We start from the raw sequence: 57671 nt of genomic DNA on the forward strand, positions 1-57671 counted from the left end.
AAAATACTCCATATCAAATATACGTTCAGTAAGTTGTGTAAAGATAAAACTAAAAGGAATAAGCATTAAGAATAGAGAACAAATTTCTGCAGAAAGTATATACCTATTAAATACTATTACAGGTAAAGCGTACATAAAAAGAAAAGGTAAAAATGGTATAAAAACACTACTCAACAGAACTTTTAGTTGAGGTACTTTATATTTTAGATACCCGACTATCATAATGGTTAATAAGGTCACCAAGAGTAGAAAGAAAATACCAAGTACAATATAAGAATGGTGGTAATGTGTATATGGAATTATTATACTAAAAAAACTAAGTATAACAGCAGATATAGGAATTAAATAAAGTATTTTTACATTTTCAAAAAATATCCATTTGAGATTCAGAAAATAAAAGTACTCTTTTAAAAAATGTATTAAAATTACTAAACATAACAACATACTGCTTCTATTTACTATTATTCCAATAGGATCTAGTCGGCTTGAAGCACCGCTACTAACATATGCCAGAGAAACAGTAAGGATAAATAAAATAAGTAATTTAATTAAGTTAGAATTTTTTTGTTTGTATTTAATATATAAAGTAATAAATAAAGTGAGTAGAAAATAACAAGAAGGAATAACTAACACATAATAGAATTGTTGAGGAATATCTAAATGCCTTATTTTCACCACTAATATCTGGCCATCTGGCTTTTTTATTACTAATTCATTTGCTGCTCTAATCACAGAATCATATTCTAGATTAGAAACATTTTCTGTGTGCGTACCATTAACTTCTAAAACAATATCCCCTAGCATTATTTGATGATTATCTGCCCATTTTTTAAAATATGGCTTCTTTACGAACCATTGGCCGTCTTCTTCTTGAATTTCAATATTTATTGAAGGAGAGCTATAAGTTACATTAATTAAATATAAACCAATAAATAAATAAAAACTTATAGCTATCCATATAGGTTTATTTATAAAATATTTTAGTACCAAATTAAACTTTGAGAACAGAAATCTTCATCAAACGAATCCAAAATTGCCTTTTGCTCTAATGCTGTTACACCAATGAGAGAAGCTTTTTTTTCTTTTAACAATGTCACCAACGTCGGATTTTGCTCTAAATATTGAATCATGTTAATCATTAAATCGCCTCATTTCTTCATTTTATAATTTTATAGTCACTATAAATTACCAATAAATCCTTCTATAAAGGAATTATTAACCATATATGTAACTATATTTTCATTATACTACCACTCTCCAATAATTCAACATTATTTTCTAAAAAATTCAAAAAATAATAGAATACGTAATAATTTTGCTTTATTTTCAATTATTTTTCTCCAAGAGTAGACATAAAAATCAAATGAAAAGCCTCTTCCTTATAGTAGGAAGAAGCTTTTCATTTATATCTCTTACTCATATTGGCATCCTTCTTGTAGCCACTTGCTTAAATCAGAAGTAATCAATGTTGCATGCTCCGGGGTCATATCTCCACTATCTACTGCAAAAACACGAAAATCCTCTGCCTTTATCGCCATTAAAAAGATCATTCCTCCACTATCATCCCCAATAGCAATATAGCCTTTTGCATATTCCGCCACTTCCCAAGTCTCGTTTCTTTCTACAATTTCCTCCGTGCCATAAATGAACACACCATTCGTAAACGATAAACCGTTACTTTCCTTTAATACAAGTGTATACGCACTCGGAAGTTGGCAATTCAACTTATTTTCTATGTGTAAAATTTGGCGATCTGTTGCTGGAGGATATGCCGTATAGCTATTATGTATAGGTAACATTTCGTCACCGTCCTTTCCTCTATATTTTTTTCACATCTGGGCTGTACAAAATTCATAAAATGCTAGGATTAAGTCATCTACCTTTTGTTTATTGACAATTTTACCCAACCATTCTTCTGGAATTTCATCCAACTGTTTATACATACCCGCTATCGATCCTGTAATCGCTGCAACTGTGTCCGTATCTTCTCCTAAATTAACTGCCTTCAGAATGGCGTCTTTAAATGTTGTAGAATTACCTACACACCAAATGGCCGCCTCTAATGAATGAACAATATAGCCGCTTGATTGAATCTCGTCTTCAGGCGTATTGAAAAAGTTTTCATGAAAAATCCGTGTGTAAGCATTTAACTCCGCTTTCATTTCATGTTGTAAATTATTTTGCAGTAAGTCAAAAACCTCATTTAAGGCCACTTCTAGTGAATTATTTCGGTATAAGCTTAATAATAGCTCAATGTAAATAACGGATCCTACTATGGAACGCGGATGACCATGAGTAATCTCTGTATATTGATGTACTAATTCTTTTCTTTTAGCAAAATCTAACTCATGCATGACCACGAATACTAAAGGAGCTATCCTCATTAGTGTACCATTGCCATTATCAAACTCGCCCGTTTTACCACATTGTGCTGGCGGAACACCTTTTTTATAGTTGGAAACGGCTTCCGCTGTAGTAATTCCAATATCAAACATTTCGCCAAATGGTGTAAGATAGCCATGCTCCATGTATTGCACAAATTTGTTCATCAATGTTTTGGTATCGCCTTTTTCAATAATGTTTTCTACCAAGCAGAGTGTTAGAGAAGTATCATCAGACCAAGTACCAGGTGGTTGATTGTAAGTACCATACCCCATCACATCTTGCACATGGAAAGTCCCTCTTTGTTTAAATTCGACTGGTACGCCCATTAGATCACCAATAATCCCGCCGTATAAAGTGTCAAACACCCGCTCCCTCAATTTTGCATCTACCATTGATGCCACCCCTAACTTTTATTTAATTTATCACAATTCAAAAACAGTACATTTAATTTTATAATAAATCAATTCCTCATTTATTATTTTTTCAATCTCTTCCCAATCTCCTCCAGCTAAACCTGAACCAATTTTAGGCATCTGTATCGATAATCTATTTTTTAATGCAAATCTCGCAACTTTTCTTAAACATAAACGAAGTGCATCATAATCAATATAGGTTGTATGATCTTTATCATTTTTCCTCACACCGTGTTGTGCAAGCATATTGGCAACAAAAGTAGCTCTCTCCTGGTCTACACATACAAACTGAACTTCTCCTAACCCAAAAGTTTCTTTATCCTTAGACCATTTTACATATTCATTTTTGGCAAAAGGGAATTGCTTTGATAAAGATAAAACAAAGCCTTTTCCCCATTTACCTAAAATATTGACAACATGAATGATGAGTGTATGTTCTTCTAAAGGAAGAGAAGCATCGCCCTTTAAGTAGTTTGTTTGAGATTTGTTAGCTACAATTCCTTCCTGCCATTTATTATCAAATTCTAATTGAGTAATAGGTACACTATCGCTTAAATCTAAACTATCGATATGTCCGTCATACAATAAAAATCCAATATTTTCATTCCAATCATGTAATGATGAAGAACAGTACATATCGTTGTTAATTATATTAATCTGCCTAGTTGCAACGCCATCATCAAATTCTGTATATAATTGTCCATAACCTTTTAAAAATTCAATATTATCACATTTATAGTATAATAGACTATTACTAAACTTGATATCTTCTTCCACCACTTTAACCCCCTTAATAGAACCAACCTATCATATTTTTGTGCTTAATAAGGTGCAAAGATTTTATTAATTATACTTCGATTGTAGATAATTAGGCACTAACTCTAAGTCCTTAAATTGAATCCCTTTAAGATGGAGTTTTTCACAGATTTAAATTTTTCTGAACAAAACAGGTATCTACCCAGTTTAAATCGTTTAATGGAAATAAATCAAGATCAGAGTCTTTTAACACCAATCTTATATACTTATCAACGAAACTTCCATCAACTTTTAAGTTTGCATTACTTGGCACTTCTCTTGTAAGATACTCAGATTTTCATAATCAACTGAAGATTCGTTTGGCCTGTAATTTAAGGTGCAAAAAAAAACCGTTCACCTAAACGTGAACGGTTTTGTAGACTATGCTTTTTGATAACGAAGCACTGGTGTACGAGCAGCGCGTGTTTCGTCTAGACGAGATACGACTGTTGTATGAGGTGCTTCTTGAACGATTGATGGATTTTCTTCTGCTTCTTTCGCAATTTGAATCATTACATCACAGAATGCATCTAATGTTTCTTTAGATTCAGTTTCAGTTGGCTCGATCATTAACGCCTCTTCCACATTTAATGGGAAGTATGTTGTTGGTGGATGGTAGCCAAAGTCTAACAAACGTTTTGCGATATCTAATGTACGAACGCCTAGCTTCTTCTGACGACGACCTGATAAGACAAATTCATGTTTACAGTGACGGTTATATGGTAGATCGTAGAATGGCTCTAAGCGACGCATCATATAGTTTGCATTTAATACAGCATATTCTGTAACAGCTTTTAAGCCATCTGGCCCCATTGTACGAATATACGTATAAGCACGAACATTGATACCAAAGTTACCATAGTAAGGTTTTACGCGTCCGATTGATTGTGGACGATCGTAGTCAAAGTGGTATGTGCCTTCTTCAGTTCTTACTAATACTGGTTTTGGTAGGAATGGAATTAAATCTGCTTTTACACCTACTGGACCAGAACCTGGACCACCGCCACCATGTGGGCCTGTAAATGTTTTGTGTAGATTTAAATGCACACAGTCAAAGCCCATATCGCCAGGACGTGCTTTACTCATAACGGCATTGAGGTTCGCACCATCATAGTACACTTTACCGCCTACAGAGTGAATTAGCTCTGCCATTTCGATAATGTTTTCTTCAAATAACCCTAGTGTATTCGGGTTAGTTAACATGAGTGCTGCTGTATCAGAACCTACTACTTTGCGAAGGTCTTCGATATCAACTAAGCCATTTTCATCCGATTTGACAGTGATTGTTTCAAAGCCCGCTACTGTCGCTGAGGCTGGGTTTGTACCGTGAGCTGAGTCAGGCACGATTACTTTGTTACGGTGACCTTCACCATTTGCTTCATGGAACGCACGAATCATCATTAACGCTGTCCATTCACCATGAGCACCTGCTGCTGGTTGTAATGTAACTTCATCCATCCCTGTAATTTCTACTAAAGACGTTTGAAGATCATAAAGAAGTTCCATTGCCCCTTGGACTGTTGATTCATCCTGTAATGGGTGAACATTTGCAAAGCCTGAAAGACGTGCAACTGTTTCGTTAATTTTCGGATTATATTTCATCGTACAAGAGCCAAGCGGATAGAAGCCCGAGTCTACCCCATGGTTTCTACGAGAAAGTGCTGTATAATGACGCATAATATCCAGCTCAGATACTTCAGGTAGTTCTGCTGCCTCTGAACGTACTAGGTTTGCAGGTAATAAATCTGCTAGGTCTACTTCAGGCACATCTAGTGCTTCTAAACTATAGCCAACGCGACCTTCTTTTGAAATTTCAAAAATGAGTGATTGATTTTCGTTATGCATTAAGAGCCCCCATTTCTGCAACAAGTGCATCAATTTCTTCCTTCGTGCGTAATTCAGTTACTGCGATTAGCACATGATTTTTCAGAGAGTCATAATTTTGACCTAAAGGATAGCCACCGATAATACCCTTTTCGATTAAGCCTTTATTGATTTCCTTCACACATTTATTCGTTTTCACTACGATTTCGTTAAAGTGTGCACCTTGGAATGCTACTGTAAAGCCTGCTGCTTCAAAGGCATTTTTTGCATAACGTGTTTTCGCAATATTTTGAGTAGCCATTTCACGGATACCTTGTTTTCCTAGAGCTGTCATCGCTACAGAAGCTGCAAGTGCAAGAAGTGCTTGGTTTGAGCAAATATTTGAAGTTGCCTTATCACGACGGATATGTTGTTCACGTGCTTGTAGTGTTAAAACGTAACCACGACGGCCTTCACCATCAACTGTTTCACCAACAAGACGTCCTGGGACCTTACGCATTAATTTTGTTGTTACTGCAAAGAAACCACAGTGTGGGCCACCGAAGGCTTCAGAAATACCGAATACTTGCGCATCACCTACACAAATATCAGCGCCAAGCTTGCCAGGAGGCGTTAAGATTCCTAATGCAAGTGGGTTAGAAGATACAACAAGTAAGCTTTTTGCAGCATGTGCAATATCCCCGATCACTTGGATGTCTTCCACTTGGCCGAAGAAGTTTGGATATTGTGCAATAACAGCTGCTGTGTTGTCATCGATCAACTCTTTTAATGCATCCACATCTGTCACACCATCTTTTTGCGGGATAGTCACAATCTCAATGGATTGACCGTAGGCATATGTAGCAACAACATCGCGATATTCTGGGTGCACTGCTTCAGACACTAAAATTTTCTTGCGACGCGTATGACCAGCTGCCAGCATACCTGCCTCTGCTAAAGCTGTACCACCGTCATACATAGAAGAGTTTGCAAGATCCATACCCGTTAGCTCGGCAATCATCGTTTGGAATTCAAAGATGGCTTGTAGCTCACCTTGTGAAATCTCAGGCTGATATGGTGTATAAGCCGTATAGAACTCTGAACGAGAAATAACATGGTCCACGATCACTGGTTTATAGTGGTTATAAACACCTGCGCCTAAAAATGATACATTGGCATTTGTATCCTTATTTTTAGCAGCAAGTGCCGTTAATTCTTTTAATAAAGCAGATTCTGATTTAGCTTCTTTAATATCATAAAGGCCTTTAAAACGGACTTTCTCAGGAATATCCTCAAATAACTCATCGACTGAGGATACACCGATTACGTCTAACATTTCTTTTTGATCTTGCTCCGTCATAGGTAAATAACGATGTTTCATAAATGTAGGTCCCTCTTTTCAACTATTATTTTGAACGCTTGTAAAACGGTGTTTCTACTGTTATTACCTTTAAGTGTTTACCGCGAATTTCGATTTCTAGCTCAGTTCCGATTGTTGCGAATTGACTGTCAATTAATGCGTGACCAACATTACGTTTAGATGAAGGAAGCTGTGTACCAGTTGTCACTTCACCGATTTCTTGACCATCCTTAAACACTTTGTAGCCATGGCGTGGAATGCCTTTATCAATCATTTCAATGCCTACAAGTTTGCGTGGTAATCCATTTTCCTTTTGAGCTACTAACGCTTCATGACCAATGAAGTCTTCTTTATTTAATTTCACAGCGAAGCCAATACCAGCCTCCAGTGGAGAAATTGTTGCTGATAGCTCTTGACCATATAGTGGTAGCCCCGCTTCAAAACGAAGTGTATCACGACATCCTAGTCCAGCTGGAACAACACCTTTTTCTTGACCTGCCTCTAAAATTTTCCCCCAAAGCGCTTTGATGTCTTCTGGAGCGCCATATAATTCAAAGCCATCTTCTCCTGTATAGCCACTGCGAGAAACTAATACTTTATGTCCTGCAACCTCAACATTCTCTTGGAAGCGGAAAAATTTAATGGCACTTACATCAGTTGAAGTAAGGGATTGAAGAACTTCTTCTGCTAATGGTCCTTGCAGAGCAATTTGTGCGTAGGCATCCGATTGGTTATCAATCGTCACATCATATTGATGCTGATTTTCCATCATCCAATCATAGTCTTTTTCAATGTTGGCTGCATTGACACATAATAAATAGTGATTGTCAGCTAATTTATATGTTAATAAATCATCAACAACGCCACCATCTTCATAGCACATTGCCGTGTACTGCGCTTGACCGTCGACAATTTTTGAGACATCATTTGATAACAGATTTTGTAAAAAATCTAATGCATCGGGACCAGTTACTAAAATCTCTCCCATATGTGATACATCAAATAAGCCTGCACGATTACGCACTGCATCGTGTTCTTCTTTAATAGAAGAGAATTGAACTGGTAATTCCCATCCACCGAAGTCAACTGTTTTTGCACCATATTTCGCGTATTCTTCAAATAGAGGTGTACGTTTTAATTCATTCGCCATTCTTTTTTGCCCCCTTATTGTTAGTTACATTTTTACTGGTAGTAGTTCGTCTGCTTTTTGTATTCCTACAGTCAATCGCATAAAACAGGCTATAGACATAAAAAAAGACAGACGAACCCCTTTTCGGGATTCTCTGTCCTTGCACCTGAAAGTTACACCAGACTGGCTCGCAAGCTTCACTATTGCCAATCAGTCGGCTTTCCCCTTTGGTGGCTGTTATTGTTATACTACAGCTCTCTCCAGAGTTGCGTCTTGTACGAGTCCTTTTACCTGAGAGATTCATAGCCCATTGCTACTTGCTCCTTCGGTGGCGTCTCCACGCTCTCTCCCCGCACAATCATCCGCCCAAGATAAATCTTGGTACTATTTAGTATTCAATGAACATTTAGTTACTTATTTGTCTATATCCTAACATTAAATGCATTGGAAAGGCAATCATTTTTTAAAAGATAATAAAAGACGAACATTAAAGTAGCAAAAAATGATTATCGTTCGTTTTTCAACCTTTTTACTTGAAATACTAAATACTCTAGAATTTGGCGAATCGTCCTACCTTCTGTCAGTACCTGAATATGACCTGCATCACGGTAAAACTTCCTTCTATAGTGATACAGACCTTCTAGCTCCTCCTTTGTAGAGCTCTGTACAATGGGTCTATTTGGATCATGCTGAACTCGTTTATAAATATCCTCAAACGACGCATCTAAAAAAAATACCAGTCCACTGCGTCTCATAATTTTTCGATTTTCAGCATTGATGGCAACGCCACCACCAGTCGAAATAATACAAGCCTCGTCCCTAAAATTTTTCAAAAATTCTGTTTCTATTTCTCGAAAGTGGGCCTCACCGTATTTTTCAAAAATCTGTGGAATTGTCATCCCCTGCTGTCGCACAATCTCATGATCCATATCATAATATGGCATCTTCAATAAATAGCTTAAGCGTCTTCCTAACGCACTTTTTCCACTACCCATAAAACCAACTAAATATATTTTTCGCAATTCGATTCACCTTCTTATAACTACGATTCTACACTGTCTGACAAAATTTGTCCCAATAAATTTATCGTAGCTCGAACATTCAATTTTTCTAGCCCATCATATGTTCGATACTGCATTTCATAAGACATATAATACGCAAGAACAAAAGTAGTTACAAAAAATAATAATGCAATTGCGATCAAAAAAATAGCCCCTCTGTCATTTTTCAATAATTGGCACATAAAAGGTTCGCTCCTTTTGAATACCACTAGTCATTTTTACAGCCACCGTCAGCTTATTTTCGGAATAGCTAAATTGACATTTATTGATTCCTATTAGCATGGGAACATGTCCACCCTTTACCTGCTCACGAATAATATTCGAGTAGCAATCAATATGATGGAGCGTATCGGCTGTTTGGAAAGTCATTCTTTTTTGATCGTCTCGAACGGAAAAGGTGGAAATATCTTTAAGAGAGAGATTTAAATCAGAAACAAATAGTTCCCACTTTGTTTGTTCATCTGTTAGCATCGTGAATCTCATTTCAGCAAACCACAGCATGATAAGGACAAAAAAATGAGAAATAAGCACAAAAACAACTAATTGAAACATAGCTTCTATTAATGTATAGCCCTTCTCATTCATGTACTTCACCTGTCACTTGGATACATTTTTGGCGTGGCTCCTGTAAATTTTGAAATTCGACACAAACTTGTTGTTCATCAACTATCCAGTGATAAGCAATCTGTTCAATGGTCCGAGTGCCCTCTGTTACTTGAATCGCAAGATACTGTTTTAAACCTTCATATGCTGTTTCAGCTGCAACTAGCTCCATTTTTTTATTAGCAAGATTTGTTTTCATCGTATAGGTAATGGGAATTAACGAGGTACAAAGTATCATTAAAATACCCACACCTAAAATAGTTTCTACAAAAGAATAGCCTGACTCATTCAATCCTAGCTCTCCCTCGCCCTAATGTTATGATTACTTTTTTCTTACCCTGTGGGGTTTTAAACGCCATAGTACCAGCTGACATCACATTGCCGCTGTAATTATAGACAAGAGTTTGAATGGAACTCTCTGCGGGCAAAAATTCAACCCCCTTCGGAAAAGAGCGTTCATATAAATGGGTAAAAAAATCTTTTTGAATACTATAACGATTTGTTGAACCTTCCACCTTCAGGGCTATATATTGCCGTTGGCTCATACTATAGGTTTGAATATATTGAATATCGAGTTGTAATTGCGTAAAAAATCGTTCTATTTCCTTGGTTTCTGCTATCTTCAATGAAAATTTACTAACAATCGCTGTTAAACTCATAACAAGAAATAAGACAATCAGCATTTCAAGAATTGTAAAACCACCATTTTTATGAACATTCATTAGCTATCCGTACCTGTTTCCAAGTTGACATTGGCTGGACGTACCTCTCCCTCATTAGTAATCACTATTTCTTCTTTATTGGGGCAGGTTGTTTCATTTTCCTTTAAATAGCCTTTTGCCACTAAATCATCTAAGGTAGGATAGGCCATATTATCTACACGATAAGCCTCTACTTGACCTTGCACCATGGATATATAAGCCGTACAGCCTTTCTTATCTATTGTGGCGAAATGTTTTGTAACATTTGGGATTGTAATTAAAATGAGTATAGATATAATTAGCAAAACTATAAGCATCTCTATTAAAGTAAAACCAGCTTGTTGGTTGATACGTTTCATCATTTACCTCCTAAACTAATTCAATCATGTGATAGATGGGTAATAATAAACTGATATAAGCCGCTATTATACAAGCAGCTATAAGGATAAAGAAGCTAGGCTGCACAAAAGCTAATATTTTTTGTAACAGCTGCTCCTGCTTTTCCATTAATAAATCACTATACAATACTAATTCTTTTCCTAAATATCCGCTGTGCTCGCCATGCTCAACGAACATTGGAAAATCTTTTTGAAAAACGGCCATTATCATTACCGCCTGTGTCAGTGATTCTCCAAAGATGACTCTTTCTTTTATACGCTGTGAAAGAACTTGGAGAAATGGTTGTAGCTGCTGTTCCTCTAATAGCTGAAGGCTTGCTTGTAATGAAAATCCACTTTGTAGTAAGCTGCCTAAATAAGCAGCAAACTGCCTTGTCAATGCCAGCCTAAAATAGCGCTGTATAAAGGGGATTTTTAATAAAATTGTTAGTTGATGCGCAACAGCTTGTCGTTTGAGATAGAATCGAAAAATGATTAAGCTGCCTATTACTATGAACATGGTCAAGATGACTACATCTGGGACATGTAATAACATATTGGACAATGCAATACTTGTCTCTTCTGTTTCAGAGGTACGACTGACGACCATTCTTTCAATGTTCGGTAAAAAAAATGTACGAAACACAAAAAATAACAACAATAAAAAGAACATCAGTGTGACAGGGTAGATCAGCAGCTTGATTAGCTTTTTCTTAGTCTTTTCACTTACTGTTATCTGCTTAGCCACACCTTTAAACGCTTCTATCATATGACCATTGTTTTCTGCCACCTTAATTGCCATTAAATAATGATTCCCTAGCTGTAAGATTTCAAATATCTCTGCAACACCTACTCCTTGTCTGAGCTTTTCATCAATTTGCAGCTGTATGTCCTCATGAGCTTCGATATGATGAGGTAGTAGCATGGAAATAGCTTGTGGAAATAAATATCCTTCCTGCATTAACACACATAATCGATTGAAAAGCTGAGCTTGCTCCTTTACCCGCCATTTCGTAGCCCGATTGTAAAAAAGAACAATTTTATCGATGTATGTTTGTAACTGCATATAGGCTCTCCACTAAATCTTTTTGCCCCCTTAATGTTAAGTCATAAGGAAGTTTGTAATTTCCCTTATCCTGAATGGCGGTGATGGCTCTTGATAGATGATCATCATGTAATATTTCATAGACAGCTCGACGTTCTTCATGTAGACCTGAAGTCTGAACAAGCATTTGGGCAACTATGCCGATAACCGTTTGACGTAGCTCATCAATCGACACACCTAAATCCATTAAACGATAGAGACAATTAATGGAGTCTTTTGCATGAATAGTGGAGACTACTAAGTGCCCTGTTAGGGAGGCTTGGATGGCAATATTCGCTGTTTCTTTATCGCGAATTTCACCAATCATAATGACATCAGGTGAATGGCGTAAAATGGCTTTTAGTCCTGTAGCATATGTAACGCCCGCTCGCTCGTTTACTTGAATTTGAAGTAAATTCGCTTGGCTGTTTTCTACAGGATCTTCTAAAGAAATCACATGTCGATTCAATTCTGTGGAACAGTAGTGGATTAGGGAATAAAGTGAAGTAGACTTGCCAGAGCCTGTTGCTCCCGTAAAAAATAGAAGACCTTGTCTGTTTTGTACTAGCTCCATGAGTTGGTGAGCAGCGCTTTTGGAAAAGCTTAGGGAAGTTAGTGGAAATGCATGATTTTGGAGAAGTAAACGAATAATTAAGCTTTCTTTTAAAAATGCAGAAGGCAGTGTGGATACTCGAAACGAATATGAATTTTGCTCCATTGCTTTTTGAAACGCGCCGCTTTGAGGTTTACGACGCTCACTAATATCTAATTGAGCAAGAAATTTATAATAAGAGATCATTCTTTCTGCAAGTTCATTTTGTAGCTCACCCGCGTGGAGAAGTTTATCATATTTCCGAAAATAGATCCGATACTTTATGTTTCCTGGAACCAGCAATAAATCGGATGCTCCAAAATGATAGGCCTTTAGTAAAAGTTGCTCACATTTTTGTTCGACAACTGTTTCAAAACTCTGCATATATGCACCTCTCTTTTAGTTCATTCGAATAGGACCGCTCTATTCGTTATTTCCTAGTATAAGGAGGAACTCGCCACGAGAAAAGCCCTTTTCAGAAAATAAAAATTTATAAGATAATTTTCCACCAATAATGTTTTTTGCTATAAAAATGTGGATAAAGTGCAATTTTCCACTAAAAAAGAATATAAATACATGAAAAAATTAATATTTATGCCGAAATGAACTGTATCTTTTTCAATAATACAATATAATAGTATCAACATGATTATTTTCCTAACACTTGGTAGACGAACATAATTTTTATAATAATTTAAAGAGGTGAAGCTCATGATCCATCCATTAAAAATTACTAGTACACTAGCCGATGAAACAAGATACTCTATTTATGAGTACATATTGCAAGAGAAAAAAACAGTTACTGTGCAACATATTGCTGATAAATTCGGTATCCATCCAAACGTTGCTCGACTTCATTTAACGAAGCTTTCAGAAATAAACATTATTACAGCTGACTATGTAAAAACAGGTAAAGGTGGCAGACCTGGACGTGTTTATAAAGCTTCAGAAAAGGGTGTATCTCTCACTTTTCCAAGACGTGAGGAAGATCGTTTATTAAAATGGACGATTCAATTAATTGAAGACTTTGGTCCATCTGCATTAACAAAGTGCCAGGAAATTAGCTACCAAGACGGCTACCAGCAAATGAAAAATTATATGAGTGCTGAATTGACATTAAGTAATTCTCTTTCCTTCGATGAAAAACTTCAGCTATTAACGGACAATGCCGCACTAATTGGCTATATTCCACAAATTCAACAAACTGAGCATGGAAAAAAAGTAATCTTCTCCATTTTCAATTGTCCATTCCAGGAGCAACTCACATCCTATTCTGAAATTGTTTGTTCATTACATGAATCCTATTTAAAAGGGCAATTAGATGCATTGTTTACGAACAATGAATTTGTGCAAATGGAAAGTATGATACATAATTGCGATTTATGTAAATATGAAATAAACGTGACAGAAATCGATAGCTAGATTAAAAATCCATTTGTTTGTCACAAACATGGAGAAGTTCCAGTTTACAGACACCTTTCATATCATTTATAATGAGTAAGAGATTATTGTGTCGTGGGCAAAAGGAGGGGAAATTTCATGGATAATATGTATAAAGTTATGGCATTCTGGACAGGTATTTTTGCCGTTATGTTCTACCTTGGAGGTATGAACGAGGTATCGCTATTATTCTTAGGTAATACAGGTTTATTCTTATTATTAGGCTTCTTAAACCTTTCAGAACGTATGTACATGTACATTTTCGGAGCATATTTAACTGTATTCTTCGCTGGCTTCACGTACTATACAACATTCATTCACGTACCTGGTGGCGGTCATTAATACAAACAAAATCGCGTATCTCACTTTCGGTGAGATACGCTTTTTTATGTGCTAAAACAGTTTATTAGTCAAATTTTAAAATCCATTTAAAAAAGGATTTGTCTCCATTTCTGCGCCTACAGTAGTATAATTACCGTGTCCAGGATAAATAATAGTATCCTCAGGTAATGTCAACAGTTTATTATGGATAGATTCCAATAAGATTTTGGTTGATCCACCTAATAGATCTGTACGTCCTACACCCTGTTCAAATAATGTGTCTCCAACGATGGCAAAACCGTCCTTTTCAAAGATATAGGAAATACTCCCAGGTGAATGCCCTGGTGTAAAAACGGCTTGAAAAACAAAATTACTTATTTCAAATTGCTGTTCTTTTTTGATGATTGTGTCTTGTGCTGGTGCAGCTACCCTATAATCTGGTAATGCAGCATATTTACTAGAGCCATTCTTCGTTGGATCCGCTAGCCAACTAACTTCCTTTTCATGAATCCATACAGGCACATCAAATACCTCACGCACTGCATCCACTGCCCCTATATGATCAAAATGGGCATGTGTTAAAAAGATAGCAAGAGGTTTTAAGCCGTTGCTACGGATTGTTTTAATGAGACGCTCCGCTTCCTCGCCTGGATCAAATACGATACATTCTTTTTCTTTATTCGATACGATATAGCAATTCGTTTGGACGGGACCAAGAGAATAACTTCGTACGTTCATCATAGTTATCACCTCAACTTCCTATTATACAGACTTTGCCACAATTTGACGATAAATGTTCATAGTTTGCAGTATTTTAGTCCTCGACAAAAACAAGTAGAACGTTTACAATTAAGGAGGAATATTGTTTGCGACATTCATTTTCTGATGTCGAAAGGAGTGTCTATTTTTAATGAACTTATTAATGGTTATTTTTGGTCTAGTAGCGATTTTAGCTGTAGTTGGTACATTCCAAGCAATTAAAGAAAAGAACCTATTAAGCGTTGTTTTCAACTTATTAAGTGCTGCTGTATTCGGATGGTTCGTCATCATGACGATTGTTCACAGCGGTTACCCACCAAAATTACACTAAAATTCAGACAAAAAAAGAGCAGTCTCCTCGGAGATTGCTCTTTTTTTGTTTGTTATTACTTATTGAGTTGAAGAAATCGTTTCTTGCCCAATTGTAGGACATCATTATTCATTAATACTTGTGATAAATCATCCATCGCTATCTTTTCTCCATTCAAGGAGACTCCATTTTGCTTGATTAACCGCAAAAACTCACTCTTACTATGAATAAAACCTATTTCCACTAGTTGTGGAATGATATCCATTATTCTTTCCTTATCAATTTCTAAGAGCAGTATGGGAATGTTTTTGGGTATTTCCTTTCTTTGAAATGCTGCTTCAAAATAAGCTCTTGCTTCCTCCATTGCTGTAGGTCCATGATATAAAGTCGTTATAATTTCTGCTAATAGAAATTTCAAATCGCGGGGATTCTCTCCCCTTTGTAGTCTCTCTTTAATAGCCTGCACTTTTAGTGGATGCTCATCTGTTGCTAATTCGAAATATTTGATAATTAAAGTATCTGGTATTTCCATCACTTTTTTAAACATAATCTCAGGTGCTTCATTGATACCAATATAATTACCTAAGCTCTTACTCATTTTTTCAATGCCATCTAATCCCTCTAGTAGGGGCATAAAAATAGCAATTTGTTTTTCTAATCCTCGATGCTTTTGTAAGGTGCGCCCCATTAGAATATTGAACGTCTGATCCGTTCCACCTAACTCTATATCTGCCTCAAGCTCTACCGAATCATACGCTTGCATAAGTGGGTAGAAAAACTCATGTATACCAATTGGTATGTGCTGTTGGTAACGTTTCTGAAAATCCTCGCGCTCTAAAAGTCGAGCAACAGATGTTGAGGCTGCTAGCTTGATGACTTCTTCAAAGGACAGTTTTGCTAACCATTCACTATTAAAACGAACCGTTGTCTTGTTTATATCTAGCACTTTAAAAATTTGCTCACAATATGTTTGGGCGTTTTTCTTTACTGTATCGTCGTTTAAGGCTGTTCGCCCCTTTGCTTTACCTGTAGGATCGCCAATTCGTCCTGTAAAATCACCGATCACAATCACTGCTTGATGGCCTAAATCTTGCATTTGCTTGATTTTTCGTAGAACAACAGCATGACCTAAATGAATATCGGGTGCGGACGGATCGAGCCCTAGCTTAATCGTTAAAGGTAGCTGTTCCTTATACGATCGCTCTAATTTTCCAAGTAAATCCTGCTCATCTACGATCTTGCTAGCGCCTTTCTTGATAATCGCTATTTGCTCCTTTGGTGTTAAAAACATACGAAACATCTCCTTGTAATATTAAATATTAATATTGCAAGCTCTATAAGAGTTCATGAGGTACTGACTGTTGACAAGGCTTTACTAACTTTTATCTAAATCCACTGCTTAAAAGGCATAAAAAAAACGCCTTTAGGAAATTCCTAAAGGACGTAGATAAACGTGTTACCACCTTTTTTCGAGAGCTATTCACATAGCCCTCCTCAACAAGTACAGCCGTAGCGATACTTCTGCAATGATTACGGATGCAACCCCGTCGTAGCCTACTTAAGTTTCGGTACGCAGCTCCAAGATGTATTCACTTTAATATCCCTTGCGCCTCTCAACAACCGGCTACTCTCTGTCAGTTCCATTAAAGTTACTCGTTCTTTTCGATGCCTTTCACTCTTATACTCCGAAATGCGAAAAACAAATCTTCGTTATGCAGATATTTACACTTATTATAATCATCTCTTTTTCTTTGTCAATAGAGAAAGGTCAATAAAGTGTTTTCACTTGCCTAGCGTAGTAACATTGTGAAGGGTGTTTTCTTAAACATAAGATTCACAAATAAATTTTATAAATGGTTGCGTGTGACTAATTCCTTTTTATCCGCAATATAAAAAGAGAGATCTCTACACGAGATCTCTCTTTGATTATTTTACTGAATCCTGCTTTAAATTACCTGTTTTTTCGTCATAGAAGCGAAGTAAGTCTCCATTGATGATGGCATCGGAGTTTTCTAGCTCCATAGTGGCACGATCAGCATAAGGCTGACATGGCTCAACATCTATTTCTTCGCCAGTTGCTTTGTCATAGCAAGCTTCACCAGCATAGACGTATTTATCTGTAATAAAGCGTCCATCACGGAAGACTACAAAGTCCTCATGCTCTGGAGAGAATAAATCTGCACCCATTTGCATATCTTTGGACGTTTCAACGCCAAGAAGATGTAAGATCGTTGGACGTAAATCCATTTGTCCTGAAATCTCAGTCATTTCTTTTCCATCGCCAGCTCCTGGGATGTGGATGAATAAAGGTACTTCTTGAAGCATTGCATTATCCATTGGTGTAATTTGATCTTTTCCTAAATATTGTGCCATTGCTTTATTATGGTTCTCAGAAATACCATAGTGATCCCCATACATCACGATAATAGAGTTATCATAGACACCTTGATCTTTTAACTGTTGGAAGAAGTCTTTTAAAGCTTCATCCATGTAGCGTACAGTTTGGAAGTAACGATTTAATGTACCTGAATTTGAATCATATTCAGGAATCATAATATCTTCTGGGTCCAATGTAAATGGATAATGGTTCGTTAATGTAATAAGTCTAGAGTAGAATGGCTGTGGCATATCTTTCATTAAAGCAGCTGATTGCTCTAAGAATGGAACATCTTTCATTCCCCAGTTTACAGCTTGCCCCTCTTCCACAGTATATGAATCTATATCGTAGAATTTATTAATTTTTAACGATTGGTACATCATGTCACGATTCCAGAATGATTTATTATTAGGGTGCATGACATTTGTAAAGTAACCATTTTCTCCAAGGCGTTCAGCCATTGAATTATACGTATTTCCACCATGCGTGAAGAATACAGCACCTCGACCTAAGCCAAACAATGAGTTTTCAACAATAAACTCAGAGTCAGATGTTTTTCCTAAACCTGTTTGGTGATAGAAGTTACTGAAATAATACGTATCTTTATCTTTTGTTAAAGAGTTTAAGAATGGCGTAATCTCATGACCATTCATGTCATTATTGATGACAAAGTTTTGTAATGACTCCATTGACACAACAATTAGGTTACGACCTTTATATTTGCCAAACATCTCTGGATTCACAGCAGCCTGATTAGAGCGTATATAGTTGTTTACTTCTACTAGCTCACTACCATCGGCTAACGCACGTTGTGCAGATGATTTAGATTGAATATAAATGTCATACAAGTGGTAATTGTACGTACCAATGTTTTTTACTAATAATTCGCGGTCAAAACTACGTGTTAGTAATTGTGGACGCTCCGTTTCTGCTAATCCTAAATTTAAGAATGTCATTGCTATTGCAAGCACAAAAAATGCACGACGGAATTCAATATTCACTTTAAATGCATCTTTCATTCTCGGTAAAAATTTATTCGCTAAGATTAAGATAACGACATCAACGAAATATAATACATCCCAAGGCTCAACAATGGCTGCTACTGATGTTCCTAAGTCACTAAAGTTACTTGTTTGGAATAATACTGGTAGCGTAATAAAATCATTGTAGAATCGATAGAACGCTACATTACCGTATAAAACTATGGATAAAATAACGCTGACTGTAATCAGATAACGATTTCTAGCTTTTGCTGATTTAAAGAATAGTGATAAACCATACGTAAATAGCAAGAAGCTTAATGGATTAATAAATAAAATAAACTGTTGCATTGCATTTTCAATTTTCATTTCAAAGCTTGTGTGGTAAACAATGACCGTTTTGATCCAAGTTGCTATAATTGCTAGTATCATAAATGAATGTTTAGGCCACTTTATTGATTTCATTCCTAACATCCTCCCTACTTCCTTACAAAAAAATAATAATTATTTACATTTTGTTACGGAAACAAAATATATATTAATCCTTTTTTAACAGATAATCAACACATATCTTATGGAAAATTTTTTCTCTTTGCTCTTTCTATGCACCAGATATCTATATATACGTTTTGCATTGTAAAAAGTTTCGTAAAAACATAAAAACAGCGGAAACCCACTGTTTTTCAGAATATTACATACATGTTACATTAATTTTACAATACCCAATTACATTATATTTCAAACATTACTTTTTATGCTCTTCCATACGAAGTCTTGTTGTTTCTTGTCGAATAAGTAGCAAGGCCATTTGATAATCTTTTATATCTAGTACATTCGCTTTATAGAGCTCACGTATTTCATCCTCCATCAACATCAAATCGCCAATTGGATCACGTGTATAAATATAGGTCCCATATGTTTTCAAGAGTTCATAAATATCTAGCATTTTATCCATTTTCATTCGCTCCTCGTTGTGCAACACAGTCAATACGTTTTGTGGGCGTCACCATGATATCTACTGGGCAATCATGTGCTTCAGTAGGAACACAATCAATGATTTGCTCATCAAAGAGCAGCGACATTAGCTTACCCTTATTATAGTTTAATACATAGCGGTCATAATAACCACCGCCATAGCCGATTCGATAACCGTATGGATCAAAAACAACGCCTGGTACAACAATGATATCCATCTCATTTGCGTCAACAAACTCACATATTGCTGGAATGGGCTCACGCAAATGCATATATACAGTTTCAAGCTGTGAAAATGATTCAATGACGTAAAATGACATTTCTCTTGTTTTCGGGTGACACTTAGGAACTGCGACCTTTTTACCTAGTTTCCATAATTCCTCAATTAAAAGAATTGTGTCGACTTCTGGCATATTTGAAATAGTCACGCCAATTGTTTTTGCTTCTATTATATATGGTTCCTGTAGCACCTTTTTTAACACAGCTAATGATTGATGATGATAGTCTTCATCCGTCATAGTTGCAAGGGCTTGACGTACCGTGTTTCGTAAGGTTGTTTTATCCATTTAGGCTACCTCCTCTATCGGAAAACTTCATATCCTCTTGGAATCGTTTCATCGAATGATTTCATAAAATGTAGAAAGCCAAAACCACTTGTGGTTTTGGCTTAATGAGCGATTACTTAGTTTCACGGTGAAGAGTGTATTTCTTCTCGCGAGAGCAATATTTTTTAAGTTCAAGACGCTCTGGATTGTTACGCTTGTTCTTTTTAGAAATGTAGTTACGTTCGCCGCAATCTGTGCAAGCTAAAGTAATATTTACGCGCATCATTAACCCTCCCACTCTATATCAAGAATTTAAATTTGAGCATGATTTATACGACTAACCTATTATAACATAAACTGAAAAAAAATCTACCTTCATTTCATATTAAGTTTGCATATGGTAAAATATCTTATAATTACATACTACATTGAGGTGAAACTATTGGATTTATCCATCGTATTAATGAGTATTGGCATTTTACTGATTATTATTTCGTTCTTTTTCAAAAATAGCTCGAAAAAAATCGAACAAGATGTCGAAGAATTATCTATCTCCATTTTCCAAGAAACGAATAATTTAAAGCGTCGCCTTAAGATTGTCGAGGAAGAACTTTTACTAGAGCCCGAGTTCCAAGTGAAATCAAAAACAAGTATACCTCCAAAAGGTCAAGATCCTAAAGTGCACCAAGTCATGCAGGCTGTTCAACAGGCTGCACAGGCTTCAAAAGTTGGACAAACAACAGCACCAGCAAAACCGATTCATCAAATCATCATTAGTCAGGTACTGGAATTAAATAAACAGGGTCTTTCTGTAGCAGATATTAGTATTCGCTCAAATTTAACAGAAGAGCAAGTTCGGCAAGTGATTGCAAACGGGGGGCGTTGATTGATGAATAAGTCTGCCATTCGTGCATTTGGCATAGCTATTTTTCTTGTTGGGGCATTACTCGCACTCGCAAGTCGCTTCGATGTAAATATCGGTCTTCCTATCAAGGATTTTTCCAATCAACAACAGGTAGAAGCACTACAAAACAAGCTAAAGAAGGCCAATCAAGAAATTGCCTCGTTAAAGGATCAATTAAAGCAAGTACATACGACTGAAAAAACTTCTACGACAGATGCAACTGAACAAGCTGGTGAAGAAACGAATACGGATGTTACAACGATGTCTCTGCAAATCTATAGTGGTATCACACCGTATAGTGTGGCACAAAAGCTTGAAGACGGTGGCATTATTACTAATAGTGTGGAAATGGAGTTACTACTCGCTAATCCTAAATATGCGAGAAGCTTACAAATCGGCTCCTATGAGGTCCATTCTTCCATGACTTTAGAAGAAATAGCTAATTTAATTACAGGCAAGAAACAATAACTTACAAAGCTGTCGCCCATTATATTAGGCGACAGCTTTTTTATTACGCTATACTTTCTAGGAAGGCTTGCATCATACTACTGCCTTCTTTTGTACCGATTGATTCGGGGTGAAACTGCAGCCCATAGAGAGGATAATCTTTATGTTGAATGGCCATAATCTCCCCGTCATCACCCGATGTTGCAAGTATCTTAAAATCCTTGTGTAATGTTTGCTCTTCAATAATAAGTGAATGATACCGCATAACCTCGATATCTCCATCTAATTGGGCAAATAAACCAGTTTTCTCATATTGTAACGTGGACAGCTTTCCATGCATAATGTTTGTGGCTTGCACAATATTTGCGCCAAAAGCCTGCCCTATAGATTGATGTCCAAGACAAATACCTAAAATAGGGAATTTTTGATAGAGTTCCTTGATGACCTCTATCGTTATACCTGCGTCATCTGGCGTTCCTGGTCCTGGTGATAAAATAATGGCTTCTGGCGATAATTTTTGAATTTCTTCTATAGTAATGGCATCATTTCGCACAACCTTGACGCTTTTTCCAAGCATACTGATTTGTTGAAATAAATTATAGGTAAAAGAATCGTAGTTATCAATTAATAAAATCATTTTTTTACCTCCAATAGGGCACGGGCCTTATTCAGCGTTTCTTCATATTCTGACAATGGAATCGAATCGTAAACAATACCTGCTCCTGCCTGCACATGTGCCTTTTGATCTTTGATGAGCATCGTGCGAATCGCGAGGGCCAAGTCCATATCACCAGTTGTCGAAATATAACCTACTGCTCCCGCATACACCCCACGTTTTACTGGTTCTAATTCATTAATCAATTGCATGGCGCGTATTTTAGGTGCCCCTGATACTGTACCAGCAGGTAAACAAGCGCGAAGTACATCCAGTACATGGAGGTCATCTCGTAATTCGGCAATAACCTCAGACACCATATGCATCACATATTTATAACGCTCAATATTCATGTATTTGACTAGCTTGACGGAACCGACTTTAGCAATACGTCCAAGATCATTACGACCTAAATCCACTAACATACGGTGCTCAGCTATTTCCTTGCTATCTTCTAACAAGGCATTTGCGATTGCTTCATCCTGTTCTGTTGTCGTGCCACGTGGCTTTGTCCCTGCTATTGGGTTGGTTGTCACTTTTCGATTTCTTACTTTTACAAGACTTTCTGGGGATGTTCCTAAAATAACATAGTCTCCATAATCCATATAGAACATATAGGGTGACGGATTGGATGTGCGTAATTGACGATAAAGTGAGAAGGGCGAACCTGTAAACGGTGCTGAAAAGCGTTGCGATAACACAATTTGGAAAATATCACCTCGTAAAATATGCCGCTTTGCACGTTCTACTAAGGTCACGAACCGCTCCTTTGAAATCATTGGCTTAAACTGTAGCTCATCCACCTTTAATGCCTCAAAGGTCGTACCTGCACAAAGCTGTTGCTCCATTGTCGCAATAGCAGCTTCCATCTCCACTAAGGAACGTCCCTCCTGAAATAGGTCAATCGAAGCTAGTGTAATTTCCTGTGTTACATGATCAAAAACAATAAATGTATCATAGAAAAAAACATGAACATCAGGCATCGCTAAATCATCCTGTAAATAGTCACCAATTTTTTCTGTGTAAAATGCCGTTTCATAGCCAAAGAAACCTATGGCTCCTCCAAAGAAAGCAAAAGGATAGTTTTCTTCATGAAAGGGTATTATGGCTTTTAATCGATCAAGCACATTGCCTTTAACCTTGTCATTTTCTGCTCCTTTTGAGAAAACGAATTCTTCGTTATTTCCTTTTATCTCAGCCACTGGATTGATGGCGATAAAGGAATAGCGCCCACTTTCCTCATGTTTCGCTGATGATTCGAACAACATTTTATGCTGCCCTTTAAGTGATTGATACACAGAGATTGGGGTCATCATATCCCCCTGCAATACTTTCATAGCATACTTTCTAAGCTCAACTGTCATACTCTTCTCTCCTTCTCTAAGCTCTGCTCTTCTACACCTCATCTATCTTTAGCAACAGTGATCTGCCAAAGTCTTTCTCTTCATTCAGCTAAAACATTTGCTGTCTAAAGATAAAAATATAAAAAGGCCTTTCCATCACAAAAGGACGGAAAAGCCGTGGTGCCACCTTCATTGGTCTTCTGATATGAAGACCCTCTTTAAGCCTTATAACGTAGGCATCCGCTAATCCATACTGTTTTCAGGATTAGAGCTCCGAAGTCCATTCACTAAACATTTGTACTAGTTTCCACCAACCACTAGCTCTCTATGACAAATTGTACTAGCTACTACTCTTCATCAAAGCTGATTTCTTGGTAATATTGTAAAGCAAAGTATCTTACAATTCAATTTATTTCTTTCGTAGATTTTCATCTTCATGATGGCTAGCTAACGTAATCGATAACTCCCCCATTATTTGACGAATGGCAAATAAAATATCCTGCCGCACTTCCAGCATAACAGCGGTATCATTTGTCGCAACAAAGAATCGAACAAGCACGCGATACGAATCATGATGAAATTCATCTATAAATACATGAATCATCTCTTTCTCTGTTTTAGCATGTAAATAAATTTCCTTATGAATGGCCGTTAAAGCGCTGCGTAGATCATCCTCGTCATTATCAGCAGCGACATATAAAAATTGCTCACATTTCCGTTTTTCTCGTTTAGATAAATTATACAGTGGACGATTCACTAAATAGGAGTTCGGTACATACACAAGCCCTTTGTCTCCTGTTTGAATTAAGGTACTTCTTAAATTGATATCCTCAATCGTTCCTTCAATTTTTTGATCCTCTGTCGCGATCCAATCTCCAATTTGGAATGGATTATCTAAGGCTACGGACATACCACCAAATACATGCGCTAGTGTATCGCGAATCCCAAAGGCAATCGCTACTCCGGTTAAACCGATGCCTGTTAAAAAGCCATTCAGATTAAAATCCCAAAAGGAAGCAATGGTAAACATAGCAAAAATCATGATAAGTACTTTACCGATTCGTAGGAAAAACGGTAATAAAACATTCTGATCCTCTTCGCTCGTTAATTCAAATGGTTGTTTCGTATAAAAATTTAACACATCATAAATTCCTTTAAAAGCAAAAAACACCATAATAGACAATACAAAATTCTTTGTTGATGGCTGCGTAAATAAAGGAACTTTTATTAAATAAGATAAGCTTAGCACAATGACCGTCGTCATAAAGGCATAGCCAATTGCTTTACTAAATTGCGCAAGGACATTTGCCTGAAAATTGCGCTGACGATCTTTTAAAAATATTACGACACGATGAATAATTTTTTTGATAATGAAACGTTGAATAAGCCACCCGACTAAACAAATAATGATGGCAATTAAGCCATCTAACCAAGTTGGGACTGTAAATTTAGGTAATAACCAATGTAATGAATCCATGTATTTCTCCTTTAACTACCTATGTATCGCCAGCAAAAAGGAGCCGACCTTCAGTAATGGTTAGCCCCTTTTTGTTATTGTATGGCATCATCTGCAAAAAAAGCCTTGCTAGCAAACCAAAATTGCTGTTTATTAAAATTATGTTCATGCATGGCAATCACCGAAAATTCAGCATGATATTTTTGCTTCATTTCCTTTAGCATACTTTTAGCTTGCTTGCTAACGAGATGCTGCCCATCAATAGGTGTTCCTTCTGTAAAAATAATGACATCTGCCTCTGTGCCTAGTTGATTTTCCTGTAACAATGCTTTCACAAACTGTAAAACAGGTAAAATGGCTGCCTCTCCCTTTGCCTTATATTCGATAAAACTTTTAAAATCTGCTAAATTTAAATGACCATTTTCAAAGCGGTAGTGGACATGAATTTGTCGATCATACGGTACGATATATAAATCACGGCCTTCTCGATGTGCACTCATAAATAACGCTAAAATCATACTTTTACAAATCTCAGAATAAGCAGCCATGCCTGTCGTTTGTTCTAAACAAATAATCATCGGACCAGGGTCTTGTTGATAATCATGAAAGGGTACATAGTAAATATTTCCGCTTTTTGTTGTCTGTTGCTTGAGCTTTTGACGTCTGAGCTCTGACCATTTTCGTTCATAGTACTGGCGTTGCTCTTTGCCGTTTGCTAGGCGTTCAGCCTGCTCAATTGCAGGGATATTCTCTTGGATTTCATGCATTATATCTGTCAATTCTAGAGCAAATGCTGCCATATTTCGTAATGGCTCACTCTTGAAAAAATAATCGATAAAATAATGTTGTTCCCCTTCACTTAACTCCTCTATATGCAGGTTTTCATAGAGAAAACGTAAATAGTCAAGTTGTTCTATTGTCAACTGCTTGTCAAATTGCTTGATGAGGGTTTCCATTGCATCATTCATATAGCAGCACCTCCTAAGCACCACATTTTTTGGATAATGTCTATAGTATAACCAAATTTTTTTTTTGACAATACAAAAACGCTCGCTATAAAGACGCTACAACAAAAGACAATGTTGCTCCTTCAGAGAATATTTTTATGCAAATGAAAAAAAGAGCTAAAAAACAGCTCTTCTCTCTTAATTATTTAACTCATAATGTTTGCCTTTTACTAAGTAAAATAGATGCTCTGCAATATTTGTTGCATGATCAGCAGAACGTTCTAAATAGCGGCAAATAAATGTTAGGTGCGTAATCTGTGAAATATGGGATGGGTTTTCTACCCCTGCACGAAGTAAAAGTGTAATCGTTGCCCCGTATAAATCGTCCACATAATCATCTAATTCTGCAATCTCTTTAGCGCGTACCGTATCTTCCTCAGTAAAGGCCTTCATGATACTTTCTAGCATTTCTACTGTTTTATTGCACATGGTTTGGAGATTCGTTATAGGAAAAATCATCGGTTCTTTGCCAATTCGAATTGCTTCTTTAGCTATATTAACCGCATAGTCGCCTACTCTTTCCATATCCGATGCTGCCTTTACAAGAACCATGAGACGGCGTAAATCCGTTGCTACTGGTTGTTGCTTGGCAATCATTAGGATTACATGGTCATTAATTTCTTCTTCAAGCCGATTAATGATTAAATCGTCTTCTAAAATTTTTAAGGCCTTTTCTAAATCCTGCTCCACCAATGCTTCAAACGCTGTTTTTAAAGCTATGATACTACTGTTGGCAATTGCAAGAAATTGTCCCTGTACCTCTTTTAACTCTTGTTCAAAACGTTCACGTACGATCATTCATTGCCCTCCTTAGCCGAAACGTCCTGAAATATAGTCTTCTGTACGTTGATCTGCTGGTGTTTGGAAAATAACATCCGTTTTATCGTACTCGACAACCTCTCCACTTAGGAAGAATGCTGTACGATCAGAAATACGTGCCGCTTGCTGCATATTATGTGTCACAATGACAATGGAATAATCCTTTTTCAGCTCTTGTACAAGCTCTTCCACTTTCAACGTAGAAATCGGGTCTAAGGCAGATGTTGGCTCATCCATTAAGATGACATCAGGCTCAATCGCTAAGCAGCGTGCAATACAAATACGTTGTTGCTGACCACCTGATAATCCGTAGGCATTTTGATTCAAACGATCTTTTACCTCATCCCAAATGGCTGCCCCTCTTAGTGATTTCTCCACAATTTCATCTAGAATTTTTTTATTTTTAATGCCATGAATTCTTGGTCCATAGGCAATGTTATCATAAATAGATTTTGGGAATGGGTTTGGCTTTTGGAACACCATTCCCACACGTGTTCTTAATTCCTCTACCGTATAGTTTTTATCTAAAATATTACGCTCACGATATAAAATTTCTCCTGATGTACGAACAATTGGTACAAGTTCAACCATGCGGTTTAATGTTTTTAGATACGTAGATTTCCCACAGCCAGATGGCCCAATAATCGCCGTTACTTCATTTTCATAGATGCTTAAATTAACATCTTTTAAGCCATGGTGATCACCATACCATAGGTTTAAATTTCGTGTATCGTAGACAATATTTTTCGCCACATCTGTTATAGACTTCGTCGTTGCTTGATTCCTTTTGACAATTGTTTTTTCCTCTTTAAAATCTAGTACCATAAGGTCACCTCATTAATAACGTTTTTGGAATTTATTTCGAATATATATGGCAATAGAATTCATCAATAACAGCACTGTCATAAGCACTAAAATACCTGCTGCTGCTACATACTGAAAGGCTTCTTGTGGTCGTTTTGCCCAATCATAGATTTGCATCGGTAGTGCTGTAAATTGACTCAATAAACCATTCGGTAAAAACTGCAGGATAACTGGAATTCCGATTACAACTAGTGGAGCTGTTTCTCCGATGGCACGAGACAAGGCTAAAATACTTCCTGTTAAAATACCTGGAATTGCTGCTGGTAAGACAACACGCAAAATCGTTTGCCATTTCGTTGCACCCATGCCATACGAAGCTTCACGTTGTTCATTTGGCACTGCACGAATGGCCTCTTGAGCCGCTACAATGATAACAGGTAAAATTAACAAACTCATTGTAAAACCAGCTGCTAAAATACTTTTTCCTAGACCCATCATACGTACGAAAATTGTTAATCCAAGTAATCCAAAAACAATGGAAGGAACACCTGCTAGATTCGATATATTCATACGAATAAAGTCATTGATTTTATTTTTCTTTGCATACTCTTCTAAATAAATCGCAGTACCTACACCTAAAATAATCGATACGGGTGCCACAACTGCCATTAACCAAAGCGAACCGATTAAAGCAGCTTTGATACCTGCCTTATCCGCAAATCGTGATGCAAAATTCGTCAAAAAATCGATGTTTAAGTAATCAATTCCCTGTGTCACAATGCGGTACAGTAAAACAGCTAGAGTAACAAGTGCAAATGTAGTAGCTAAGAAAAATAGGGTTTTCCAAACTTTATTTGCTGTAATACGCTTTGTCATTCGTTTCATGACGACCGTGTCATCCATATAGCGCATGCTAGTAAACCTCCCTGAAGCGTTTCGAAATATAATGAGCAAGTAAATTCATTACTAGTGTAAAGATAAATAGTGTGAATCCTACTGAATAAATAGAGTAATAAATAGTTGTACCATAGCCCGCATCACCAGTTGAAACCTGTACAATGTATGCAGTCATTGTTTGAATAGAGTCTGTCACACTGAGGTCAAATTTCGGTGTCGAACCACCTGCTAGTGATACAATCATTGTTTCTCCAATTGCCCGGGAAATAGCTAACACAACAGAAGCCACAATCCCTGAAAGTGCAGCGGGTAGTACTACTTTGATTGCTACCTCAAATTTCGTCGCACCTAGAGCTAAAGCTCCTTCACGCATACTATTTGGTACTGATGACATGGCATCTTCTGAAAGAGATGTAATCATTGGTAAAATCATAATTCCTACAACAATACCAGGACTTAAAGCATTAAATAGTTTGAGTCCAGGTACAATTTCTTGTAAAACTGGTGTGACAAATGTTAAGGCAAAGAAGCCATAAACAATTGTTGGCACACCTGCTAATACCTCTAAAATTGGTTTCACTATACGTCTTGTCTTCTCACTTGCATATTCACTTAAATAGATAGCTGAAGCTATTCCAAATGGTACAGCTACTACAACTGCAATAAGTGTCACTTTTAATGTACCAGCGATTAATGGCAATATCCCAAACAACGGTTCGTTACCTGAAAATGGTAACCATTTTGTACCGAAAAGGAAATCCGTAATCGACACACGTTTAAAGAATTCAAACGTTTCAAAAATAAGGGTGAAAACAATGCCAAATGTTGTTAATATCGAAATAATTGCTGCAGAAAATAATAGAGCTGGCATGGCTTTTTCCACTATTTTCTTCGTTTTTTGATTGCGCGAATTTGCAATTAATTGCTGCACAGATGATGTCTTATCTTCCTTTTGAGAAACCATTGGGAGCTCCTTTCAAATAAGTGAGGGAAAGAGCATACATCTCTTTCCCTCTATGCATGTCTTCTTATTTTAAGCCTTCTAAAGTTTTTAAGCCTTCAGTATATTTTTCTTCAGGTAAACGAACATAGCCAACTGCTTCAGCCATATCACCTGCGTTTTCAAGTGTAAATTTAATGAAGTCGTATGCTGCCTCATTGTCCTTCATCGCACTATTTTTCACGTATGTGAATAGTGGACGTGAAAGTGGTTTATATTCGCCACCTTCAATTGTTTCACTTGTTGGCTCTACGCCATTTATTTTTACAATATTTAATTTATCTTTATTTTCAAGGTAGTAAGCATAACCGAAGAAACCGATAGCGTTTTTATCACCAGCCACACCTTGCACTAGCATATTATCATCCTCTGATAATGTTGCTGAGCTTACTAGATCTGCTCCATCTAAAATCACTTCATCAAAGTAGTCGTATGTGCCTGAATCAGTACCTGGTGAATAGTAAACGATTTTTTCATCTGGCCAAGATGGATCAATATCAGACCATTTTTTCTCTTTCCCATCTTCAATCCAAATTTTTTGTAGTTGTTCTACAGTTAAATCCTTCGCCCAATCATTTTCTGGATTCACTACTACTGATAATCCGTCATATGCTAAAGCTAACTCTGTAAAATCAATGCCCGCTTCTTCTAATTTCTTTTTCTCTTCATCTTTTATATTACGAGATGCATTTGAAAAGTCTGTTTCACCTGCGATGAATTTTTCAAAACCACCACCAGTACCAGAAACCCCCACTGATACTTTGACATCTGGTTGTGTACCTGCATACTCTTCAACAACTGCCTCAATGATTGGTGCTACTGTTGATGAGCCATCCCCAGCTACAGCCCCTTGTAGCTTTTCATCAGCAGCTTCTTGTCCTGAGCTTGCTGGTGCGTTCGTTTCTGCATTGTTTCCGTTTTGTGCAGAATCGCTACCACATGCACCTAGCATTAATGCAGAACCCATTACTGCTGTCATCGTTAAGTACTTCCACTTTTTCATCTCATTTGCCTCCGTCATGAACTGTTTTATAGTTATTTGTCTTACAATCTTTACTATAATGACTGAATGTTGAAGTCGTATAAACGGTTCGTAAAAGAGATGTAAAGGAATGTAATGCTTTGTAAACGATTGTAAAGATGCATTTACAATTGAAGAAACTTGCTTCCTATTAGAAAGGTGTTATAATAAGCAATTGTGTCAGGAAATATTTATTTTAATGATAAGGAGAGTTTGACCTTTGTCATGAAACATGCAAAAGTACAAAATGCTGATTATTTTAAAACATATTTATCATTAGTAATGGAACATCGGGACTACACACTTCAAGAGGCGATTGATTTTATGCTAGCTTCTTATTTCTATAACAATATAGAACTTTATGGGGTAAAACCAAGAGAGCAATTTGAATTAGCCATTCAGCAATTATCCGCATAAAGGCACTAAATATTTTAAAGGGGCGTTTTGCTATGCAAACGCCCCTTTCACTACGTAGTACAGTTTAAATTTCGCAACTGACTGATTGAGTTCATCAATTTTGACAAGTTCCTTTGAATTATGCACAATGTCTTTCCCGCTACATTTAAAGATTCTTCAATACACTGAAGAACGATAAGTCGACCATGCTATCAATATAGAAATAATGAACACTACTAAAAAAGTAGAGCGTCATCTTTTTCTGTATACGCCCCGCATCTCAGCAACCCTTGTTGTTTTTATAGTTAATGAATTAGCCCATCATTTAAAATTAATGATTCGTCTTGAAAAGGTTAAAATAAAAACAGATTTGGAAAATAAATTTTCCAAATCTGTTTTTTGTATTAGAGCATACCCCATGCCCTTTATTCCTGTTCATCCTCACCAATTTTTTCTTCTGTAATCGCTGGTAAAATTGGCTGTTTTACATTACTATCTGTCACTTTTTCAGCTTGATATTTGGCTTTTAATTCAAAGTATTTATCTAAAGAACGTCTAGCGATGACATTATTTTGATAGTAGTGTGGAGCTAAATTTGTATTAACCCATGGGATCACAACTGCATAGGCAATTTCAGGATTTTCATATGGTGCAAAACCAACATGCGTTAAGTTAATCGTGTTTGTACCAAAGTATTCACGTAGTGGACCGTAGTATACTACCTCTGCAGTACCAGTTTTCCCAGCAGCTGTATATGGAGTATCCGCAAATTGAGCTCTTGCTGTACCTTGATTACCAGTATATACTCGACGCAATCCTTTTTTTACATAATCGATTTCCTCTTTTGGATTATCAATTTGATTTAAAATAGTTGGTCCTACTTCTGTCACTAATTGGCCTAATTGTTTGCCATCCTGCGATGGGTCACGAACCTCTTTTACAACATGTGGCTGAATACGATAGCCACCATTGGCAACTGTTGAAATATATTGCGCAAGTTGAAGTGGTGTATACGTATCATACTGACCAATCGCCAAGTCAAGTGTTTTACCACCCATTGTTGGACCTGATGGACCACGCACTCCGCTAAATTCATTTGGTAAATCAATGCCTGTTTTCACACCTAAACCAAATTGCGCATAATTATTACGCATTTTTGAGAACGTATCGTCCTTTAAGCGTAATGGCATACCATAACTATAAGGTGTTCCATTAAGCAGCAACGCAATTTTAAACATATAGGAGTTGGAAGAACGTTCTAATGCCAACAAGTCATTCATCGGGATATATCCACCCCTGTTAAAAATAGACGTTTTCGGATCCGTGCCAGCTAATATAATCGGCTCATCTCCCATTGAAGTACCCATCGAAATTACACCTTGATTGTAACCCGTAAGAACTGTCGCTGCTTTAACGGATGAACCTGCTTCATAAGCCGTTGTAAATGACCCATAAGCATAGTCAACGATCATATTTTTTCCTGTGTCAGGATCTTTTTCTATTTTCTTACCAACCATAGATAAGATGTCCCCAGTATTCGGGTCCATCATAATTAAAAAGGCGCGATCTAATAAATACGATCCAGGAAGTGCCTTTAAATTAAGCAGTTCTTCTTCTACAATCTTATCCGTTGCAGCTTGCAACTCACTATCCAATGATAGGATTAAGTCTTTACCCGGCTCCCCTTCATAGGTTGTTACTGTGTCGACTACCTGGCCTTTTTTATTGGTAATGTTTTTAACAACGGTTTTTTGACCTTGTAGTAATTCTTCATATTGTGCTTCAATGTAACTTTCTCCTACACGGTCATTACGCGAGTAGTCACGTGCTAAATAATAATTGAGCTTCTCTTTCGGTATCCCTTTTGTTGGAACCGTTGTACGTCCAAGAATAGATAAAGATGATAATTTGACACGTTTCCAGTCTGTTGTTGTGTTAACACCTGGTAGTTCAGTTAAACGCTCAGATACACGTGCAAATTCATCTGCTGATACATTCTCACTTTTAATGATTTGAGGAGATAGATTATAGCCAGATACCATTTCACGATAAATCGCTAATACCTCTAAATCTGCCTCTGTTAATTGTAAAAGTTCATCATTTGTTATACGTTCGCGTACCAGTTTATCAATCTCTGCATTGATTTGGCTTGTTGTAATATTTTCTTGTGCTCGGATTTTATCCTCTTCTGCCTTGGTAATTTTTGCATAGGCAGCATCGTGATTTTGTAGTATCCAAAAATCCTGTTTATCACGCAATGTGACACGCTTTGTTGGCTGTTCAATTAATTGTGCCAGCTTTTTCGCGATATCAAGCATTTCCTCTGTTGTGGTTGTTTGCATTTTCGTATACGTAATGGCATTCTCTGGGTGATTATCTACTAAAATACGCCCGTATCGATCATACATACGTCCCCTTGGCACACTTGTATTAACAGGTACCTCTTCTTTACGTTCTAAATCACGTACATAATCTTCCCCTTTGACGATCTGCATATAGCCAAGTCTAAAAATTAACATTGAAAATACGATAAATATTGCAAAGAAAAGGATATTCATACGAAATGTTAAATTAGAATGATGTTTTGCTTTAACACTCGCCGCGCGATTTTTCCCGGGTGCTTTGCGCATATGTATTCCCCTCCTCATCTTCTGATCATTTCAATACACGATACCTAGTATACCATTCGACGGTATGACAGAAAAGCACGCACTTACGATTTCTTATGTAAAACATCATTTATTTGACGGTACTTTATGTAGAAAGGTTGCCCTATTTTATGCTCTCCATATATTTCGGCTTCTCTATCCATAAATCTCTAGCTCACATCCCTTAATTTGCTGTTTTATCCAATAAAAAAAGGCTATGCCTCCGTGATTGCTCACTTTAGGCATAGCCAAGTATTCGTTATTATTTTGCAGCTTGGAATTTAGCTTCTACTACATCCCAGTTTACTACGTTCCAGAATGCACCGATGTAATCTGGACGACGGTTTTGATAGTTTAGGTAGTATGCATGTTCCCATACATCTAAGCCTAAAACTGGTGTTTTGCCTTCCATTACTGGAGAGTCTTGGTTTGGAGTAGACGTAACAGCAACTGAGTCACCATCAACGATTAACCAAGCCCAACCTGAACCGAAGCGAGTTGTAGCAGCTTTAGCAAATTCTTCTTTGAAAGCATCGAAAGAACCGAATTTAGCATCGATTGCTTTTGCTACTTCACCAACAGGTGTATTTGAACCGCCTGGAGCGATTACTTCCCAGAATAATGTATGGTTAGCATGTCCGCCACCGTTGTTGCGTACAGCAGTTTGTTTGTCAGCTGGAAGAGCATCTAGGTTTGCGATTAAGTCGTTGATGTCTTTTTCTGCAAACTCAGTACCTTCTACTGCTGCGTTTAAGTTTGTTACATAAGTATTGTGGTGTTTAGAATGGTGAATTTCCATTGTTTTTGCATCGATATGTGGTTCTAATGCGTCATAAGCGTAAGTTAATTGTGGTAATTCGTAAGCCATTGTTAAGTTCCTCCCTAAAATAAGAAATAATTAGTACATCCTTAGATTATCAAAATTGGTCAAACCATTCAACGAAAAATACTTCAATTTGAAGATTTCAGCCTTTTGACCGAAATACCGATACGTTTACTATCTTACCCCTTCATCCCTCACACTAAACCTTAAAAATGAGACATTAAATGGCGATAAAAAATACAATAATCATCACGATTTGAATTACAGCCTTTGCAATAGTAGAAGTTAAAAAGCCTACTAATGAGCCAACGCCACTTTTCACAGCCTCACTAAATGTTCGCTTCTCTACAATTAATTCAGCGATCACTGCCCCTAAAAATGGGCCAATTAAAATCCCAGCCACAGGGATGACAAATGGACCGAATAATAAGCCAATGGTACTTCCCCACATTCCTGCGGTGGAGCCACCAAATTTTTTTATACCAAATGCATTTGCCAGTGTGTCCGCACCAAATAACAGCACGACAAATAATATTTCAATAATCCAGAACCACCAGCTTAACTCTGCGAATGAGAAAAATAAGCCATAGAGCAAAAATCCACCAACTAAAAACAGTACACCAGGAATGATTGGATACACTAAACCAACAAATGAAATAATAAAGCAGGCAATCACTAAGATCCAGCCAACAACTTCCATAAAGTTTCTCTCCTTTTAACGTGCATTGCCTTTCATACGGAATAACAAAGTGAAAAGTTTCATTAATGACGAATACCTAAAATAGAATCTGCAATATTTACTGCATGGTCTCCTATCCGTTCTAGGTTGCTCACAATATCCATATAAACAATCCCAGCAGCCCCACTACACTCATTCGTATTTAATCGTGCAATATGCTTTTGACGTAGTTTATCTTCCATATCATCAATCAGGCTTTCTAGCTCTGTTACTTCTTGAGCTAAGCTTAAACTTGCCGTATCTAATGCTTCTATACTTTTACGTACTGCCTCAATGGCTAAACTAAACATCCCTATCAAGTCCTGTCGCGCTGATTTACTTAAGCTAACCTCGTGGTGATCCTTATACTGTAAAAGCTCTAATATATTTTCAAAATGATCTCCAATTCGTTCAAAGTCTCTTACATTTGTTAATAAAGTATGATGTCTTACTGAGTCTGCACGAGAAAGAGGCTGCTTAGACACCATTACTAAGTAATCAGTAATTTCATTGTCTAGATGATTAAGCCCGACTTCTAGCTGTAGCACCGTTGGAATATGCTGTGCCTCTCCAGATTTCATATATAAAAACGTTTCTTCCAACCCACGCAATGCATGTTCACCCATGCGTAATACTTCTTCTTTAGCTTGCCCCAGCGCAATGGCAGGAGAGGAATCAATGAATGATGGATCTAAATGCTTTGTTGTTACATTGATATTGCCATCATGTCCTGGAAGTAGCTTTGTAACCAATGCTGCGAGTCCAGCAATAAAGGGTAGTTGGATCATCATATTAAATACATTGAATGAGCCATGAGCAATGGCTATTTGCATGCGAGGCTCCAAATGAAATACGCCACTGATCCACTGTACATATTGCATAAACGGTGTAAACAATAACATGAAAATAATCGTCCCAATCACATTAAATAGTACATGAGCCGCTGCTGCTCGCTTAGCGTAAATAGAAGCTCCAAGAGAAGCTAAAACAGCTGTAATGGTCGTGCCAATATTTTCACCAAACAAAATCGGTAAGGCACTATTTAAACCAATTAACTGTTCTGCATATAAACCTTGCAGCACCCCCACTGTTGCAGTAGAGCTTTGTACAAGTAAGGTGAAAATGGTTCCTAAAAATATGCCTAATATCGGCTGATTACTTAAATGAAGCGTTAACGATGCAAAATCTGCAAGCTGATGTAATGCCTGCATACTAGCACTCATCAACTCTAGCCCTAAAAATAAGCCACCAAAGCCAAATAGAATCTGACCAATATGTTGATACGTTGCTTTCTTTAAGAAAAATAAACAGGCCGCACCAATTGCCAATAAAGGGTAAAAGTAGAGTCCAATATTAATACCAATAATAAATGCTGTAATAGTTGTACCGATATTTGCCCCCATAATGACGCCGATTGCTTGACGCAATGTTAAAAAGCCAGCACTCACTAACCCTACAGTGATGACTGTTGTGGCAGAACTTGATTGTATGCAAATCGTTACAAATATACCTACCAGGACACCCATAATTGGGTTTGTGGTAAAGCGATTTAACCATTCGCGTAGCCGATCATCCGCTGACTTTTGAAGCCCATCCCCCATGAATTTAATGGAAAATAAAAAGACCCCTAACCCACCTAAAAACTGAAAGAGAATGCTTTGCCAATCTATTGTCAATTGTTTTCGCTCCAATTCCTACATCTCTACTACTGTTCTAATCATTAAATGATTCCAAACAAAAAGTAAAGAAATCCTTTAACTTCTTTACATAATGTTAACATTTTAACATCACGACCCTCCTCATTTATACTTCTTTCATATCTTGTCCTCTTTGAACATGTTAAAATATCGATTGGAGGAGATATAGCATGAAACACTCACAGCTTTTTATTGATAGTCTTATACATCCTAAAAAACTAGCAGCCTATCGTTTGTTACCTATTGGAAAGGTTATTCAATATACTTTTCTACTGATTACCATTGTGTCCGTATTCTCTTTAGGTCGTTTTGCAGCAGGTATGTCAGTTGATACATTTGATATGGATAGTTTAACTGGTTTAACTGATTACATAGAGGGCATTAAATGGCTCTTGTACCCTTTCACTTTCCTAATGCTTTTCGTTGTGACAACAATGCTTATTTTTGCACAAATTGCCCTTTATGCTTTAGCAGGTTTATTTATCTTGAAAGCGATGAAGCGTCGTGGTGAATATCGCCACATTTGGAGAACAACTACCTTTGCTATCACTTGGGCTACGTTACTTTCGATGCTAGCAGACTATTTGCCCGTTAACAGTACTGTTATCACTGTACTATCTTTATTTTTAACCATTACTCTATTAATTGTGGCCTTTACAAAATATCCAAAACAACCAAATATAAAATAATGTGCATGAATCCCCTCTCTTCTCAATATAGTGTAGAAAAGGAGGGGATTTTTTGCGAGCATTCATTTTAACTACGATCATCATCGTAATTGCCTTTGTCGTCAAAGTAGATTTAACAGAAGGGTCCATCCCACTTGCGGCTTTATCCACAAAGAGCTCAGAAAACGGACTTTGTGAAAAACAGCGTGAGCCAAATTATATTACCGTACAAACGATTGAAGGAGATACCATTCATAGTTTATTTGCCCTACACCCTGCTAAAGTTCCCATGACCTTTCCAGAACGCTTACAACTTTTTTACAACTTAAACCCACACTTACAATTACAAGCACTAGTTCCAGGTGAAAATATCAAGCTTCCTCTCTCATTTGAACTTGAAAACAAATGCGGAAAATGAAAAGTTAGCGTTTCTTCCTTGTCCTTATTTTCTTACACTGCTAAAATAAATGACAGTGACGGCTGAAAATAGAGGCCCGAAAAGGAGAGAAAGTTAATGAGTGAAATTTGTCACCGTTCAAATACACGCCCTGTGCGTGTCGGTAACTTAACAATTGGTGGTAGTAATGAATTATTCATTCAAAGTATGTGTACAACCAAAACACATGATGTAGAAGCAACAGTTGCAGAAATTCTTCGTCTTGAGGAAGCGGGCTGTCAAATTGTTCGTGTTGCTGTACCAGATGAACGCGCAGCGGACGCGATTGCCGAAATCAAAAAACGTATTCATATTCCATTAGTAGCTGATATTCATTTTGATTATAGATTAGCATTAAAAGCCATTGAAAATGGTATTGATAAAGTACGTATTAATCCAGGTAATATTGGTCGTAAAGAAAAAGTGGAAGCTGTTGTTAATGCAGCCAAAGCGAAAGGTATACCAATTCGTATTGGTGTAAATGCCGGTTCATTAGAGCGTCATATTTTAGAAAAATACGGCTATCCTACAGCTGATGGGATGGTAGAATCTGCTCTACACCATATTAAGATTTTGGAAGACTTGGACTTCCACGATATTATCGTGTCAATGAAGGCATCTGACGTTAATCTTGCCATTGAAGCCTATGAAAAAGCGGCCAAAGCCTTTAATTATCCGCTCCATTTAGGGATTACAGAATCAGGGACATTATTTGCTGGTACTGTAAAATCAGCAGCAGGTCTTGGAGCTATCCTCTCAAAAGGTATTGGAAACACATTACGTATCTCCCTTTCTGCTGACCCTGTAGAGGAGATTAAAGTAGCACGAGAACTATTAAAATCCTTTGGTCTAGCTTCTAATATGGCCACACTGATTTCTTGCCCAACATGTGGACGCATTGAAATTGATTTGATTTCTATCGCCAATGAAGTAGAAGAATATATTTCAAAATTAAATGTACCGTTAAAAGTAGCTGTTCTAGGCTGTGCAGTAAACGGTCCTGGAGAAGCACGTGAGGCTGATATCGGGATTGCTGGTGCTCGTGGTGAAGGATTGTTATTTATGAAGGGGAGAACAGTTCGTAAAGTGCCAGAAGAAACAATGGTGGAAGAACTGAAGAAAGAAATTGATAAATTAGCAGCAGAAATGGAAGAAAAACGTGCAGCGGAAGAAGCTCAAAAAGCGAATGCCTAAGGAGGTGCTAGCATGAAAAAGCCCCGCTTTGGTATTGATATTGATGGGACTGTGACATGTCCAAGTACACTCATTCCACATATTAATAAACAATACAATGTAAATATTACACTGGATGATGTTTGTGAATATGATTTCTTATCTGCTTTTCCACACCCTATTGACCGAAGTGCCTTTAATACTTGGTTTAAGGAAAATGAACCTTACATGTACGAGGTCTCTGAGGTCGCAAAAGATGCAAAAAATATTCTAACCGCTTGGAAAAATAATTTTGAGCTGTATTATATTTCTGCACGAGGTGAAAATGTAGCAGACATCACAGTCAATTGGTTTAAATCGCAAGCTATACCGTACGACCATATCGAGCTTCTCGGCAGCCATGATAAACTAGCCGCTGCAAAAAAACATCATGTAGAAGCTTTTTTTGAGGATAAGCATGATAATGCAGTGATGCTGGCAGAGGAGTTAAAAATACCTGTTGTGTTATTTGATACACCTTATAATCGGCTTGCCGTTCCTAATAATGTTGTAAGGGTCTATAACTGGCAGGAAGCAAATCAATTTATTACACAATTTTTTAAATAAGTAGAAGAGCTGTAGGCAAGGTTGGATGGAAACTTCACCTTACCTACAGCTCTTTTAATTTACTATTGAAATTTAGCTAGTGCTGCCTGTTAAGAGTCGGTCATAGCTGCTCATTGTGGGTCTTGCTATTGATGTTATGAACCGCGATGTTTCGCTGCTCCATCGTTGCCAATAGCTCCTCCGCTCCTGCTGAGGACTGTTCGCTCATAGCTGTCATGTCTCTACGGCTCGTACTACCTCTACTGTTTCCCTTTTGAATTAAATAAGAGGCAGTTGTCACTTTGTCACTTTGCCCTACAGTATCAACGATATGCTGTAAGATGGCATCGAGTGCTTGTTTATTAAATTTGAATCGTAGGTTTATCAGATGTCTTTGCCTGTTCCATTTTTGGAGCTGTTTCTATCGTTAAATTTTTTGTTTGGACAGTGCGAGAATTTTCTTCATATACTTCATCCCCTTTAGATAGAAAGTAATATCGCATCAGTCATCAAGAATAAAGTATCTAAACAAGGTTAATAAATGTCTTTTTTATAGATAAAAACTCCTGTTTCCAGGAGTTTTTAAAGTCCAGCTCGCTATATGTCAAGTATGCCTCGTAGCCAACGCTCCACAAAGTTTTCAAACGTAATGCCATAATTATCATAAACAGCATGATATACAAAATATGTTCCTAATCGATCAAGCATTTCATCATTAATTTTCACCACAAACCGCTCCCCTTCTCTTAATATTTTACTAAATTTTCAGACTTCTATACTTCCCAAATGCCGAACAATCAAGTGGAGGTCGCATCGTTGCAAAACCGTCACAATCTGCCGCCTTCATGCCCTTTCTTCGTATTTTTCTTTTCGATAAGATAGTAATAACAACTTACTAGACTGGAGGGACTACTTGTGAAATGGATGACAAAGATTGCTTGTATCACATGCATCTGCGCGCTACTTTCTGGCTGTGGTGATCGATTATCCGAAATTAAAGATGCTGCTTCAGGCATCAATTCAGCTGCTAATTCCGCAGCAAGTGCAGTTAGCCGAGATGTCCATGCAATACGTGCTCTAGACATTAACTATAAAGATACGTCGTTTACGGTTAATGACCTATTTAAAACTATTTTACGTGACATACGCTGGGATTATGACCCTGAAAAAAATGAGCTACATGTGAGAGGTACTTGGCAGCCCCCACTATTTTCTGATCAGGCGTGGCGTGAAGACATGAAAGAAAAGCTTGCTGAATCAGGCTTTGTGACTATTACCTGTAAAATAATTGACGACAAAATTGATAGCGAGCAAACGAGCATAACACTTACATATAATGAAGAAATTCTCTTACAAAAAAATGGTGAGGAAGCACTCCATCACCTATATGATACTTATTTACTTCCATAAACCTAGGAACGTCTCTACCATTTAATTATGGCAGAAACGTTCTTTTTTTTGAAAAAATTCTTATCATTTCGAAATATCAAAGGCTATCATTTGAATAAACTAAAACCATCACGTTATAATCAAAGTATCACGTGATGGTTTGGAGGTGTTTGCATTGGGACAGAAAAATTAAAAATTGGCGAGCTTGCAGAAAAAACAGGCATTACTAAACGAACAATCGATTACTATACAAATATTGGTTTGCTAGATGCAGAACGTTCTGCAGCAAATTATCGCTACTATGATCCAGCCATGATTAAACGGCTTCAATTTATTGAACAGCGCAAACAACAAGGGCTTTCACTAGTACAAATCCAACATGAGTTAAACATCACACCCTATGAAGAAATCGATGTACAGGTGCTTCGTTTAAAAATGCAAGATTTAGAGCATGATGTTACATCTCTGCTAGCACAAATGAACAAGCAAGATGATAAAAAAATTGAAACGATTAAGAAAAATGTTTCACCCGAAAGTATTGCATTAATGCAATCCTTATTATTACTCATTCATAATTAGGAGGTGACGTTCTGTTTTTACAGAACGACTATTTGGAGACCATAATAAACCTATCGATTTTTACCATTTTATTAGCTTTAACAGGCTTTTTCGTGGCAACAGAATTTGCCATTGTAAAAGTACGTTCCTCAAGACTCGATCAGCTGGTGGCTGAAGGCAATAAAAAAGCAATTGCTGCTAAACATGTTGTTCAACACTTAGACGAATACTTATCAGCCTGTCAATTAGGAATTACTGTAACCGCTCTTGGTATCGGGATGGTTGGTGAAAAAACTTTTGAATTTATGCTTCACCCGCTATTCGAAATGATCGGCATTTCTGATAAATATATGACGATTTTTACAATTGGAACAGCCTTTGCCATCGCTACGTTTTTACATGTAGTGGTCGGCGAATTAGCCCCAAAAACAGCTGCCATTCAAAAAGCTGAATCCATTACACTTCTTTTCGCAAAACCGATTATGTTTTTCTATAAGATCATGTATCCATTTATTTGGTTCTTGAACGGTTCTGCACGCGTGTTAGTTGGCATATTCGGTATGAAACCTGCTAGCGAACATGAGCTATCTCATACAGAGGAAGAATTGCGTTTATTACTGTCTGAAAGCTTTAAAAGTGGTGAAATCAATAAATCTGAGCTCAAATATGTCAATAACGTCTTTGAATTTGACGAACGTATTGCTCGTGAAATCATGGTTCCCCGAACAGAAATTGTTGGAATTGAACAAAATGAATCTTTTACAAACATTATTCATTACATCGCTGCTGAAAAATATACGCGTTACCCGATCTATGATGGGGACCGAGATAATATACTAGGTTTCATCAATGCGAAAGAACTATTAACGCACGGTTTACTTGAACAACTTACAGACGACTCTTTAGTTCTAGAAGATTTCATTAATCCTGTCATTCGAGTAATTGAAACAATTCCAATTCAAGAATTACTTGTACGCATGCAAAAGGAACGTATCCATATGGCCATCCTAATGGATGAATATGGTGGTACATCTGGTCTTGTAACGGTTGAAGATATTTTAGAAGAAATTGTTGGTGAAATACGAGATGAATTTGATGATGATGAAATTGCGGATATTCGAAAAATTACAGATCATCATTATTTATTAAATGCAAAAATGCTTGTGGAAGATGTGGAAAATCTATTAAACATTACACTAGATGCTGAGGAAGTGGAAACATTAGGTGGTTGGTTCTTAACTGTGAATAACGGCATTAAAGCATCAAAAAATATTGAGCTGGGCTCCTATATCTTTAGCATCTATGAGCAGCAAGGTCATCAAATTCATTATATCGAGGTTCGTCCTCTTCGAAAAAGTCTACCTCTCCAAACAGAGGTTCAATCGTAAAGGCAAGAAACCTTATTCCATTATTAGCCATTTCACTATATAATGATAGAGAAAAATGATTTTAGTTGCAGGGGGCCATATACATGACATTATTTAAGCTATATCATTCAGATGGTATTCACATTATTACTGATGTAAAAAAACACAAAACAAATATTGAGTTAAAAACAATCACGGGGGAAGTTCTATTTATTATCGTGGTCACAGATGAAAATTACACAGTCTACGATGATCGTTTTGCAGGAGCTTCCAAGCAATTAAATTCAGTTGAAGCTTTCGATATTGATGGGAGTTTTCGTAGTTTAGATTTCGATAATATGCGCTCTCTATTTAAAGAATCATTTACAAAGCTATTACAAGAGATTGCTGTGTGTGTTAAAAATAAAGAGGAGCTTGTGGATATTGATACACTTCGCCATAAAGTAAGCGCTCAGATTAAAGGCATCCACTTCAGGGTGATCTCTGATACGAAAAAATATGAAATCTAACATGAAACAGACTGTCCACTATGGGCAGTCTGTTTCAATTTAACACGACGATCTCTTCCCTTTCCCAAGTTGAAAGAAAAACACGCTTCTTTACTTTCATGTATAATGGAACTTAACAATCTGAAAATAAGGGGTGTTAGGATGAATCGTGAACAATTAATCACACTCGTTTCAGAAAAGCTGAAATTAATCCGTACAGAAAAAGCTTTCACACAGGATCAAATGAGTGATTTACTAGGATTATCAAAAAAAACACTTGTCCAAATTGAAAAAGGCCGTATACTAGCTGGCTGGACAACCACTGTTACAGTTTGCACATTGTGCCGAGACAGTACGATATTACAGCATGAACTTGGTGGTGATCCATTAGAGGTTGTGGATTTAATCGCGAATAATGGAACATTGCAGCCAAAAGAGAAAACAATGGGTGGATACATATGGTGGAAAAACATTCAGGAATATGGTGGTTTTCGGCTACAGCAAAACGTCATCAGTCAGCATTATCGCATATTAGACAGCAATAATTTTCGCCTAATTTCAACATTTGATGAACAAATAGCAAAGCAAGCATGGGAAAAACTACAGCTATAATTTTTCAATCAAACAGTAGGAGCATTGCTATTTGCTTCTGCTGTGTTTCCCTTTCCCTTCCTCTCATAAGTCATCCTCTCTAGACAAATGAATAAAGATATAAAATCACCTATCATATGATAAAAAGAGTAGTATGAGAATTGTTTCTTTCAAAGTCCTATGAAAAAGGCCAGAAGAAGCTGGAAAAGTCGAAATTTGTAGAATAATTCTCTATACTTAAGGGTAAAGCTGTACTATTAGAAAGGATGCTCGTAAATGAACCGAATACTAGCAATAAGTGACATACATGGAGAATTAGGGCTACTAGAAGAATTATTATTAAAAGTAAACTATGACCCAATGAACGACCAGCTTTTTCTTCTTGGTGATTATATTGATAGAGGGCCCTCTTCTAGTGGTGTGTTAAATTTAGTGAGTGAACTACAGGCAAAGGGTGCTCGCGTTTTGCTAGGTAATCATGAGGCGATCATGCTCAATGCATGCCGTTCAGGTCTTGCAAAACCATGGAACCATTGGGTAGGGCTTTGTGGTGGTGAGGCAACATTAGCAAGCTATGGCTATCAATTGGAAGACTTTGAGGAAGCTATCGAAAGTAATACTCTGCCTAGCTTTATTAAAACGCTCCCTAAGCTCGAAGAACATTTACAGTTACTTGAGACGTTTGAAATATATATTGAATTAGAAGATGCTATTTTCGTTCATGGTGGCGTTGTACCAGGTGTTACAATAGCCGAAACTGACCCCATGCGCTTACTTTGGATTCGCGAGGAATTTCACGCAGGCTATCAAGGGGAAAAAACAATAATCTTCGGCCATACCCCTACCTTTAACCTACATCATAATCCAACTGATTATCGTGTTTATTTCGGAGAAAATAATATTATTGGCATTGACGGTGGAGCAGTGTTTGGCGGACAGTTACATGCATTCGAGTGGCCAAGTCGTCAAATCGTTTCAGTCGAAAATAAAAAACCAACAAGTAACGAGTAAACTTGTTGGTTTTATTTTCGTCATTGTAATTTTTAAATAAATAAAGAGGAAAATTAATAAAGCTTAAAGATTACTCCTACGAGAGAGTACACAATGACTGTTGAGAATAGTATCGTCATATGGAATAGTGAAAAAACAAACATTTTGGTAGCCCATTTTACTTGATCTGTATTACTATGATAGCCATAAATACTCATCACCAGCCAAGCAACGCTTAAGATTAATGCCACAAGCATGATCCCTACACTTAACGAGCCAAATAAGAAGCTTGATAGAATCAATAGTATTAAATAGAAGTTGGTTTGATAATACGTTCGACGCATCCCTTTGATAACTGGTAGCATGGGCACACTGGCTGCTTCATAGTCTACACGTTTGCGAATGGCAATCGCATAGAAATGTGGCATTTGCCAAATGACCATCACAAAAAATAATCCAAGTATCGCTGGGTGTGTAATATCTGTAGATACAGCAGACCAACCGATTAATGGTGGTACCGCACCACTTATACTACCGATTTCTGTATTATAAATCGTACGACGCTTTGTCCACATTGTATATGGGACTACATATAGGAATACCCCTAATAAACCAAATGCCGCTGCTAAAGGTGACGCAAGTGCCAACACAGCTACTCCAATAATTAACATTACGACAGCTAATGATAAAGTCGATTTCGCTGACATTTCACCTGTTACAGTTGGTCGGCTTTGTGTACGAGGCATAATCGCATCAATATCACGATCATAGACATTATTAAAGGCCCCTGCAGCTCCAATGACAAGGGCGGAACCGATTGTTGAAAAAATGATTTCAGGTATATTGTCTACAAACGTCATTTTATTTTTGTACATGCCTAGCGTTAAACCAGCCCACATAGGTATTAAATTGGATTTGATAATCCCTGTCTTGACGGTTTGCGCTAAAATAGAAGAACGTGATGACTTCCCTCTTGTTTTTTCGGAGGCTAGTGGTTTATGCTCCGTTTTCAGATTTTGTTCCATTCAGCTTAATTCCTTTTCTCCATAATTTCTACACGCTTCCATCGATAGAAAGCGACAAAATTTGCATCTAGCACATCAAATTATTATTTTACCCCTTTTAGATCTGTTCTGTCTCTCTTTTCACATAAAGTACATGTTTTATCTAACAAAGCACGCTCATTCACAACATCTTCTATGATACCACCGACTGACGTGAAATTGAACCTTCTTGCCTCGATTCTTCCAATCACTATTGGAGAAAAATAATTTGATAATAGGTCATATTACAGTACCCAAAAAAACCGAGACAAATTTTTGCCTCGGATTTCCTTTTATTGAATTTCTTCCTGTAGTTGCTGTGCTAAAAATGCCACTAGATCACGAAGATTGTCAGGTGTTACACCATGTCCATCTGGGTATTGCTTAAAGGTCACCTTAGCACCAAATTGTTCAAAGATCTCTTTACTTTCCATACCCCATTGAGAAGGTATTACATAATCATAATCGCCGTGCGATATAAAAGCATGTAAATGTTCTACAGAGCGAATAGCATATTCCTCTGTCACAAACTTTGGCATATAACCACTTAATGCAACAATCCCTGTCACTAAATTCCCCATGACAAAGGCAAGTGATTGTGCTAAAACCGCGCCTTGGCTAAAGCCTAAAACAAATACTTTATGAGGATCAATTTGATATTCATCGATGGCCTCTAATATAAATCGTTGCAATGCTACCAACACTTTATCGAAGATAGCGCGATCTGGTTGCCCTACGTCTTGAATAGTAAAAAAAGCATAGCCAGGATGTTGCGTAATTGGCCCTCGTAAACTAAATATATGACATTGCTCTTGAAAATCCTGCACTAATTGTGGTAAATCATCCTCATTACTGCCCATGCCATGAAGCAAAAAAAGAGCGGGGTATTTCTTCGTAGGGTCCATATTTGTTGGTTGTGTATGGTTAAAAGTAAATGGTGTATTCATTCAATCAAATTCCTTTCGCGTAAAGCTTCGTAACAAAATCAGCATAATTTTGTTCTATTAATTAATCCATCTGTATGGTAGGCAATATAGCCATTAACAATTCGTATCGTTTCTTGAGGGTCTGCGTCAAAGAGTATTTTTGATTGCTCTGGCGTGGAAACAAGCACGGTTAATAAATCCATGCGCATGGAATGCCCAGCAGAGCTATAGGCATAATCGTAAATAATCGCTTCCTCTGTCATCTCTTCCGACTCATATTGCTGATGGAATAAATCCTTTGCAGCATCCAATTGCTCTGCTACTTGTTGACGAATTCGCATCTGATGCATTAATAATTCCTCTTCAAGAGCTGATGGCTTTAGCCACTCTTTAGCTCGAAGCATTTTTAGAAATTCTTGCTCCCAAGCCTGTTCATTCTCAGTAAAATAAAGCATATTAATCATCAACATGTCCCAAAAGTCTACAGATGTTGAAGCTGATTGTCGCTGCATGGCAATCGTTTCCTTAAAATGCTCTTCCACTTTTGTAATATTCATATTGCGAACTAAATGGTTACATACGTTTTCTATAAACTTATTTGCCACTTCTTGTGCCATAAAAAATCCGTCCTTTATATCAACAAATCAATTTCTTTCTTATCATACCATGATTGTGAAATATGGCAACGAACCTCGCTCACTAGATTTTTAAGTAAAAAGGATGACTCCATTTACTTTGGAGACATCCAATTATCTTATGAGAAAACATAGCTATCCATATTGTCGATTGTATTTTGAATAGCAGCTTTCAACGATTTTTGCTCTTCACCACAAGAAGCTAGCGCATCCTCCAATGTCAGTGCAGCATTCGCTATAAATGGAGCCATTTGCAAATCTTTTGCCAATTGAATAAGTACGAGGGCTCTATTCCATTTCCAACGAGGATTTGTTGGATCTAGCTGAATCGCTTGCTCCAAATAACCGAGGGCATCAAATGGCATCCAGCCAAAGCGGTGCATCGTCTGCCCTGTTATCCCCCAGTAGACAGCCTTATTTGGGTTTTCCTTTACTGCTTGCTGAAAACAGTGAACACTTTCATTGTAATGATGTGCGAATAAGAACAGCTCTCCTTGTGTAAAAAAGGATTGCGCTTTGTCAGCTGATGTTCCAGTTTTTGCGACTTCCTCCAATTGCTGAATACGCATCGCAAATGCCTCTTCATCTTTTATTGCTCGTATTTCTACAACTAGATCTGATTCTGGATAGCTTTCATCAGCTCGTTCCACATGCTGTACTTCGATATGAGCAGTTGGCTTTGGATAACGATCATATTCATATTCTTCTAATAATCGAATATATTTTTGTGCCAATGCTTTGTCCTCTTCGTTTGTCACCTGCTTCGCTAATTCATAGCATTTCATCAGTTCACCATTATAAAAATAATCATCCATTGACATTTATATTTCCTCCAGTGTACAACTATTCAGTATTTTTAGTATACACTACAAAAACAAAAGAGACCGTATCTAAATAATTTTGATACAGTCTCTTACTTTTCTATTTATTTAACACAACCGTATTTAAGAACGTTCGTAAATCTTCTTCTTTAAGAGCTCCTACAAAGCGATTTACTTCTTTACCATCTTCGAAACGAATGAATGTTGGTGTTGCCTTAATATTATATTTTTCCCATAGATCATCGTATTCATAGACATTCAATTGAGCAATATCAACACCAAGCTCATCGGCCATTGGCATTAATACTGGTGTAAATGCTTGACAGTGTACACAGATTGGACTGAAGAAGTAAGCATTAACCGGTTCGCCCGCTTTAATTTTAGCTTCTAGTTCGTCTGGTAACATAATGTTTTGATAGTTTTCATCATCCAATTGATCAATTGTTTCTTGTTTTAGCTTTTTATCGCCATAAGGGTTGTTTGCGCTTTCTAATTTACTTTTGTTTGAGATGTTGGTAAGCACAATAATTGCTGCAAATAAAACAACAATCACTGAACCAATAATTAATAGTTTTTTCACTAAAGCAGTGACCTCCTTTTTTACACTAAAAGCCCTAGTTTTAGTGCATTCGCGATTGATTATAAATTGTTTTGAAAACCTAGTAAACTAATTCGCCTTTAAATGAAGATATTTCACATTTATAACATAATTTTAAGTATATTTGGGAACATACATAATGAGAGTTCATGCAAATTTGAATGTGGGGTGATTATGATGAAAAACTCGTTCCAGCATGTTTTTCAAATTTATACAAAAGATATCCGTAATATTGTTACAAACTGGGTCGTAGCTGTTATTATAGGTGGACTAATTTTTCTTCCTTCTCTTTATGCCTGGCTAAATATTTATGCCTCTATGGACCCTTACGCCCACACCTCTAATATGAAAATCGCAATTGTCAATGAAGATACGGGAACCACCGTAAGAGATGAAGCAATTAATGTCGGGAATGAGGTTATTGAGACTTTACGTACGAATAAAAGCTTTACTTGGGTGCTACAGACTGAAAAGGAAGCTAAGGAGCATTTGAAAAATGGTGATTACTTTGCAGTCATTGTCATTCCAAATGATTTTTCGCAAAAACTAACATCCATTCTTACCGATCAACCAACGAAGGCGCATATTGATTATTATGTAAACGAAAAAAAGAATCCTATTGCCCCTAAAATTACAAGTAAAGGAGCGAGCGTACTTACACAGCAAGTTTCCAATGAATTTGTATCGACCGTCAATGGGACACTTTTTTCGATTTTTAATACAATTGGCATTGAAATGGAACGTGACATTCCTGATTTCCGCAAATTCGAAAATTATGTTTTTACTATAGAACAACATTTACCTGATATTAATTCATTTTTAACTCAAGCTTCTACTCAAGGAAAAGAGGCAAATCAATTACTTAATCAGGCGCTGACACAAGTTCCGCAGGTGGAACAACTAACAACAGATGGTTTAACAACCATTCAGAAGGGTTTACATTTAGTGAATGAAGCAGATGCTTTATTTAATGAACTATCTCCTGTCATCAAAAAGGATGTCACAACTGTCCAAAATATTGCCCAACATTTTACAGATATCATCAATAAGCTCAATAACATAAATTTTGACCCTGCCTCTATTACACAAACGAAAGAGGCACTTAAAAATCAATTGTCTACTTCCAAAGACAGCATAACCAATAGTATTCAGACGCTGGAGGCACTGCAAAAATTAATTCAGGCAGATGCTTCGACTCGTAAGCAATTAGAAGACTCTTTAACAACCATTATCGGTTCTTTGCAGGAAAGTAATGCGGAAGCGAATCAGCCAATCATTGAACAGCTTACAGCCATTCGCGAAGCCTTGGAGCATCCTCCAAACTTCATTGATTCAACGTCAAATGCGCTTAACTCATTACAACAATTACAGACTCTACATGACGATTTACTAAATAAAATGGATCAATTAAAGCCCATTGATAAAGATGTCATTAAGCAGGATATTACAGCTATACAACAAATCGCACAAAATGCTACAGCTAACTTACAAAAATTCTTATCCTACTATAAGGAAAGTCTAGAGCCACAAATTCGTTCCACCCTATCGAGCGCGAAACAAACTTTAACTAACGCTTCTGCCATGCTGACAAAGGTAAAACAATTCATACCTCAGGCAACAGATAAATTGACACAGGCCAAAAACACGCTAGGAACAGCGAATCATGCTATTCAAAAGATACAAACTGAATTTCCAACTTTAAGTGCTAAAATCAAAGAATTAGCGAATAAGCTACGAACGTTAGAAGAAGAAGCAGATATAGCAGAGATTGTGCAATTACTAAAAAATGATGTCAATGCCGAACGTGATTTCTTTGAGGAGCCTATTAAATTGAAGGAACATCGCGTATTCCCTATTGCGAACTACGGAACAGCCATGACACCGTTTTACACAGTACTATCTATTTGGGTAGGCTGTCTATTATTAATTTCATTATTGTCTGTGAATCTTCATGGAGATACGCCATATAGTATTCGAGAAATTTACTTTGGTCGACTCTTAACCTTTGCAACTTTTTCATTTATTCAAACCCTTATTATTACCATTGGAGATATTTTCTTAGTAGACGGCTCCATTCAAGCACCTGCCTACTTTATCTTATTTGGACTTTTCATTAGTCTCGTATTTATAACAGTTGTCTATACACTCGTAGCCGTCTTCGGTAATGTAGGAAAAGCATTAGCGATTGTGATGCTTGTGTTACAAATTGCAGGTTCTGGTGGAACCTATCCTGTCGAGTTATTACCAAGGTTCTTCCAACTAATCAATCCATTTTTACCTTTTACGTATGCGATTGAAATGATGCGTGAAGCAGTCGGTGGAATTATCTGGTCAACTGTCTGGATGGACCTCATCTTCCTATTAGGTTTCTGGTTCATTTTTATCCTGTTCGGATTCTTCTTAAAAAAATTATTGAGCGAGAAAATGGAACATTTCATGAACAAAACACGTGGATTAGATATATTTCACTGATTTTCAACGTTGTGCCTGTAAATGTTTAAGAAAACGATGTTATAATGGAAGCATTGTAAACATGTAGGAGGCGCTATTTTTGAAGAAATCGATTACTATTTTTGTTGTATTGGCGTTACTGTTATTAAGTGCTTGTGGAGAAAATAAGAACAGTGCTGAAACCACTCCTAAAGCAAATGATGCTTCACATGAAGGCCATGACCATGCGGAGGCATCTGGTGATATCCAAGAGGAAACTGCTTCTGCTGATGTCCTACCGACCTTTTTAGAGGGCAAACAAGAAAATATTCGCTTGGTCTATCAAATAGCTGGACAATCGACAGAGATTCTTGAATGGATGCCGTGCTACTGCGGCTGTGGTGAATCTGCTGGCCATAAAAGTAATTTAAATTGCTTTATTCAGGAAAAACGTGAGGATGGTTCGATTGTTTGGGATGATCATGGGACACGCTGTTTAGTGTGCTTAGAGATTGCTGTCCAATCGGCACAACTGCACAAAGAAGGCAAGAGCTTAAAAGAAATTCGTCAGTTCATCGATGACACGTATAAAGAGGGCTATGCAAAACCAACACCAACGGACATGCCTGCATAAAAAAGCAAAGTCGCACATTCGCGACTTTGCTTTTATTGTTTCAGTTGATTTTTCTTTCGTTTACGAAGGATGATAAACAATATGACTGCGATGACAAGGATGAGCCCAACAAATTCTGCAATTAAAACATAGGATATGTCGCCTTTTTTCGCTACTTTCCCATCTTCCTTATCAGCATTTTGATTTACGGCTACAACAAATTGCCCTTCTTTTGTTTCAATCGCAGCATCTGCCTGTGAATTCGTCTCCTTCAAGTAAGTAAAAAAGTCACCTTTTACAGAAGTATTTTCTAATGAATGAATCCATAATAAAGGCTCTTTAAGCTGCCAGAAATTTTTGGTTATAAACACATATTGGCCAATTGCCTCAGGTAAAAACCCTTGTGAGATAAGCTGCTCAGATGTATGAGGTCAGCATCCAAACGCAATAAAAAATAAGTAGGTATTTGTAAGAGTAAAATAAGGATGGTTCCATAGACAAAAATAGCTCTATTTCTAGTCATTGTTGTGTGCATTTTTTACCTCCCTTTCGGCTAATAGTGGTAGCAAATTATCAAAACTATGCGTTGACCTTTTATCAACATAACCTGTTGTAGGGTCCTTTAAGTTTTCCATTTTCTCAATAAACTCCTGTGCTATTTGCTGTTCGTCTATTGCAAGCATATATCGCGCTGCCATGGCGTAAACAGCTGGTGACTCATAGTCAACAGTTGGTTGATTCGTTTGAGGATTATAACGACCATATAATTTATTGTCTCTTTTCAGAAGGTTTAATAGCCAGTCTTTAAATACTGCAGTGTCCCCATCGATAGAGGCAAGATGATAAGCTGTATATAATTGATCAATCATGTGTAATTCTTTGTCAAATACATATTTTTCAGTGGTAATATCATAATATTTTGGAAAAAACCCTGCGTTAGCTCGTGGCACATTTTGTATAATAGCTAACTGATGTTGGACTTGCTGTTGGGATAAAAGACCGTTTTCTTCCATCTCATGAAAAGCTGAAGGCATGATATAGCTAATCGTTAGCGTATTGGCTTTGTTATGACTGTCAACATCGACAAAGTCAACAAACAGTTCTTCATTCATTCCATACCGAACTAAGTTTTCTCCAATTTTTTTACCCAATTGTAAGTAAGTTGAATCTTGCCACTTTTCACCTGCTGACAGTAAAACACGAATGATTCGCAAATCATCAATTAATGCATTAACAGAAGCCTTTCTAGTCCCCTCTATACGCCAGACAATAAAATCATTTGCTAAAAAGTATGATTTCATAACATTTATCTGCTCATTAAAACGAACCTGATCATCTTTTTCTAATAAATACGCCAACCATAACCCTACCGACTCTGATAAAAATATGTCCTTTTGGTTTGTTAAATCTGTCCTTAATAGTCCCTTATCATTCAGTAAATCTTCGATAACAAATTGTTCCGTTGATGAAAGAGGAGCTTTTTCTACTTTTACTTCTTTACCTGTACAACTGATTGAAAGAAAAACTACACTCACGATTAACAGCCACCATCTAACATTTCTTATCATCGTCATCATCCTCATTAATAGTTATTTCCCTATAATGAATCCCGGTTTTTTATTATAGTATACAACATTTAGAATGGCTAAGTTTTTATATGAGTAATGTCACACTTTATGCAGATTTAATAAAAAAAGATGCTTAGACAAGGTCTATTGACCCATCAAACATCTACTGTTTTTTATATAAAATCAATATATTTTTATACATTTCTATTGAAAGCAAAATTGTTATTACATTGAATGGAATACACAGACCAATTGTTTCAATTTTAGCTTCATGTCACTTAACAAGCTTCAAAATGGTTTTAAAATGTTCATGATCTGCACGTTGTAATAGCTCATACAAGATCATTTCGGTGCTAGTTGGATAAATACCAAGGGCATTCATCTTCATAAGCCCAATTTCTTTATTTGCCTTTGTTCGAGAAGATACGGCGTCTACAACAACCTCTACTTCAAATCCTTGTTCTTTCAGTTGTCTAGCCGTTTGATACACACAAATATGTGTTTCGATACCTGTGACAATGAATTGAGAACGTCCATTTTCCTTCATCGCTTCTACAAATGCCTCTTCTTGGCACGCACTAAAGGCCATTTTGGCAATAGGTTGCCCTTGTAAATGCTGTGCAATATCAAGTGCCGTTCCACCTAATCGACTTGGATTTTGTTCTAGCCACAAAATAGGTACTTCGAGTGCCTGCATCGCTTGTACTAGCTTTGCTACATTTTCAATTACCGTTTCACTGTCATCAACTATTGTTGCTAACTTTCCTTGCACATCTACAACTACTAAACAAGCTTTCTCTACAGTAAACATCCTGAACACCTCTTTTTCTTTTCTTAATAATATTATACAAAAACTTGCTTACCTCTCGTAAAGTAATAAGGAACTTTCCCTAACAATCGATTGGATAGTTTTGCTTTAGCCTGTCCGTTTCACGCTTCTACCAAGGAAATATTTACAAGCAAAAACACGAACAATATCATTTTTATTGCAATGAAAAATATTTAATATACGGAAAATATAACTTAATTTCAAAAATACCCTTCTGTTTGTTCGTTTTTAATGAAAAATACCTGCTTAAATGTGTACATTTTGTTGCGAGCCTGTCGCCATTCTGCTCAAATATTAAGAATTTTATTTTTCCTCTTGAAAATTAGGTTATAATCCAGTAAAGTTCTGTTATTAACCAAACAAGGAGTGTACCACTTTGACACAACGTGCATACAATTTCAACGCAGGTCCATCTGCTCTACCACAAGAAGTATTAGAAAATGCTCAACAGCAATTAGTAAACTTCCGTGATTCAGGTATGTCCATTATGGAAATGAGTCACCGAAGTGCCATTTTCGATGAAGTACATAATGAAGCTATTACTTTATTAAAAAAACTTTATGCTATTCCAGAAAACTATGAGGTACTATTCTTACAGGGTGGAGCAAGCCTTCAGTTTACAATGGTGCCTATGAACTTCTTAACAACTGAGCAAAAAGCTAGCTATGTATTATCAGGCTCATGGTCTGAGAAAGCTTTTAAGGAAGCTAAATTATTTGGGACACCTGTTGAAGCTGCAAGCACAAAAGAAAACCAATACCGCAATATTCCTGCTTTAGAAGATATTCAATTCAATGAAGATGATGCATATGTTCACATCACATCCAATAATACGATATATGGTACACAATGGAAAAATTTCCCTAGCACAGGAAATGTTCCATTAGTGGCGGATATGTCAAGTGACATCCTATCAAAACCAGTGGATATTGAAAAATTCGGTATCATCTATGCAGGAGCTCAAAAAAACCTTGGCCCTTCAGGTGTAACGGTCGTGATTATTCGCAAAGATTTACTTGAAAAAGCAAATAAAAATATACCAACGATGTTAAAGTATACAACACATGCTGATAGTAATTCCCTTTATAATACACCTCCGACATTCGGGATCTATATGCTCGGCGAGGTATTAAAATGGGTAGAAGCTAAAGGCGGCGTAGCAGCAATTGAAAAACATAATGAATTAAAGGCAAAAGTGATTTATGATGCCATTGACAATAGTAATGGTTTCTACAAAGGCCATGCCACACCTGAAAGCCGTTCTTTAATGAACATTACATTCCGTGTTGCAGATGAGGAGCTGGAAAAACAATTCCTTGCAGAGGCAAAGGCAGCAGGTTTTGTTGGGCTAAATGGACATCGTTCTGTTGGCGGCTGTCGTGCTTCCACTTATAATGCAGTGCCACTTGAGGCTTGCGAAGCTTTACGAGATTTCATGGTAAATTTCCAACAAAAACATCAATAAACTTCTATTTAAAAGATGAGTCTTTCCATTTCGGTAAAGACTCATCTTTTTTTCGCGCTTGTCGAAGGAAATAAGAAATCTATCCCCATACAATTAGCTTGATTAGATGTTTATAGCAATATTTCAGCTTAGGGCTTTACACATTGCAAAAGTTTTTGAGAAAAATATAGATTTTTAAGCTGCCTATCGGACATATCGCCAGTCTCTGGCTATGCACCAAACATAGATTATTACTGTAAGGGTTACCTTTACGAAACTAGAAGAAGGGAGGTCTAGGCAATGGAAGATAAAAGATATATGTCACATATGAACTGGCAAGGCTGTAAATGTCCTAAAAAAGAGGAAAAATGCTGTCAACGTAAAGTTGAAAAATGTCATTGCCAAAAAGAGGAAAAATGCCATTGTAAAAAAGAAGAAAAATGTACACCAAGAATGAGCAGCCACTGTAGAGGCTGTATTTGCCACCAATTAAGAAAATTAGAGCTAGCTACTACACTAGATATCTTCTTATCTGGAGGTGTTAGCTTCTTAGGTGTGACTTTCATTTCCCTCGATCCAAGAAATTGCTGTGCATACTTCCTTGAGCCAGGTGCAGCTGCTGCTTCTCCTTTAATCGTAGATTGCAATAAAATTGTTGCGATTCGTCGAGTGGCTGTAGCTTAATTAATATAGAGGGTAGCCTTATACAGGTACCCGAAAAAACGCTGTCATATTTAATGTGACAGCGTTTCATGCTTACAATCCGGGCATTTACCATATATTTCAAACTTATGATTTTCAATTTCATAATCAGGTAATTTTTCACCTAACATTTCCATTGGACAAAGATTAAGCTCTTTGACGTTGCCACAATCCATACATATAAAATGATGGTGATGATGTGCAGATTCACAGTGCATACGGAAATTACGTTCCCCTGATAGCTCTGTTTCTTCTAATATCCCAAGTTTCACAAAAGTAGCAAGGTTACGATAAATGGTATCAAAACTCATTCCCGGAAAATCCTTTTTTAGAACATCCAATAAATCACGGGCTGTTAGATATTTATCTGTTGCTGCAAACATATCTAATATTAACTCCCGTTTATCTGTTTTTTTATAGCCATTTTCCTTTAATATTTCCCACGCTCTTGAAATATTCATTGCGCTACCTCCCCCTGCTTTGCAGCCATTTTAAATGCTACTTTCTTTCCTAGGATTACAAGTAACAAAATCAAAATAGAAGTGACAACAATTGTGCCTCCCGGTGCTAAATCCATATAAAATGCACTAATTAGACCAATTAGTACAGCAGTTTCTCCAAAAACAATAGCATAAATGATGGTTTGCTTAAAGCCCTTTGCCAAGCGCATTGCTGCTGCGACAGGTAATGTCATCAGAGATGATACAAGTAAAATACCTACTATGCGCATACTTGCCGCAATGACAAGCGCAGTCACAATCATAAATAAAAGATGAACCCAACGAGCTGGAAGTCCACTAGCTTTTGCATATTCCTCATCAAAAGACAAAACAAATAATTCTTTAAAAAATAAAAACAAAAAAATAATTACAATGGCAGCAATTCCGATCACCACCCATAAATCTTGACGAGATACAGCAGAAACCGAGCCAAACAAATAACTCATTAAATCTGTGCTAAAGCCACTGGCAAGTGAGATAAAGATGGCGCTAATCCCAATACCACCTGACATAATGATTGGAATGGCAAGCTCCTCATAGTGCTTATATAAACGTCTTAAACGCTCAATCAAAATAGAGCCACTAACAGAGGCTAGTATACCTAAATAAATAGGATTGAGCATTGCTAAGGCTGATACAGATTGACTGATGTATAAACTCCCAGCGATTCCA

65 protein-coding genes, 1 riboswitch and 2 other annotated features (1 of these 68 cut by a window edge) are annotated in these 57671 nt (G+C 37.0%); of the genes, 20 read left to right on the forward strand and 45 right to left on the reverse strand.

Annotation, left to right across the window (positions count from 1 at the left end):
• Window positions 1–980 precede the first annotated feature (980 nt).
• The 15 genes from comX to comGA all read right to left on the reverse strand — a co-directional run bounded on the left by comX (window position 981) and on the right by comGA (window position 12687).
• On the reverse strand, window positions 981–1139 hold the full coding sequence (gene comX, locus MKZ14_RS14120) for a competence pheromone ComX (RefSeq protein WP_009370188.1): 159 nt from the start codon (window positions 1137–1139) through the stop codon (window positions 981–983).
• A gap of 273 nt (window positions 1140–1412) precedes the next feature.
• Window positions 1413–1799, reverse strand: a complete 387-nt coding sequence (locus tag MKZ14_RS14125; protein ID WP_016993977.1) for an SMI1/KNR4 family protein — start codon at window positions 1797–1799, stop codon at window positions 1413–1415.
• A 30-nt stretch (window positions 1800–1829) separates the two neighbouring features.
• Window positions 1830–2777, reverse strand: a complete 948-nt coding sequence (locus tag MKZ14_RS14130) for an ADP-ribosylglycohydrolase family protein (RefSeq protein WP_339280151.1) — start codon at window positions 2775–2777, stop codon at window positions 1830–1832.
• A 30-nt stretch (window positions 2778–2807) separates the two neighbouring features.
• Window positions 2808–3575, reverse strand: coding sequence for a macro domain-containing protein (locus MKZ14_RS14135; protein WP_339280152.1), 768 nt, complete (start codon window positions 3573–3575; stop codon window positions 2808–2810).
• Window positions 3576–3974: 399 nt separating this feature from the next.
• Entirely contained in the window at window positions 3975–5438 is a 1464-nt protein-coding gene (gene gcvPB / locus MKZ14_RS14140; RefSeq protein ID WP_016993972.1) for an aminomethyl-transferring glycine dehydrogenase subunit GcvPB, read from the reverse strand.
• Entirely contained in the window at window positions 5431–6777 is a 1347-nt protein-coding gene (gene gcvPA, locus MKZ14_RS14145) for an aminomethyl-transferring glycine dehydrogenase subunit GcvPA (RefSeq protein ID WP_016993971.1), read from the reverse strand. The genes gcvPB and gcvPA overlap by 8 nt, the downstream gene beginning before the upstream one ends.
• A gap of 25 nt (window positions 6778–6802) precedes the next feature.
• Window positions 6803–7906, reverse strand: a complete 1104-nt coding sequence (gene gcvT, locus MKZ14_RS14150) for a glycine cleavage system aminomethyltransferase GcvT (RefSeq protein WP_036076160.1) — start codon at window positions 7904–7906, stop codon at window positions 6803–6805.
• Between the two features lie 248 nt (window positions 7907–8154).
• Window positions 8155–8247, reverse strand: a riboswitch (glycine riboswitch).
• A 144-nt stretch (window positions 8248–8391) separates the two neighbouring features.
• Window positions 8392–8907: a shikimate kinase gene (locus MKZ14_RS14155; protein ID WP_016993969.1), complete on the reverse strand. Its 516-nt coding sequence runs from the start codon at window positions 8905–8907 to the stop codon at window positions 8392–8394.
• A 20-nt stretch (window positions 8908–8927) separates the two neighbouring features.
• Window positions 8928–9089 carry a hypothetical protein gene (locus MKZ14_RS14160; protein WP_225340350.1) on the reverse strand — a complete coding sequence of 54 codons (162 nt, stop codon included), beginning with the start codon at window positions 9087–9089 and terminating at the stop codon, window positions 8928–8930.
• 16 nt (window positions 9090–9105) lie between these two features.
• Window positions 9106–9531 (reverse strand): competence type IV pilus minor pilin ComGF, encoded by a 426-nt coding sequence (comGF, locus tag MKZ14_RS14165; RefSeq protein WP_016993967.1) that lies wholly within the window; start codon window positions 9529–9531, stop codon window positions 9106–9108.
• Window positions 9524–9841 (reverse strand): hypothetical protein, encoded by a 318-nt coding sequence (locus MKZ14_RS14170; protein ID WP_339280153.1) that lies wholly within the window; start codon window positions 9839–9841, stop codon window positions 9524–9526. Before MKZ14_RS14170 ends, comGF begins: the two co-directional genes overlap by 8 nt.
• Window positions 9834–10271: a competence type IV pilus minor pilin ComGD gene (gene comGD / locus MKZ14_RS14175; RefSeq protein ID WP_036076166.1), complete on the reverse strand. Its 438-nt coding sequence runs from the start codon at window positions 10269–10271 to the stop codon at window positions 9834–9836. Before comGD ends, MKZ14_RS14170 begins: the two co-directional genes overlap by 8 nt.
• On the reverse strand, window positions 10271–10609 hold the full coding sequence (gene comGC, locus MKZ14_RS14180) for a competence type IV pilus major pilin ComGC (protein ID WP_016993963.1): 339 nt from the start codon (window positions 10607–10609) through the stop codon (window positions 10271–10273). Before comGC ends, comGD begins: the two co-directional genes overlap by 1 nt.
• A 10-nt stretch (window positions 10610–10619) precedes the next feature.
• Window positions 10620–11693, reverse strand: a complete 1074-nt coding sequence (comGB, locus tag MKZ14_RS14185) for a competence type IV pilus assembly protein ComGB (RefSeq protein WP_339280154.1) — start codon at window positions 11691–11693, stop codon at window positions 10620–10622.
• Window positions 11668–12687 carry a competence type IV pilus ATPase ComGA gene (gene comGA, locus MKZ14_RS14190; protein ID WP_016993962.1) on the reverse strand — a complete coding sequence of 340 codons (1020 nt, stop codon included), beginning with the start codon at window positions 12685–12687 and terminating at the stop codon, window positions 11668–11670. The genes comGB and comGA overlap by 26 nt, the downstream gene beginning before the upstream one ends.
• A gap of 327 nt (window positions 12688–13014) precedes the next feature.
• Between comGA and MKZ14_RS14195 the strand changes: the two genes are divergently transcribed.
• Window positions 13015–13725: a helix-turn-helix domain-containing protein gene (locus MKZ14_RS14195; protein WP_036076172.1), complete on the forward strand. Its 711-nt coding sequence runs from the start codon at window positions 13015–13017 to the stop codon at window positions 13723–13725.
• A 117-nt stretch (window positions 13726–13842) separates the two neighbouring features.
• Window positions 13843–14085: a DUF2626 family protein gene (locus MKZ14_RS14200; RefSeq protein WP_004231035.1), complete on the forward strand. Its 243-nt coding sequence runs from the start codon at window positions 13843–13845 to the stop codon at window positions 14083–14085.
• A gap of 75 nt (window positions 14086–14160) precedes the next feature.
• Here the strand turns inward: MKZ14_RS14200 and MKZ14_RS14205 are convergent, their stop codons facing one another.
• A complete protein-coding gene (locus MKZ14_RS14205; RefSeq protein ID WP_312124277.1) occupies window positions 14161–14805 on the reverse strand; it encodes an MBL fold metallo-hydrolase in 645 nt (214 codons plus the stop codon).
• Window positions 14806–14974: 169 nt separating this feature from the next.
• Between MKZ14_RS14205 and MKZ14_RS14210 the strand changes: the two genes are divergently transcribed.
• Entirely contained in the window at window positions 14975–15154 is a 180-nt protein-coding gene (locus tag MKZ14_RS14210) for a DUF2759 domain-containing protein (protein ID WP_016993959.1), read from the forward strand.
• Between the two features lie 55 nt (window positions 15155–15209).
• Here the strand turns inward: MKZ14_RS14210 and tyrS are convergent, their stop codons facing one another.
• The 5 genes from tyrS to rpmG form a co-directional block, all read right to left on the reverse strand.
• Window positions 15210–16424, reverse strand: a complete 1215-nt coding sequence (gene tyrS, locus MKZ14_RS14215; protein WP_339280155.1) for a tyrosine--tRNA ligase — start codon at window positions 16422–16424, stop codon at window positions 15210–15212.
• Between the two features lie 143 nt (window positions 16425–16567).
• Window positions 16568–16808 (reverse strand) — a binding site (T-box leader).
• Window positions 16809–17059: 251 nt separating this feature from the next.
• Window positions 17060–18955, reverse strand: a complete 1896-nt coding sequence (locus tag MKZ14_RS14220) for an LTA synthase family protein (RefSeq protein ID WP_036076177.1) — start codon at window positions 18953–18955, stop codon at window positions 17060–17062.
• 280 nt (window positions 18956–19235) lie between these two features.
• The gene (locus tag MKZ14_RS14225) at window positions 19236–19445 is read right to left on the reverse strand and encodes a YqgQ family protein (RefSeq protein WP_004231021.1); all 210 of its coding nucleotides are present in this window, start codon (window positions 19443–19445) and stop codon (window positions 19236–19238) included.
• Window positions 19438–20031 carry a 5-formyltetrahydrofolate cyclo-ligase gene (locus MKZ14_RS14230; RefSeq protein WP_339280156.1) on the reverse strand — a complete coding sequence of 198 codons (594 nt, stop codon included), beginning with the start codon at window positions 20029–20031 and terminating at the stop codon, window positions 19438–19440. The genes MKZ14_RS14225 and MKZ14_RS14230 overlap by 8 nt, the downstream gene beginning before the upstream one ends.
• Window positions 20032–20143: 112 nt before the next feature.
• Window positions 20144–20293, reverse strand: coding sequence for a 50S ribosomal protein L33 (gene rpmG, locus MKZ14_RS14235; protein ID WP_008408521.1), 150 nt, complete (start codon window positions 20291–20293; stop codon window positions 20144–20146).
• Window positions 20294–20443: 150 nt separating this feature from the next.
• Here rpmG and MKZ14_RS14240 point away from each other — a divergent pair, with 150 nt between their 5' ends.
• Window positions 20444–20896, forward strand: a complete 453-nt coding sequence (locus MKZ14_RS14240) for a hypothetical protein (RefSeq protein WP_258859755.1) — start codon at window positions 20444–20446, stop codon at window positions 20894–20896.
• A gap of 3 nt (window positions 20897–20899) precedes the next feature.
• Entirely contained in the window at window positions 20900–21382 is a 483-nt protein-coding gene (locus tag MKZ14_RS14245) for a hypothetical protein (protein WP_016992365.1), read from the forward strand.
• 43 nt (window positions 21383–21425) lie between these two features.
• Here the strand turns inward: MKZ14_RS14245 and MKZ14_RS14250 are convergent, their stop codons facing one another.
• The 9 genes from MKZ14_RS14250 to MKZ14_RS14290 all read right to left on the reverse strand — a co-directional run bounded on the left by MKZ14_RS14250 (window position 21426) and on the right by MKZ14_RS14290 (window position 30345).
• A complete protein-coding gene (locus MKZ14_RS14250; RefSeq protein ID WP_339280157.1) occupies window positions 21426–21998 on the reverse strand; it encodes an aminodeoxychorismate/anthranilate synthase component II in 573 nt (190 codons plus the stop codon).
• Complete coding sequence (trpE, locus tag MKZ14_RS14255; RefSeq protein WP_016992367.1) at window positions 21995–23380, reverse strand: anthranilate synthase component I; 1386 nt, start codon at window positions 23378–23380, stop codon at window positions 21995–21997. The genes MKZ14_RS14250 and trpE overlap by 4 nt, the downstream gene beginning before the upstream one ends.
• A gap of 138 nt (window positions 23381–23518) precedes the next feature.
• Window positions 23519–23729: a binding site (T-box leader), on the reverse strand.
• 39 nt (window positions 23730–23768) lie between these two features.
• Window positions 23769–24836: a mechanosensitive ion channel domain-containing protein gene (locus MKZ14_RS14260; protein ID WP_339280158.1), complete on the reverse strand. Its 1068-nt coding sequence runs from the start codon at window positions 24834–24836 to the stop codon at window positions 23769–23771.
• 74 nt (window positions 24837–24910) lie between these two features.
• Complete coding sequence (locus MKZ14_RS14265) at window positions 24911–25783, reverse strand: hypothetical protein (protein WP_312124284.1); 873 nt, start codon at window positions 25781–25783, stop codon at window positions 24911–24913.
• A gap of 177 nt (window positions 25784–25960) precedes the next feature.
• Entirely contained in the window at window positions 25961–26620 is a 660-nt protein-coding gene (gene phoU, locus MKZ14_RS14270; RefSeq protein ID WP_036076190.1) for a phosphate signaling complex protein PhoU, read from the reverse strand.
• A gap of 12 nt (window positions 26621–26632) precedes the next feature.
• Window positions 26633–27466 (reverse strand): phosphate ABC transporter ATP-binding protein PstB, encoded by an 834-nt coding sequence (gene pstB, locus MKZ14_RS14275; RefSeq protein ID WP_036076191.1) that lies wholly within the window; start codon window positions 27464–27466, stop codon window positions 26633–26635.
• Window positions 27467–27478: 12 nt separating this feature from the next.
• Complete coding sequence (gene pstA / locus MKZ14_RS14280; protein WP_016992372.1) at window positions 27479–28357, reverse strand: phosphate ABC transporter permease PstA; 879 nt, start codon at window positions 28355–28357, stop codon at window positions 27479–27481.
• A 1-nt stretch (window position 28358) separates the two neighbouring features.
• Entirely contained in the window at window positions 28359–29306 is a 948-nt protein-coding gene (gene pstC, locus MKZ14_RS14285) for a phosphate ABC transporter permease subunit PstC (RefSeq protein ID WP_339280159.1), read from the reverse strand.
• 64 nt (window positions 29307–29370) lie between these two features.
• Complete coding sequence (locus MKZ14_RS14290; RefSeq protein ID WP_036076192.1) at window positions 29371–30345, reverse strand: PstS family phosphate ABC transporter substrate-binding protein; 975 nt, start codon at window positions 30343–30345, stop codon at window positions 29371–29373.
• A 243-nt stretch (window positions 30346–30588) separates the two neighbouring features.
• On the opposite strand from MKZ14_RS14290, the gene MKZ14_RS14295 reads away from it, so the two are divergent.
• Window positions 30589–30780, forward strand: a complete 192-nt coding sequence (locus MKZ14_RS14295; protein ID WP_131520597.1) for a hypothetical protein — start codon at window positions 30589–30591, stop codon at window positions 30778–30780.
• Window positions 30781–31184: 404 nt separating this feature from the next.
• Here the strand turns inward: MKZ14_RS14295 and MKZ14_RS14300 are convergent, their stop codons facing one another.
• The 4 genes from MKZ14_RS14300 to MKZ14_RS14315 form a co-directional block, all read right to left on the reverse strand.
• Window positions 31185–33389, reverse strand: a complete 2205-nt coding sequence (locus tag MKZ14_RS14300) for a penicillin-binding protein 2 (protein WP_036076194.1) — start codon at window positions 33387–33389, stop codon at window positions 31185–31187.
• Window positions 33390–33669: 280 nt separating this feature from the next.
• Window positions 33670–34275 carry a superoxide dismutase gene (locus MKZ14_RS14305; RefSeq protein ID WP_016995356.1) on the reverse strand — a complete coding sequence of 202 codons (606 nt, stop codon included), beginning with the start codon at window positions 34273–34275 and terminating at the stop codon, window positions 33670–33672.
• A 175-nt stretch (window positions 34276–34450) separates the two neighbouring features.
• Window positions 34451–34930, reverse strand: a complete 480-nt coding sequence (locus tag MKZ14_RS14310; protein ID WP_016995357.1) for a DUF456 domain-containing protein — start codon at window positions 34928–34930, stop codon at window positions 34451–34453.
• A gap of 62 nt (window positions 34931–34992) precedes the next feature.
• Window positions 34993–36624, reverse strand: coding sequence for a Na/Pi cotransporter family protein (locus MKZ14_RS14315; RefSeq protein WP_333005822.1), 1632 nt, complete (start codon window positions 36622–36624; stop codon window positions 34993–34995).
• A 191-nt stretch (window positions 36625–36815) separates the two neighbouring features.
• Between MKZ14_RS14315 and MKZ14_RS14320 the strand changes: the two genes are divergently transcribed.
• The 4 genes from MKZ14_RS14320 (at window position 36816) to MKZ14_RS14335 (ending at window position 39528) form a co-directional block, all read left to right on the forward strand.
• On the forward strand, window positions 36816–37334 hold the full coding sequence (locus tag MKZ14_RS14320; protein WP_036076196.1) for a DUF1189 family protein: 519 nt from the start codon (window positions 36816–36818) through the stop codon (window positions 37332–37334).
• A 52-nt stretch (window positions 37335–37386) separates the two neighbouring features.
• On the forward strand, window positions 37387–37731 hold the full coding sequence (locus tag MKZ14_RS14325) for a hypothetical protein (protein WP_016993487.1): 345 nt from the start codon (window positions 37387–37389) through the stop codon (window positions 37729–37731).
• A 96-nt stretch (window positions 37732–37827) separates the two neighbouring features.
• The gene (gene ispG, locus MKZ14_RS14330; protein ID WP_339280160.1) at window positions 37828–38943 is read left to right on the forward strand and encodes a flavodoxin-dependent (E)-4-hydroxy-3-methylbut-2-enyl-diphosphate synthase; all 1116 of its coding nucleotides are present in this window, start codon (window positions 37828–37830) and stop codon (window positions 38941–38943) included.
• Window positions 38944–38955: 12 nt separating this feature from the next.
• Window positions 38956–39528 carry a nucleotidase gene (locus MKZ14_RS14335; RefSeq protein WP_016993488.1) on the forward strand — a complete coding sequence of 191 codons (573 nt, stop codon included), beginning with the start codon at window positions 38956–38958 and terminating at the stop codon, window positions 39526–39528.
• Window positions 39529–40104: 576 nt separating this feature from the next.
• On the opposite strand, the gene MKZ14_RS14340 is transcribed toward MKZ14_RS14335, so the two are convergent.
• Window positions 40105–40236 (reverse strand): hypothetical protein, encoded by a 132-nt coding sequence (locus MKZ14_RS14340; protein WP_016993490.1) that lies wholly within the window; start codon window positions 40234–40236, stop codon window positions 40105–40107.
• Window positions 40237–40431: 195 nt separating this feature from the next.
• Here MKZ14_RS14340 and MKZ14_RS14345 point away from each other — a divergent pair, with 195 nt between their 5' ends.
• From MKZ14_RS14345 to MKZ14_RS14370, 6 genes are all read left to right on the forward strand, one after another.
• Window positions 40432–40917, forward strand: coding sequence for a hypothetical protein (locus tag MKZ14_RS14345; RefSeq protein ID WP_238542867.1), 486 nt, complete (start codon window positions 40432–40434; stop codon window positions 40915–40917).
• Between the two features lie 174 nt (window positions 40918–41091).
• A complete protein-coding gene (locus tag MKZ14_RS14350; RefSeq protein WP_081977454.1) occupies window positions 41092–41475 on the forward strand; it encodes a MerR family transcriptional regulator in 384 nt (127 codons plus the stop codon).
• A 32-nt stretch (window positions 41476–41507) separates the two neighbouring features.
• Window positions 41508–42842 carry a hemolysin family protein gene (locus MKZ14_RS14355; RefSeq protein WP_036076200.1) on the forward strand — a complete coding sequence of 445 codons (1335 nt, stop codon included), beginning with the start codon at window positions 41508–41510 and terminating at the stop codon, window positions 42840–42842.
• Window positions 42843–42925: 83 nt separating this feature from the next.
• On the forward strand, window positions 42926–43330 hold the full coding sequence (locus MKZ14_RS14360; RefSeq protein ID WP_004227282.1) for a hypothetical protein: 405 nt from the start codon (window positions 42926–42928) through the stop codon (window positions 43328–43330).
• Between the two features lie 141 nt (window positions 43331–43471).
• Entirely contained in the window at window positions 43472–43921 is a 450-nt protein-coding gene (locus MKZ14_RS14365; protein WP_016993495.1) for a helix-turn-helix transcriptional regulator, read from the forward strand.
• Between the two features lie 255 nt (window positions 43922–44176).
• Window positions 44177–44911: a metallophosphoesterase gene (locus MKZ14_RS14370; RefSeq protein WP_333005815.1), complete on the forward strand. Its 735-nt coding sequence runs from the start codon at window positions 44177–44179 to the stop codon at window positions 44909–44911.
• A gap of 53 nt (window positions 44912–44964) precedes the next feature.
• Here MKZ14_RS14370 and cyoE read toward each other — a convergent pair whose 3' ends face one another.
• The 5 genes from cyoE to MKZ14_RS14395 all read right to left on the reverse strand — a co-directional run bounded on the left by cyoE (window position 44965) and on the right by MKZ14_RS14395 (window position 48895).
• Window positions 44965–45915 carry a heme o synthase gene (gene cyoE / locus MKZ14_RS14375; protein WP_016993497.1) on the reverse strand — a complete coding sequence of 317 codons (951 nt, stop codon included), beginning with the start codon at window positions 45913–45915 and terminating at the stop codon, window positions 44965–44967.
• Window positions 45916–46226: 311 nt separating this feature from the next.
• Entirely contained in the window at window positions 46227–46880 is a 654-nt protein-coding gene (locus tag MKZ14_RS14380) for an esterase (protein ID WP_339280161.1), read from the reverse strand.
• A 38-nt stretch (window positions 46881–46918) separates the two neighbouring features.
• On the reverse strand, window positions 46919–47476 hold the full coding sequence (locus tag MKZ14_RS14385; RefSeq protein WP_016993499.1) for a hypothetical protein: 558 nt from the start codon (window positions 47474–47476) through the stop codon (window positions 46919–46921).
• 137 nt (window positions 47477–47613) lie between these two features.
• A complete protein-coding gene (locus MKZ14_RS14390; RefSeq protein WP_016993500.1) occupies window positions 47614–48315 on the reverse strand; it encodes an O-linked GlcNAc transferase in 702 nt (233 codons plus the stop codon).
• Between the two features lie 100 nt (window positions 48316–48415).
• Window positions 48416–48895: a thioredoxin family protein gene (locus MKZ14_RS14395; protein WP_016993501.1), complete on the reverse strand. Its 480-nt coding sequence runs from the start codon at window positions 48893–48895 to the stop codon at window positions 48416–48418.
• A gap of 195 nt (window positions 48896–49090) precedes the next feature.
• Between MKZ14_RS14395 and MKZ14_RS14400 the strand changes: the two genes are divergently transcribed.
• Window positions 49091–51385 (forward strand): YhgE/Pip domain-containing protein, encoded by a 2295-nt coding sequence (locus MKZ14_RS14400; protein WP_339280162.1) that lies wholly within the window; start codon window positions 49091–49093, stop codon window positions 51383–51385.
• A 79-nt stretch (window positions 51386–51464) separates the two neighbouring features.
• Window positions 51465–51977, forward strand: coding sequence for a PCYCGC motif-containing (lipo)protein (locus tag MKZ14_RS14405; protein WP_016993502.1), 513 nt, complete (start codon window positions 51465–51467; stop codon window positions 51975–51977).
• A 32-nt stretch (window positions 51978–52009) separates the two neighbouring features.
• Here MKZ14_RS14405 and MKZ14_RS14410 read toward each other — a convergent pair whose 3' ends face one another.
• The 3 genes from MKZ14_RS14410 to MKZ14_RS14420 form a co-directional block, all read right to left on the reverse strand.
• Entirely contained in the window at window positions 52010–52327 is a 318-nt protein-coding gene (locus MKZ14_RS14410; protein ID WP_312126962.1) for a hypothetical protein, read from the reverse strand.
• 144 nt (window positions 52328–52471) lie between these two features.
• The gene (locus MKZ14_RS14415) at window positions 52472–53524 is read right to left on the reverse strand and encodes a hypothetical protein (protein WP_339280163.1); all 1053 of its coding nucleotides are present in this window, start codon (window positions 53522–53524) and stop codon (window positions 52472–52474) included.
• Between the two features lie 274 nt (window positions 53525–53798).
• Window positions 53799–54335 carry a hydrolase gene (locus MKZ14_RS14420; RefSeq protein WP_339280164.1) on the reverse strand — a complete coding sequence of 179 codons (537 nt, stop codon included), beginning with the start codon at window positions 54333–54335 and terminating at the stop codon, window positions 53799–53801.
• A 394-nt stretch (window positions 54336–54729) separates the two neighbouring features.
• Here MKZ14_RS14420 and serC point away from each other — a divergent pair, with 394 nt between their 5' ends.
• Window positions 54730–55818 carry a 3-phosphoserine/phosphohydroxythreonine transaminase gene (serC, locus tag MKZ14_RS14425; RefSeq protein ID WP_333005803.1) on the forward strand — a complete coding sequence of 363 codons (1089 nt, stop codon included), beginning with the start codon at window positions 54730–54732 and terminating at the stop codon, window positions 55816–55818.
• 279 nt (window positions 55819–56097) lie between these two features.
• A complete protein-coding gene (locus MKZ14_RS14430) occupies window positions 56098–56481 on the forward strand; it encodes a hypothetical protein (protein ID WP_016993505.1) in 384 nt (127 codons plus the stop codon).
• Window positions 56482–56531: 50 nt separating this feature from the next.
• On the opposite strand, the gene MKZ14_RS14435 is transcribed toward MKZ14_RS14430, so the two are convergent.
• Both MKZ14_RS14435 and MKZ14_RS14440 read right to left on the reverse strand, forming a co-directional pair.
• Window positions 56532–56960, reverse strand: a complete 429-nt coding sequence (locus MKZ14_RS14435) for a Fur family transcriptional regulator (RefSeq protein ID WP_004227247.1) — start codon at window positions 56958–56960, stop codon at window positions 56532–56534.
• On the reverse strand, window positions 56957–57671 hold the 3' portion of the coding sequence (locus MKZ14_RS14440; protein WP_016993506.1) for a metal ABC transporter permease. The gene runs 149 nt beyond the window's last position; 715 of the gene's 864 nt are visible here — the last part of the coding sequence; its start codon lies off the right edge, out of view; it ends in the stop codon at window positions 56957–56959. The genes MKZ14_RS14435 and MKZ14_RS14440 overlap by 4 nt, the downstream gene beginning before the upstream one ends.

This window comes from Lysinibacillus sp. FSL P2-0066, from assembly GCF_037969495.1.
In the GTDB taxonomy this organism is placed as follows: domain Bacteria; phylum Bacillota; class Bacilli; order Bacillales_A; family Planococcaceae; genus Lysinibacillus; species Lysinibacillus boronitolerans.

What these genes read in the sequence shown, in the direction of transcription:
- comX (WP_009370188.1), bottom strand. Translation starts at nt 1,139, where the DNA reads ATGATTAACATGATTCAATATTTAGAGCAAAATCCGACGTTGGTGACA.
- MKZ14_RS14125 (WP_016993977.1), bottom strand. Translation starts at nt 1,799, where the DNA reads ATGTTACCTATACATAATAGCTATACGGCATATCCTCCAGCAACAGAT.
- MKZ14_RS14130 (WP_339280151.1), bottom strand. Translation starts at nt 2,777, where the DNA reads ATGGTAGATGCAAAATTGAGGGAGCGGGTGTTTGACACTTTATACGGC.
- gcvPB (WP_016993972.1), bottom strand. Translation starts at nt 5,438, where the DNA reads ATGCATAACGAAAATCAATCACTCATTTTTGAAATTTCAAAAGAAGGT.
- gcvPA (WP_016993971.1), bottom strand. Translation starts at nt 6,777, where the DNA reads ATGAAACATCGTTATTTACCTATGACGGAGCAAGATCAAAAAGAAATG.
- gcvT (WP_036076160.1), bottom strand. Translation starts at nt 7,906, where the DNA reads ATGGCGAATGAATTAAAACGTACACCTCTATTTGAAGAATACGCGAAA.
- comGF (WP_016993967.1), bottom strand. Translation starts at nt 9,531, where the DNA reads ATGAATGAGAAGGGCTATACATTAATAGAAGCTATGTTTCAATTAGTT.
- comGD (WP_036076166.1), bottom strand. Translation starts at nt 10,271, where the DNA reads ATGAATGTTCATAAAAATGGTGGTTTTACAATTCTTGAAATGCTGATT.
- comGC (WP_016993963.1), bottom strand. Translation starts at nt 10,609, where the DNA reads ATGAAACGTATCAACCAACAAGCTGGTTTTACTTTAATAGAGATGCTT.
- comGB (WP_339280154.1), bottom strand. Translation starts at nt 11,693, where the DNA reads ATGCAGTTACAAACATACATCGATAAAATTGTTCTTTTTTACAATCGG.
- comGA (WP_016993962.1), bottom strand. Translation starts at nt 12,687, where the DNA reads ATGCAGAGTTTTGAAACAGTTGTCGAACAAAAATGTGAGCAACTTTTA.
- MKZ14_RS14195 (WP_036076172.1), top strand. Translation starts at nt 13,015, where the DNA reads ATGATCCATCCATTAAAAATTACTAGTACACTAGCCGATGAAACAAGA.
- MKZ14_RS14200 (WP_004231035.1), top strand. Translation starts at nt 13,843, where the DNA reads ATGGATAATATGTATAAAGTTATGGCATTCTGGACAGGTATTTTTGCC.
- MKZ14_RS14205 (WP_312124277.1), bottom strand. Translation starts at nt 14,805, where the DNA reads ATGATGAACGTACGAAGTTATTCTCTTGGTCCCGTCCAAACGAATTGC.
- MKZ14_RS14210 (WP_016993959.1), top strand. Translation starts at nt 14,975, where the DNA reads ATGAACTTATTAATGGTTATTTTTGGTCTAGTAGCGATTTTAGCTGTA.
- tyrS (WP_339280155.1), bottom strand. Translation starts at nt 16,424, where the DNA reads ATGTTTTTAACACCAAAGGAGCAAATAGCGATTATCAAGAAAGGCGCT.
- MKZ14_RS14220 (WP_036076177.1), bottom strand. Translation starts at nt 18,955, where the DNA reads ATGAAATCAATAAAGTGGCCTAAACATTCATTTATGATACTAGCAATT.
- MKZ14_RS14225 (WP_004231021.1), bottom strand. Translation starts at nt 19,445, where the DNA reads ATGGATAAAATGCTAGATATTTATGAACTCTTGAAAACATATGGGACC.
- MKZ14_RS14230 (WP_339280156.1), bottom strand. Translation starts at nt 20,031, where the DNA reads ATGGATAAAACAACCTTACGAAACACGGTACGTCAAGCCCTTGCAACT.
- rpmG (WP_008408521.1), bottom strand. Translation starts at nt 20,293, where the DNA reads ATGCGCGTAAATATTACTTTAGCTTGCACAGATTGCGGCGAACGTAAC.
- MKZ14_RS14245 (WP_016992365.1), top strand. Translation starts at nt 20,900, where the DNA reads ATGAATAAGTCTGCCATTCGTGCATTTGGCATAGCTATTTTTCTTGTT.
- MKZ14_RS14250 (WP_339280157.1), bottom strand. Translation starts at nt 21,998, where the DNA reads ATGATTTTATTAATTGATAACTACGATTCTTTTACCTATAATTTATTT.
- trpE (WP_016992367.1), bottom strand. Translation starts at nt 23,380, where the DNA reads ATGACAGTTGAGCTTAGAAAGTATGCTATGAAAGTATTGCAGGGGGAT.
- MKZ14_RS14260 (WP_339280158.1), bottom strand. Translation starts at nt 24,836, where the DNA reads ATGGATTCATTACATTGGTTATTACCTAAATTTACAGTCCCAACTTGG.
- MKZ14_RS14265 (WP_312124284.1), bottom strand. Translation starts at nt 25,783, where the DNA reads ATGAATGATGCAATGGAAACCCTCATCAAGCAATTTGACAAGCAGTTG.
- phoU (WP_036076190.1), bottom strand. Translation starts at nt 26,620, where the DNA reads ATGATCGTACGTGAACGTTTTGAACAAGAGTTAAAAGAGGTACAGGGA.
- pstB (WP_036076191.1), bottom strand. Translation starts at nt 27,466, where the DNA reads ATGGTACTAGATTTTAAAGAGGAAAAAACAATTGTCAAAAGGAATCAA.
- pstA (WP_016992372.1), bottom strand. Translation starts at nt 28,357, where the DNA reads ATGCGCTATATGGATGACACGGTCGTCATGAAACGAATGACAAAGCGT.
- pstC (WP_339280159.1), bottom strand. Translation starts at nt 29,306, where the DNA reads ATGGTTTCTCAAAAGGAAGATAAGACATCATCTGTGCAGCAATTAATT.
- MKZ14_RS14290 (WP_036076192.1), bottom strand. Translation starts at nt 30,345, where the DNA reads ATGAAAAAGTGGAAGTACTTAACGATGACAGCAGTAATGGGTTCTGCA.
- MKZ14_RS14295 (WP_131520597.1), top strand. Translation starts at nt 30,589, where the DNA reads ATGAAACATGCAAAAGTACAAAATGCTGATTATTTTAAAACATATTTA.
- MKZ14_RS14300 (WP_036076194.1), bottom strand. Translation starts at nt 33,389, where the DNA reads ATGCGCAAAGCACCCGGGAAAAATCGCGCGGCGAGTGTTAAAGCAAAA.
- MKZ14_RS14305 (WP_016995356.1), bottom strand. Translation starts at nt 34,275, where the DNA reads ATGGCTTACGAATTACCACAATTAACTTACGCTTATGACGCATTAGAA.
- MKZ14_RS14310 (WP_016995357.1), bottom strand. Translation starts at nt 34,930, where the DNA reads ATGGAAGTTGTTGGCTGGATCTTAGTGATTGCCTGCTTTATTATTTCA.
- MKZ14_RS14320 (WP_036076196.1), top strand. Translation starts at nt 36,816, where the DNA reads ATGAAACACTCACAGCTTTTTATTGATAGTCTTATACATCCTAAAAAA.
- ispG (WP_339280160.1), top strand. Translation starts at nt 37,828, where the DNA reads ATGAGTGAAATTTGTCACCGTTCAAATACACGCCCTGTGCGTGTCGGT.
- MKZ14_RS14335 (WP_016993488.1), top strand. Translation starts at nt 38,956, where the DNA reads ATGAAAAAGCCCCGCTTTGGTATTGATATTGATGGGACTGTGACATGT.
- MKZ14_RS14345 (WP_238542867.1), top strand. Translation starts at nt 40,432, where the DNA reads ATGACAAAGATTGCTTGTATCACATGCATCTGCGCGCTACTTTCTGGC.
- MKZ14_RS14360 (WP_004227282.1), top strand. Translation starts at nt 42,926, where the DNA reads ATGACATTATTTAAGCTATATCATTCAGATGGTATTCACATTATTACT.
- MKZ14_RS14365 (WP_016993495.1), top strand. Translation starts at nt 43,472, where the DNA reads ATGAATCGTGAACAATTAATCACACTCGTTTCAGAAAAGCTGAAATTA.
- MKZ14_RS14370 (WP_333005815.1), top strand. Translation starts at nt 44,177, where the DNA reads ATGAACCGAATACTAGCAATAAGTGACATACATGGAGAATTAGGGCTA.
- cyoE (WP_016993497.1), bottom strand. Translation starts at nt 45,915, where the DNA reads ATGGAACAAAATCTGAAAACGGAGCATAAACCACTAGCCTCCGAAAAA.
- MKZ14_RS14380 (WP_339280161.1), bottom strand. Translation starts at nt 46,880, where the DNA reads ATGAATACACCATTTACTTTTAACCATACACAACCAACAAATATGGAC.
- MKZ14_RS14385 (WP_016993499.1), bottom strand. Translation starts at nt 47,476, where the DNA reads ATGGCACAAGAAGTGGCAAATAAGTTTATAGAAAACGTATGTAACCAT.
- MKZ14_RS14390 (WP_016993500.1), bottom strand. Translation starts at nt 48,315, where the DNA reads ATGTCAATGGATGATTATTTTTATAATGGTGAACTGATGAAATGCTAT.
- MKZ14_RS14400 (WP_339280162.1), top strand. Translation starts at nt 49,091, where the DNA reads ATGAAAAACTCGTTCCAGCATGTTTTTCAAATTTATACAAAAGATATC.
- MKZ14_RS14415 (WP_339280163.1), bottom strand. Translation starts at nt 53,524, where the DNA reads ATGATAAGAAATGTTAGATGGTGGCTGTTAATCGTGAGTGTAGTTTTT.
- MKZ14_RS14420 (WP_339280164.1), bottom strand. Translation starts at nt 54,335, where the DNA reads ATGTTTACTGTAGAGAAAGCTTGTTTAGTAGTTGTAGATGTGCAAGGA.
- MKZ14_RS14430 (WP_016993505.1), top strand. Translation starts at nt 56,098, where the DNA reads ATGGAAGATAAAAGATATATGTCACATATGAACTGGCAAGGCTGTAAA.
- MKZ14_RS14435 (WP_004227247.1), bottom strand. Translation starts at nt 56,960, where the DNA reads ATGAATATTTCAAGAGCGTGGGAAATATTAAAGGAAAATGGCTATAAA.